General features: G+C 59.0%; 50 protein-coding genes and 7 tRNA genes (1 of these 57 only partly in view). 30 read left to right on the top strand and 27 right to left on the bottom strand.

Annotated elements, in window-relative coordinates; genetic code table 11:
* Positions 1-636, bottom strand: the beginning of a protein-coding gene (gene surA / locus WBR25_RS17090) for a peptidylprolyl isomerase SurA (RefSeq protein ID WP_005349338.1). Its footprint begins 663 nt before the window's first position; only the first 636 of its 1,299 coding nucleotides appear in the window; it begins with the start codon at positions 634-636; its stop codon lies beyond the left edge, outside the window.
* Positions 637-662: 26 nt separating this feature from the next.
* The gene (lptD, locus tag WBR25_RS17085; protein WP_088870070.1) at positions 663-3,107 is read right to left on the bottom strand and encodes an LPS assembly protein LptD; all 2,445 of its coding nucleotides are present in this window, start codon (positions 3,105-3,107) and stop codon (positions 663-665) included.
* Between the two features lie 174 nt (positions 3,108-3,281).
* Here lptD and WBR25_RS17080 point away from each other — a divergent pair, with 174 nt between their 5' ends.
* The 3 genes from WBR25_RS17080 to djlA are packed head-to-tail and all read left to right on the top strand — an operon-like array spanning position 3,282 to position 5,810.
* Positions 3,282-4,292 (top strand): aminoglycoside phosphotransferase family protein, encoded by a 1,011-nt coding sequence (locus WBR25_RS17080; protein WP_479748702.1) that lies wholly within the window; start codon positions 3,282-3,284, stop codon positions 4,290-4,292.
* Entirely contained in the window at positions 4,289-4,957 is a 669-nt protein-coding gene (murU, locus tag WBR25_RS17075; RefSeq protein ID WP_479748700.1) for an N-acetylmuramate alpha-1-phosphate uridylyltransferase MurU, read from the top strand. The genes WBR25_RS17080 and murU overlap by 4 nt, the downstream gene beginning before the upstream one ends.
* Positions 4,958-4,976: 19 nt before the next feature.
* On the top strand, positions 4,977-5,810 hold the full coding sequence (gene djlA, locus WBR25_RS17070) for a co-chaperone DjlA (protein WP_479748698.1): 834 nt from the start codon (positions 4,977-4,979) through the stop codon (positions 5,808-5,810).
* Between the two features lie 81 nt (positions 5,811-5,891).
* Here the strand turns inward: djlA and WBR25_RS17065 are convergent, their stop codons facing one another.
* The gene (locus tag WBR25_RS17065; protein WP_374878996.1) at positions 5,892-7,343 is read right to left on the bottom strand and encodes an aminoacyl-histidine dipeptidase; all 1,452 of its coding nucleotides are present in this window, start codon (positions 7,341-7,343) and stop codon (positions 5,892-5,894) included.
* Between the two features lie 947 nt (positions 7,344-8,290).
* Between WBR25_RS17065 and gpt the strand changes: the two genes are divergently transcribed.
* From gpt to WBR25_RS17040, 5 genes are all read left to right on the top strand, one after another.
* Positions 8,291-8,758 (top strand): xanthine phosphoribosyltransferase, encoded by a 468-nt coding sequence (gene gpt, locus WBR25_RS17060; RefSeq protein ID WP_005339007.1) that lies wholly within the window; start codon positions 8,291-8,293, stop codon positions 8,756-8,758.
* Between the two features lie 172 nt (positions 8,759-8,930).
* Positions 8,931-10,199, top strand: coding sequence for an esterase FrsA (gene frsA, locus WBR25_RS17055; RefSeq protein ID WP_005349360.1), 1,269 nt, complete (start codon positions 8,931-8,933; stop codon positions 10,197-10,199).
* A gap of 62 nt (positions 10,200-10,261) precedes the next feature.
* On the top strand, positions 10,262-10,654 hold the full coding sequence (crl, locus tag WBR25_RS17050) for a sigma factor-binding protein Crl (protein ID WP_005339003.1): 393 nt from the start codon (positions 10,262-10,264) through the stop codon (positions 10,652-10,654).
* A 178-nt stretch (positions 10,655-10,832) separates the two neighbouring features.
* A complete protein-coding gene (gene proB, locus WBR25_RS17045) occupies positions 10,833-11,936 on the top strand; it encodes a glutamate 5-kinase (RefSeq protein ID WP_042080580.1) in 1,104 nt (367 codons plus the stop codon).
* Positions 11,937-11,970: 34 nt separating this feature from the next.
* On the top strand, positions 11,971-13,224 hold the full coding sequence (locus WBR25_RS17040; protein WP_479748695.1) for a glutamate-5-semialdehyde dehydrogenase: 1,254 nt from the start codon (positions 11,971-11,973) through the stop codon (positions 13,222-13,224).
* 85 nt (positions 13,225-13,309) lie between these two features.
* Here WBR25_RS17040 and WBR25_RS17035 read toward each other — a convergent pair whose 3' ends face one another.
* The 5 genes from WBR25_RS17035 to rsgA are packed head-to-tail and all read right to left on the bottom strand — an operon-like array spanning position 13,310 to position 16,144.
* Positions 13,310-13,699: a hypothetical protein gene (locus WBR25_RS17035; protein WP_479748694.1), complete on the bottom strand. Its 390-nt coding sequence runs from the start codon at positions 13,697-13,699 to the stop codon at positions 13,310-13,312.
* Between the two features lie 2 nt (positions 13,700-13,701).
* On the bottom strand, positions 13,702-13,953 hold the full coding sequence (locus WBR25_RS17030; RefSeq protein WP_479748692.1) for a DUF2960 domain-containing protein: 252 nt from the start codon (positions 13,951-13,953) through the stop codon (positions 13,702-13,704).
* A complete protein-coding gene (locus WBR25_RS17025; RefSeq protein ID WP_005349372.1) occupies positions 13,943-14,212 on the bottom strand; it encodes a VF530 family protein in 270 nt (89 codons plus the stop codon). Before WBR25_RS17025 ends, WBR25_RS17030 begins: the two co-directional genes overlap by 11 nt.
* On the bottom strand, positions 14,209-15,081 hold the full coding sequence (asd, locus tag WBR25_RS17020) for an archaetidylserine decarboxylase (protein WP_043822943.1): 873 nt from the start codon (positions 15,079-15,081) through the stop codon (positions 14,209-14,211). The genes WBR25_RS17025 and asd overlap by 4 nt, the downstream gene beginning before the upstream one ends.
* 28 nt (positions 15,082-15,109) lie before the next feature.
* Positions 15,110-16,144 carry a small ribosomal subunit biogenesis GTPase RsgA gene (gene rsgA, locus WBR25_RS17015; protein ID WP_042054948.1) on the bottom strand — a complete coding sequence of 345 codons (1,035 nt, stop codon included), beginning with the start codon at positions 16,142-16,144 and terminating at the stop codon, positions 15,110-15,112.
* Positions 16,145-16,235: 91 nt separating this feature from the next.
* Here rsgA and orn point away from each other — a divergent pair, with 91 nt between their 5' ends.
* From orn to WBR25_RS16975, 8 genes are all read left to right on the top strand, one after another.
* A complete protein-coding gene (orn, locus tag WBR25_RS17010; RefSeq protein ID WP_042080584.1) occupies positions 16,236-16,781 on the top strand; it encodes an oligoribonuclease in 546 nt (181 codons plus the stop codon).
* Positions 16,782-16,959: 178 nt separating this feature from the next.
* Positions 16,960-17,035 (top strand) — tRNA-Gly (locus WBR25_RS17005).
* 37 nt (positions 17,036-17,072) lie between these two features.
* Positions 17,073-17,148: transfer RNA gene (locus WBR25_RS17000), tRNA-Gly, on the top strand.
* A gap of 33 nt (positions 17,149-17,181) precedes the next feature.
* A tRNA-Gly gene (locus WBR25_RS16995) sits at positions 17,182-17,257 on the top strand.
* Positions 17,258-17,282: 25 nt separating this feature from the next.
* Positions 17,283-17,358: transfer RNA gene (locus WBR25_RS16990), tRNA-Gly, on the top strand.
* A 24-nt stretch (positions 17,359-17,382) separates the two neighbouring features.
* Positions 17,383-17,458 (top strand) — tRNA-Gly (locus WBR25_RS16985).
* 24 nt (positions 17,459-17,482) lie between these two features.
* A tRNA-Gly gene (locus WBR25_RS16980) sits at positions 17,483-17,558 on the top strand.
* Positions 17,559-17,582: 24 nt separating this feature from the next.
* Positions 17,583-17,658 (top strand) — tRNA-Gly (locus WBR25_RS16975).
* Between the two features lie 381 nt (positions 17,659-18,039).
* Here the strand turns inward: WBR25_RS16975 and WBR25_RS16970 are convergent.
* The 3 genes from WBR25_RS16970 to WBR25_RS16960 form a co-directional block, all read right to left on the bottom strand.
* A complete protein-coding gene (locus WBR25_RS16970; protein WP_005338972.1) occupies positions 18,040-18,249 on the bottom strand; it encodes a cold-shock protein in 210 nt (69 codons plus the stop codon).
* A 274-nt stretch (positions 18,250-18,523) separates the two neighbouring features.
* On the bottom strand, positions 18,524-19,192 hold the full coding sequence (locus WBR25_RS16965; protein WP_100646696.1) for a LysM-like peptidoglycan-binding domain-containing protein: 669 nt from the start codon (positions 19,190-19,192) through the stop codon (positions 18,524-18,526).
* A gap of 99 nt (positions 19,193-19,291) precedes the next feature.
* Positions 19,292-21,394 (bottom strand): methyl-accepting chemotaxis protein, encoded by a 2,103-nt coding sequence (locus WBR25_RS16960; protein WP_257696649.1) that lies wholly within the window; start codon positions 21,392-21,394, stop codon positions 19,292-19,294.
* 274 nt (positions 21,395-21,668) lie between these two features.
* Between WBR25_RS16960 and gltX the strand changes: the two genes are divergently transcribed.
* The gene (gltX, locus tag WBR25_RS16955; RefSeq protein WP_479748689.1) at positions 21,669-23,084 is read left to right on the top strand and encodes a glutamate--tRNA ligase; all 1,416 of its coding nucleotides are present in this window, start codon (positions 21,669-21,671) and stop codon (positions 23,082-23,084) included.
* 174 nt (positions 23,085-23,258) lie between these two features.
* Here gltX and WBR25_RS16950 read toward each other — a convergent pair whose 3' ends face one another.
* The 3 genes from WBR25_RS16950 to ettA all read right to left on the bottom strand — a co-directional run bounded on the left by WBR25_RS16950 (position 23,259) and on the right by ettA (position 26,957).
* Positions 23,259-24,602, bottom strand: coding sequence for an NCS2 family permease (locus tag WBR25_RS16950; protein WP_005343409.1), 1,344 nt, complete (start codon positions 24,600-24,602; stop codon positions 23,259-23,261).
* A 264-nt stretch (positions 24,603-24,866) separates the two neighbouring features.
* Positions 24,867-25,196 (bottom strand): hypothetical protein, encoded by a 330-nt coding sequence (locus WBR25_RS16945; protein ID WP_005343410.1) that lies wholly within the window; start codon positions 25,194-25,196, stop codon positions 24,867-24,869.
* 93 nt (positions 25,197-25,289) lie between these two features.
* Entirely contained in the window at positions 25,290-26,957 is a 1,668-nt protein-coding gene (ettA, locus tag WBR25_RS16940; protein WP_005338959.1) for an energy-dependent translational throttle protein EttA, read from the bottom strand.
* A 242-nt stretch (positions 26,958-27,199) separates the two neighbouring features.
* On the opposite strand from ettA, the gene WBR25_RS16935 reads away from it, so the two are divergent.
* A complete protein-coding gene (locus tag WBR25_RS16935; protein ID WP_479748686.1) occupies positions 27,200-27,775 on the top strand; it encodes a Crp/Fnr family transcriptional regulator in 576 nt (191 codons plus the stop codon).
* A gap of 57 nt (positions 27,776-27,832) precedes the next feature.
* Positions 27,833-28,396 carry a YgjV family protein gene (locus WBR25_RS16930; RefSeq protein WP_479748684.1) on the top strand — a complete coding sequence of 188 codons (564 nt, stop codon included), beginning with the start codon at positions 27,833-27,835 and terminating at the stop codon, positions 28,394-28,396.
* Between the two features lie 8 nt (positions 28,397-28,404).
* On the opposite strand, the gene WBR25_RS16925 is transcribed toward WBR25_RS16930, so the two are convergent.
* The 4 genes from WBR25_RS16925 to WBR25_RS16910 form a co-directional block, all read right to left on the bottom strand.
* A complete protein-coding gene (locus WBR25_RS16925; protein ID WP_479748683.1) occupies positions 28,405-29,262 on the bottom strand; it encodes a lytic transglycosylase domain-containing protein in 858 nt (285 codons plus the stop codon).
* Between the two features lie 155 nt (positions 29,263-29,417).
* Positions 29,418-29,606 carry a hypothetical protein gene (locus WBR25_RS16920; RefSeq protein ID WP_043822919.1) on the bottom strand — a complete coding sequence of 63 codons (189 nt, stop codon included), beginning with the start codon at positions 29,604-29,606 and terminating at the stop codon, positions 29,418-29,420.
* A 204-nt stretch (positions 29,607-29,810) separates the two neighbouring features.
* Positions 29,811-30,416 (bottom strand): DUF2076 domain-containing protein, encoded by a 606-nt coding sequence (locus WBR25_RS16915; RefSeq protein ID WP_479748681.1) that lies wholly within the window; start codon positions 30,414-30,416, stop codon positions 29,811-29,813.
* A gap of 110 nt (positions 30,417-30,526) precedes the next feature.
* Positions 30,527-31,540, bottom strand: coding sequence for an NAD-dependent epimerase (locus WBR25_RS16910; protein WP_479748679.1), 1,014 nt, complete (start codon positions 31,538-31,540; stop codon positions 30,527-30,529).
* Positions 31,541-31,849: 309 nt separating this feature from the next.
* Here WBR25_RS16910 and WBR25_RS16905 point away from each other — a divergent pair, with 309 nt between their 5' ends.
* On the top strand, positions 31,850-32,461 hold the full coding sequence (locus WBR25_RS16905; protein ID WP_005349421.1) for a YitT family protein: 612 nt from the start codon (positions 31,850-31,852) through the stop codon (positions 32,459-32,461).
* Between the two features lie 101 nt (positions 32,462-32,562).
* On the opposite strand, the gene WBR25_RS16900 is transcribed toward WBR25_RS16905, so the two are convergent.
* The 5 genes from WBR25_RS16900 to WBR25_RS16880 all read right to left on the bottom strand — a co-directional run bounded on the left by WBR25_RS16900 (position 32,563) and on the right by WBR25_RS16880 (position 38,826).
* A complete protein-coding gene (locus tag WBR25_RS16900; RefSeq protein WP_042080595.1) occupies positions 32,563-33,594 on the bottom strand; it encodes an ABC transporter ATP-binding protein in 1,032 nt (343 codons plus the stop codon).
* The gene (locus WBR25_RS16895; protein WP_378005470.1) at positions 33,591-34,649 is read right to left on the bottom strand and encodes an ABC transporter ATP-binding protein; all 1,059 of its coding nucleotides are present in this window, start codon (positions 34,647-34,649) and stop codon (positions 33,591-33,593) included. Before WBR25_RS16895 ends, WBR25_RS16900 begins: the two co-directional genes overlap by 4 nt.
* A gap of 31 nt (positions 34,650-34,680) precedes the next feature.
* Positions 34,681-36,498, bottom strand: a complete 1,818-nt coding sequence (locus WBR25_RS16890) for an extracellular solute-binding protein (protein ID WP_479748677.1) — start codon at positions 36,496-36,498, stop codon at positions 34,681-34,683.
* A gap of 149 nt (positions 36,499-36,647) precedes the next feature.
* A complete protein-coding gene (locus tag WBR25_RS16885; RefSeq protein WP_005349432.1) occupies positions 36,648-37,691 on the bottom strand; it encodes an ABC transporter permease in 1,044 nt (347 codons plus the stop codon).
* Positions 37,692-37,800: 109 nt separating this feature from the next.
* Positions 37,801-38,826 (bottom strand): ABC transporter permease subunit, encoded by a 1,026-nt coding sequence (locus WBR25_RS16880; RefSeq protein WP_139710230.1) that lies wholly within the window; start codon positions 38,824-38,826, stop codon positions 37,801-37,803.
* A 739-nt stretch (positions 38,827-39,565) separates the two neighbouring features.
* On the opposite strand from WBR25_RS16880, the gene WBR25_RS16875 reads away from it, so the two are divergent.
* The 8 genes from WBR25_RS16875 to WBR25_RS16840 all read left to right on the top strand — a co-directional run bounded on the left by WBR25_RS16875 (position 39,566) and on the right by WBR25_RS16840 (position 48,684).
* Positions 39,566-42,091, top strand: a complete 2,526-nt coding sequence (locus WBR25_RS16875; RefSeq protein WP_479748676.1) for a TonB-dependent receptor — start codon at positions 39,566-39,568, stop codon at positions 42,089-42,091.
* Positions 42,092-42,199: 108 nt separating this feature from the next.
* On the top strand, positions 42,200-42,964 hold the full coding sequence (locus tag WBR25_RS16870; protein ID WP_005338938.1) for a DUF3450 domain-containing protein: 765 nt from the start codon (positions 42,200-42,202) through the stop codon (positions 42,962-42,964).
* Entirely contained in the window at positions 42,961-44,334 is a 1,374-nt protein-coding gene (locus WBR25_RS16865) for a MotA/TolQ/ExbB proton channel family protein (protein ID WP_042054929.1), read from the top strand. Before WBR25_RS16870 ends, WBR25_RS16865 begins: the two co-directional genes overlap by 4 nt.
* A 10-nt stretch (positions 44,335-44,344) precedes the next feature.
* On the top strand, positions 44,345-44,872 hold the full coding sequence (locus WBR25_RS16860; RefSeq protein ID WP_005338936.1) for a MotA/TolQ/ExbB proton channel family protein: 528 nt from the start codon (positions 44,345-44,347) through the stop codon (positions 44,870-44,872).
* Positions 44,873-44,939: 67 nt separating this feature from the next.
* Positions 44,940-45,347, top strand: coding sequence for an ExbD/TolR family protein (locus WBR25_RS16855; protein ID WP_005338933.1), 408 nt, complete (start codon positions 44,940-44,942; stop codon positions 45,345-45,347).
* Between the two features lie 16 nt (positions 45,348-45,363).
* Positions 45,364-45,999, top strand: coding sequence for an energy transducer TonB (locus tag WBR25_RS16850; protein WP_005343441.1), 636 nt, complete (start codon positions 45,364-45,366; stop codon positions 45,997-45,999).
* Between the two features lie 11 nt (positions 46,000-46,010).
* Positions 46,011-47,252, top strand: a complete 1,242-nt coding sequence (locus WBR25_RS16845; protein WP_479748675.1) for a tetratricopeptide repeat protein — start codon at positions 46,011-46,013, stop codon at positions 47,250-47,252.
* Positions 47,253-47,763: 511 nt separating this feature from the next.
* The gene (locus WBR25_RS16840) at positions 47,764-48,684 is read left to right on the top strand and encodes a L,D-transpeptidase family protein (protein WP_005338927.1); all 921 of its coding nucleotides are present in this window, start codon (positions 47,764-47,766) and stop codon (positions 48,682-48,684) included.
* A gap of 91 nt (positions 48,685-48,775) precedes the next feature.
* On the opposite strand, the gene sppA is transcribed toward WBR25_RS16840, so the two are convergent.
* A complete protein-coding gene (gene sppA, locus WBR25_RS16835) occupies positions 48,776-50,620 on the bottom strand; it encodes a signal peptide peptidase SppA (RefSeq protein ID WP_479748674.1) in 1,845 nt (614 codons plus the stop codon).
* A 208-nt stretch (positions 50,621-50,828) separates the two neighbouring features.
* Here sppA and WBR25_RS16830 point away from each other — a divergent pair, with 208 nt between their 5' ends.
* Together WBR25_RS16830 and WBR25_RS16825 are read left to right on the top strand one after the other, a co-directional pair.
* Positions 50,829-52,868, top strand: a complete 2,040-nt coding sequence (locus WBR25_RS16830) for an oxidoreductase (protein ID WP_429067170.1) — start codon at positions 50,829-50,831, stop codon at positions 52,866-52,868.
* Between the two features lie 115 nt (positions 52,869-52,983).
* Positions 52,984-53,532, top strand: coding sequence for an NAD(P)H nitroreductase (locus tag WBR25_RS16825; RefSeq protein ID WP_106842291.1), 549 nt, complete (start codon positions 52,984-52,986; stop codon positions 53,530-53,532).
* A gap of 382 nt (positions 53,533-53,914) precedes the next feature.
* Here the strand turns inward: WBR25_RS16825 and WBR25_RS16820 are convergent, their stop codons facing one another.
* The 3 genes from WBR25_RS16820 to prmA all read right to left on the bottom strand — a co-directional run bounded on the left by WBR25_RS16820 (position 53,915) and on the right by prmA (position 56,594).
* Positions 53,915-54,469 carry a sugar O-acetyltransferase gene (locus tag WBR25_RS16820; protein WP_429059884.1) on the bottom strand — a complete coding sequence of 185 codons (555 nt, stop codon included), beginning with the start codon at positions 54,467-54,469 and terminating at the stop codon, positions 53,915-53,917.
* Between the two features lie 66 nt (positions 54,470-54,535).
* Complete coding sequence (locus tag WBR25_RS16815; RefSeq protein WP_479748673.1) at positions 54,536-55,513, bottom strand: D-2-hydroxyacid dehydrogenase family protein; 978 nt, start codon at positions 55,511-55,513, stop codon at positions 54,536-54,538.
* Between the two features lie 202 nt (positions 55,514-55,715).
* Complete coding sequence (gene prmA / locus WBR25_RS16810) at positions 55,716-56,594, bottom strand: 50S ribosomal protein L11 methyltransferase (RefSeq protein ID WP_005358410.1); 879 nt, start codon at positions 56,592-56,594, stop codon at positions 55,716-55,718.
* Positions 56,595-56,828 lie beyond the last annotated feature (234 nt).

Below are 56,828 nucleotides of genomic sequence, written 5' to 3'. Positions count from 1 at the left end.
ACCTTGCTTGAGGGCGGCCAGAATGCGCTCGATCTTGCTCTTGGCGGCATCCAGCTGGGCGGCAGTGGGGTTGTCCGGCAGAGCAATCTGGATATGGCCGACGTGGTATTCGTTCTGCTGTTGACCCTGTTTCTTCAGGATCTCCACCACCTGCTTCACCTCTTGTTCAGAGATGTTGATACGGCGGCGCACCTGATTGCGGCGTACCTCGTTCATCAGGATCTCGCGGCGAACCTCTTCCCGATACTGGGCATAGGTCATCCCTTCACGGGCGAGCTGGGCCCGCAGCTGATCCAGGGTCATCTTGTTGTCGGCGGCGATGCCCTGAATAGCCTGTTCCAGCTGGGTGTCGCTGATCTTCAGCCCCTGGCGCTCCGCCAGTTGCAGCTGCAGGCTCTCCTGGATCAGGCGATCCAGCGCCTGTTTGCGCAGGGTGGCATCGTCAGGCAGGGACTGGCCGCTCTCCTGGGCGGAGAGTTTTACCTTGTTGACCAGTGCGTCCTGTTGGCTGGACAGCACCACGTCCTTGTTGACCACGGCCAGCACCTTGTCCATCAGCTCGGGCGCAGCCAGTGCGGCCTGGCTCATGGCACCGAACATTCCCGCGGTCAGCAGGGCAATCAGGGTCTTTTTCATATCCATCTCTCAAGGCTGGGCCAGCATCATTGCTGGCCTTTCAGATTAAACGGGCGAACATAGGGCAACAGCTCGGTATCCAGTGTGACGCTGCGGCCACCGGTACCCACGCTGCCAAGTCCCTTCATTTCAAACTGCAGACCAATGACTTTTTCCGAAGTGGGCTTCAGGGTGACGTTGTCCGGCTGATTGTGCCACTCCAGGCTCATGTTGATGCTCCAGCAGCAGGAGTCGTATTTGACACCGATCTTGCGGTCAATGTTCACATCCTGCTTGATGTCACGGTAGTAACCGCCATACATCTGCCACTGATCGGCGATCGGCGCCATCATCACCAGACCCGCCTGGCTCAGATCTTCTGCCAGCGCCGTGTTGGTCGGATAGCGATAGTCCAGGTTGCCATCCTTGATGTAGCGGTAGTTGACCTGAGTGGTCAGCTTGCCGGTCCGGTACTCGACTGCACCGTTGCCAGCCGTAAATTCACCCTCGGAGGTATCGTACTGGGTCCCCGCGTGGGCAAACCACTCATCGGTGATCCGGGCATCCCCCTCGAACGAGAGCAGGGAGCGGGCGTTGGTGCTTTCCGGATTTGAAGGGTAGAGGCGCACCTTGGGTGGCGTCATCTCAAAGGCCTGGGCCACCGCCAGACGCAACCGTTCATCACCCACATTGTCATAGACCCGGCTGGTCAGGCCAACGGTGACCCGGTTGGCATCGCTGATGCGGTCGAGACCGGCAAAGCGGCGATCACTGAACAGGCTGTAGTAATCCTGACGGGTGGTGGTGGAGTCGTAGATCCCGATCTCGTCCTGATTTTTGTAAGGGATATAGAGGTACTGGAACTCGGGTTCCAGGGTCTGGGTACCCTTGCCATCATACCAGTCGAGTGGCCGATCGAAGTTGACGCCCCCCTTGAGGCGGAAGGAGGGCAGAGTACGGGTAATGGTGCCCTCTTTCAGGGTCAGCTGTTTGCTATCTGCATCGGTGAAGCGGCTGCGGTCCTGGCTAACCAGATTATCGGGTACCTCCTGGTTGTAGGAGGTAAACATCAGCTTGTACTGACTGGTCAGGTAGTAACCCGGTGCATCCACCAGGGGCACGGTCAGGGTTGGCGCCAGATGCAGGCGGGTGGCGGTATAGCGCTCACCTGCTTGCAGAGTGGCGGCACTGCCACTGTCATAGCCAAACTTGGTTAGTTCACTGTTCCAGGCCAGATCGAACCACTTGCCTTGCTGATAGTAGTTGTAGTCGATACGCGGCAGCATCTCGTGGGGCAGCAACGCATATGGGCTCAGGATCTGGTAGCGGCGCACCTCGGAGGTGAGGTTCCAGTTAGGCTGGTAATAGCCGGCGGTAAAGGATTGCTGCAACTGGCTGTCGACCTGAGTGCCCACTTGCGGGCTGAAGTCGTTGAAATAGTTGTAGTCCTTGTCGCGCACCTGGGTGTAGTCGATACCAAAACGCAGGCTGCCATCCATCAGGGCGGAGCCGTGGCGGACGTTCATCAGGTAGCGATGTCCATCGGACAGGCCCGCCAGACTCGGATTGCTCGGGCTGTACTGCTTGTCATCCGCCAGATTTTCAAAATAGAGGGTGCCGGTGTGGGCAGGGTCCGGCATGTAGCGGAACTCCACCTGCTCCATCAGGCCGCGTTTGTCCATAAAACGGGAGGTGATGGTGGCATCATAGTTGGGGGCAATGTTCCAGTAGAAGGGCTGGGTGATATCCATGCCGTTGCTGGAGCTTTGCTTGTAACCCGGGTAGAGCAGACCGGTCTTCCGCTCATCCTTGATGGGGAAGTTGATATAGGGGAAGTAGAACACCGGGTAGTCATAGAGCCAGAGGCTGGCGTTCCAGGCTTCGCCGAACACCTCTTTCTGGTCGATGTCGATACTGCCCGCCTTGAGGGTCCACACTTCCTGACCGGGGGGGCAGGTGGTGTACTGGGCCCCCTCCATGGTGATGTTCTGGTTGTTGTTGGTCATCACCACGCGCTTGGCAAAGCCGCGCACCGGTGAGCCATGCACCTGATACTTGCCCTCTTCCAGTTCGGAGTTCTTGGTATCCAGGTTGGATTTGAGGGTCTTGTCGCTGGTGACGGTCACCTGACCGTCGTTGTAATAGATGTTGCCGATGGCGATGACATCCCGGCTCTTCTGGTCGAGCTGGGCATAGTCAGAGTCAAACTTGCGAACACCCTGACGAACCTTGACGTCACCTTCATAGACGGCGGTGCCGCCCTGTTTGGCCTCGAGACGGTCAGCATCAACCTCGACCGGCTGTGCGTTGGCATCCTGATCCGATGCAGGCTTCTCTATCTTGGGAACATAGTCATAGCAGAGACTATCGAGAATGCCGGTGGCTGGCGGCGCTTCGAACGGGGCTGCCTGCACCATCATAGGGGTGAGTGCGGGGGCCAGGCTGATAGTCAGGGCGATGGGATAGCGGTACCCCAGTGTCCATTTTGTCATGTGAAAGACTCGTGCAATCCGTGATAGATACGGTTGATCCAAGGCATGCATTTTACGACAGGTTTCATCGAGTTGACATTGCATGTCATTGCTTTATGTTAGCCGGCAATGATAAAGCATTATTGCGGCCAGGGCTAACAGCCAAGTGCTGCTTTCCACCTTGGTCCTCTACTTATGCACGATCGCGATTCCCTGCTATTGCAGTGGGCACGCCGGATTTCCGGTGATGCCAATCTTCAGTTGACCCTCATTTCCGGTGATGCCAGCTTCCGCCGCTACTCTCGTGGTGGTGGTCTTGTGTGGGTGGATGCCAATCCGAAAACCGAAAAAAATCATGAGTTTGTTCGTAACGCGGCCGCCTTGCAGGCGCGTCAGCTGTTGGCGCCAGAGGTGAAGGCGGTGGACTACGAACAGGGGCTGCTGGCGGTCAGTGATCTGGGCGATACACAGCTGATCAGCTGCCTGAACGAGCAAAACGTGCTGGCCTGGTATGGCAAGGCGATTGATTTGCTGCCCCGCCTGGGGGCGGTTGAACTGGCGCTTGAACCCTTCGATGCAGCTTTTATGGAGCGGGAAAACAGCATTTTCCCCGAGTGGCTGCTGGGTCATCATCTGCAACTGACTCTGAGCTATGAAGATCAGAAACTGCTGGACGAGACCTTTGCCTGCCTCACCGCCTGCAATCTGGCCCAGCCGCAAGGGGTCATGCACCGTGACTTCCACAGTCGCAACCTGATGGTGTGCGGCGGTGATACCCCCGAGAGCAGCCGGCTGGCCATCATCGATTTTCAGGATATGGTCATCGGGCCGCTCACCTATGATCTGGTCTCCTTGCTTAAAGATTGCTACATACGTTGGCCGGACGAAGTGATCGATGAAGGGATGCGTCACGGCTTTGCCATCCTGCAACAGGCGGGTCTGCTTGGCGAGCTCGATTATGCCAGTTTCCGTCGTGATGCCGACCTGACCGGCATGCAGCGCCACCTCAAAGCGGCGGGGATCTTCACCCGGCTCTATCATCGCGACGGCAAGTCCGGCTATCTCAAGGATATTCCCCGTACCCTCGGCTATGTGGTGGATGTCTGTCGTACTCATGGTAGTGCCTATCCGGTACTGGCCCGTTTTGGTCAGTGGCTGGAGCAGGTGGTGTTGCCGGGGATCGCCAATGCTGGAGTTAAATCATGAAGGCGATGATCCTGGCCGCTGGCCGTGGCGAGCGGATGCGCCCGCTGACCGACCTGCTGCCCAAGCCGCTGCTGGCGGTGGGGGGCAAACCGCTTATCGTCCACCATATCGAAAAGTTGAAGTCAGCTGGCGTGACCGAGCTGGTGATCAACCACGCCTGGCTCGGCCACAAGCTGGTCGAGAGCCTTGGTGATGGCAGTGCGCTGGGCGTGACCATCCACTGGTCAGCCGAGGAGAGTGCGCTGGAGACCGCGGGCGGCATTGTGCAGGCGCTGCCGCTGCTGGGCTCTGAACCCTTTTTGGTGATCAACGGCGATACTTGGCTCGATCTCGATTATCACACTCTGGTCAGCCAGCCCCTTGGCGATGATCTGGCCCACCTCTGGCTGGTGCCCAATCCGCCCCAGCACCCGAGCGGGGACTTTGCCCTGCAAGAAGGGCGAGTCGTGGATACGCCAGCGTTTACCTTCAGCGGGGTCGGACTATATGATCCGGCGGCCTTTGCCGGTCTCGCGGGCGGCGCCCGCAAGCTGGCGCCCCTGCTCCGTGACTGGATGGCGCAAGGGCGGGTGGGCGGCAGCCTGCTCGCTGGCGAGTGGCGCGATATCGGCACGGTCGATCGACTGCGCGAGCTGGATGACCAGCTCCAGGCCTGCACTCATTAACTTCAAGAGGTCTTGAACCATGCGTATTTGGGGTAAGGTGCTGGGCGCCTTCTTCGGTTTTCTGCTCGGCAATATCATCGGAGCCCTGATTGGCCTCTGGATCGGCCACCGTTTCGACCGTGGCATGGGGTTGCAGGGGGCGTTTCGTCGCGGCCCGAGTCATGAGCAGCAAGCCGTCTTCTTCCATGCCACCTTCTCGGTGATGGGTCACATCGCCAAGTCAAGCGGTCAGGTGACCGAACAGGAGATCCGGGTTGCCTCCAACCTGATGGATCGGATGCGGCTGGCGGGCGAACAGCGTGCCCGGGCGCAGGAGTCGTTTCGTCTCGGTAAGGAGGCCGACTTCCCGCTGCGCGAGACCCTGGCCGAGTTCCGCCGTGCCAGTCTGGGGCAGCGCGATATCCTGCGCTTCTTCCTCGAGGTGCAGTTGCAGGCGGCCTTTGCCGACGGGCGGGTGGAGGAGGGCGAGCGCGCCATTCTGCATACCATTGCCGACGAGCTGGGTTTCAGCCGCATTGAGTTGGCCCGCATTCTGGCGATGGCCGAGGCGCAGATGAACTTCTTCAATCAGGCTCATGGCCAGTATCAGGGGGGCCATTCCGGTGGTCAGCAGTATCGGCAGGCGGCACCCTCTGCGGATCGCCTCAAGAATGCCTACCAGTTGCTGGGGGTGAGCGAGAGCGACAGCGATCAGGATATCAAGCGCGCCTACCGCAAGGAGATGAGCAAGCATCACCCGGACAAACTGGCCGCCAAAGGGCTGCCGCCGGAGATGATGGAGATGGCCAAGGAGAAGACCCAGGAGATCCAGCAAGCCTGGGAGTGGATCCGCGAGGCGCGCGGCATCCGGTAAGCGCCAACGTCAGGTTGGAACAGACAACAAAAAGCCCCGCAGCAGTGCGGGGCTTTGTTTTGTTGTTTTATCCGGGCTGGCTTACTTGGCCGGAATCGCTTCCAGCACGTGCACCAGCAGTTGCCAGAAACGCTCGACCGCCGGGATATGTACCTTCTCGTCAGGGGAGTGGGCACCGCGGATGGTCGGGCCAAAGGAGACCATGTCCCAATCCGGATAGGCGCTCTTGAACAGACCGCACTCGAGACCGGCATGGATCACCATGACGTTGGGCATGGTGCCGAACAGGGTCTGGTAGCTGTTACGTACCAGCGCCATGACGGGGGAGTCCACGTTCGGCGCCCAACCCGGGTAGGCACCGGTGAATTCGCAGCTGGCGCCTGCCAGGGTGAACAGGGAGCGGGTCATCTGCTCGATGCTCTCGCGGCCGGAGTCAATCAGGGAGCGGATCAGGCACTGGACGTACACTTCGCCATCCTGAGTCTTGATGACCCCCAGGTTGGTAGAGGTTTCGGTCACGCCGGGCATGGCATCGCTCATGCGCATCACGCCGTTCGGGCAGGCCATCAGGGCATCCAGCAGGCGCTGCTGCAGAGAGACGCTCATCAACTTGGCCGGTTTGGCGGCGCTGTTGACCAGCACGGTCAGGTTCGGCTCGGTGGCGGCCAGTTCGGTCTGGTAGATCCCGGTGTAGCGGTCAACCAGCGCCTTGAACTCGTTTACGCTGGCAGCAGGTACCAGCAGGGTGGCACGGGCTTCGCGCGGGATGGCGTTGCGCAAGGTGCCGCCGTGGATCTCGGCCAGACGAACACTCAGCGGCTCGGCTGCTTTGAGCAGACGCACCAGCAGCTTGTTGGCGTTGCCACGGCCGCGATGGATATCGCAACCGGAGTGGCCGCCACGCAGCCCTTTGACCGCCAGCTCGAACGCTTCACCTTCAGCAGCATCAACCAGCTCGAGCGGGAAGCGGATATTGGCATCCACACCGCCAGCGCAGCCCATGTAGACCTCGCCATCCTCTTCAGAGTCGGTGTTGAGCAGAATTTCGCCCTCCAGCCAGCCCGCTTCCAGACCGAAAGCGCCGGTCATGCCGGTCTCTTCGTCTGTGGTCAGCAGCACTTCCAGCGGGCCGTGCTTGATGGTCTTGTCAGCCAGTACTGCAAGGCAACCGGCCATGCCGATGCCGTTATCAGCACCCAGGGTGGTGCCACGGGCAGTGACCCACTCGCCATCGACATAGGCATCGATGGGATCGGTCGCGAAGTCGTGTTTGGTGTCGGCGTTGGCCTGCGGCACCATGTCGATGTGGGCCTGCAGTACCACGGCTTTGCGGTTTTCCATCCCCGGGGTGGCCGGTTTCTTGATGATGATGTTGCCGACCTTGTCCTGCTTGACCGCCAGACCTTCCCCTTGAGCCCATTGGATGATCCAGGCGCTCAGTTTGGCTTCATGTTTGGAAGGGTGGGGAATGGAGCAGATCTGTTCGAAGAAATGCCAAATCAGTTTGGGAGAGAGAGAGCTAAGCTGTGCCACGTCGGGACTCCTTACCAGCACGGAATTAACAGGGCCCCATCAGCGGGCCGGGGAAGAGGATAACGATAATACAGTCAATCACACAAAAATGTGAGCAATCAGCGCAAATCGCAGGCAGCTTGTGCTGGCTGATGGCAACCAGGCAGTACGATCGTCAGGTTCGGACGACGCTGACCGATAGAAAAGAAAATGTGTGACCGATCTCACAAAAATATTGAATTTAACGCACCGACTGGTAAATTAGCTCCCGTGGTTCGCCACCCGTCAGGATGACGATGAAAGCCTCCAGGGAACCGAAGCAAAGCAAGTGCGCCTCCATGGAACCGAGTGTTCGTTCAAGGATTTGAGCCCGCATTAAAGGTACGTAACTTGTTAAGCAATCAGGAGTTTCAATATGCCAGGCAGCAACTCAACCTATTGGTTTGCCCCCTCTTTGTATACCCAGGGTTTCAGCTACCCTAACCCCTTCGTCACTCGTCGCTAAGACGAGCTGCCCAACCAGGCAGAGGCGAGAAAGCAGCAGGTGCGTGAGGTAAATCCTCCCCCTGCTATTTTTTTATCTGCGATTTGCCGCACAGCCCATTTGGACTCGGCAGCAGGAACGGCAGGTTAGTCGTTTGGCGCTCTAGATGTGCCGAATGGAGAGGGTGATGCCGATTTTTCCTGTTTTTGGCATACGTTTGCCAGGCATTTTCCCTGCAAACGGTGCTATCATATCGGCCCAACAGCCTGTCCGCGGTTTGGACACATCATCTAACCGATCGCCGGATAAGCCCATCTTGCTTCCATTGTTATCAGATTTGCTGCCGAGGCTTAGCCCTGAGGCAGCCGAAGTGCAATCTGAATTCAGTCGGGCAAGGGCCGCCATTTACTGGCATCCGCAGGGATAATTGCGGATGTTGTTATTTTAAGTGATTGTTTTTAAATAACTATTCGAGATCGATAACATGCCGAAAAAGTTCTATGTGTCGTGGGACAACCTGCAACGTGAAGCTCGCCGTCTGGCCCGTCGTCAGCTGCCTGTCAGCCAGTGGAAAGGTATCATCGCGGTCAGCCGTGGTGGCCTGGTGCCCGCAGCCCTGATGGCCCGTGAACTTGGCATTCGTAATGTGGAAACCCTCTGCATCTCCAGCTATGACCATGACAGCCAGCGCGAGCTGGTGGTCGTGAAGGCTGCCACCACCGCCGGTGACGGCGAAGGTTGGTTGGTGGTGGAAGATCTGGTGGACACCGGCACTACCGCCAAGGCGATCCGCGAGCTCTACCCGAAAGCCAAGTTCATCGCGATTTTCGCCAAGCCGATGGGCGAAGCGCTGCTGGACGATTTCGAAGTGGCGATCCCGCAGGATACCTGGATTGAACAGCCGTGGGATATGGCACTGGAGTTCGCCACACCGATCTGCGACGAAAAGTAACGGGATCGGGATGTGACGCTCGCTGCGTCCATTGGTCGCAACCGGCAATAATGGTTTCACAGGGCTCCAATTTGGAGCCCTGTTTTTTTGTGTATCAATCTGTTGCAGGGTGGCTGATGGGCAGTAAAAGTGGTTAAGATGAGCTATTGCCTGATATGAATGGGACACTATCTTGGACTTGAACGAAGACCTAAACCTGACCGAACAGCTCTTTACCCGCGTCAAGAAGGTATTGGAAACATCCGAGATCTCCAACTCCAGTGCGGCTGATCTGGCGCAAGCCGAGTCAGACGAGATGTTTATCGACGGCTCCATGTCAAAGAGCTGGTATCGCCTGCTGCGCCGCCCCTCCTGGACCTGGCAGGGGGCTGATCCCATCGAAGTGGAGCAGACCCTGGCCCGTATCGCCATGGCGACCGGCGAGCGCACCCACGATTGCTATCTCGATACCATCAAGGGCTATGTGCCCGGCAACTGGATCTACGAGTGGAGTCAGGTGGCTGGCAACTATTTCAAGCAGGGCCGCGAACTGCGCGAGAAGGGTGATCCTTCTGGCGCCTTGAAACAGCTGCTCAAGGCGGTGCGTTACTACTCCATCGCCAGCTATCCCCATCTCAAGGATGACGAGCTGGCGGATCAAGCCCAGCTGCTTGGCAACATGGCCTATCGCGAGGCGGGCCGCCTGTTCAAGGTGCCGCTCAAAGAGATCCAGGTGCCTTTTCGCGGCAAGCATATTCAGGGTTATCTCCACCTGCCGACGACCGAAAAACCGGTGCCGCTGGTGATCATCAGTGGCGGGATCGACTCCCTGCAGCTCGATTTCCTCAACTTCTATCTCAAACGGCTCGAGCCCAACGGTATCGGCATGCTCTCCCTCGATATGCCCGGGGTTGGCTATGCCGAGCATTGGCCGCTGGTGCAGGATACCAGCCGTCTCCATCAGGCGGTGCTCCATTACCTCTCCGAAGTGGCCTGGGTCGATCATCAGCGTATCGCCATGGTGGGGATGCGTCTGGCGGGCAATATCGCAGCCAGACTGGCCTTTATCGAACCGTTCAAGCTGCGCACCGTGGTCTGTGTCGGCGCCGGGGTCAATCAGGTGTTTACCAATCAGGAGCTGTTTGCCAAGTGTCCGCGCATGATGCGGGATAGTCTGGCCAACCGGTTGGGGGCGGATGCGGCGCAGTGGGACGGCATGCGCACCAAGTGCCAGGTATTTTCACTTAAAACGCAAGGATTACTGGGGACTCGCACCTCAGTGCCGATATTGAGTATTGGACACAAGCGAGATTTTATTTGTCCCGAGCAGGATGTACGGGCATTGGCGGCGGCCAGTCGTAACGGCAAGGCCATCGTATTCGACAAACAGCCTTTGCTGGAGGTGTATGACAAGGCGCTGGACGAAATCGTCGAGTGGCTGAAACAGCATTTGTGTACCTGACATTGCGCTAAAGAACTGACGCCATCCCGAGGTGGCGCGGCTTGTTTAACAGGGAGGTTAACATGTCTGAAAGAGTGACCTACAAGCGACTGCTGAGGCAGTTTGCTGCCATTGGCCCCTATTTGCGCGAAGATCTCTGCGAAGAGGGGCGTTATCGTTTCGACTGCCTGTCGGTCTGTGTCAGCGCCAAGCCGGCGCCGGACAAACGGGAGTTCTGGGGCTGGTGGCTGGTGCTGGAGCAGGACGATCACCATTTCCGTTACCACTATCAGCTCGGTTTCTACAATGCTGATGGCGAGTGGCTGGACAAGCCGATCCCCAAGAAGCACCAGGTAGAAGTGGAGCGGACCCTCAACCGTTTCTACAAGCTCATCAGCGACAAACTGACGGCTCTGGAGTGTCAGTTAGCGCCAGCGGATCAGGTCACCAATGAGTTGACCGTGACCGCCGCTTGATCCCTGATGCCCGGCGATCAGCATCCCGCTGTTTGCCGGGCCATCAGTCAGCCATCTCCTCTTCCGACCGCAATCATCCGGGCTTTGCCCCATCTCCTCACCCCGGCGTTAATTGCCTTGCAGGGCACCATGGCCGTGGGTATAAAGATATTCCTTATTTTTTAGCCTTTATGCTCCCATGGAAAACAGAACCATAGTTGTCAAGTTGGGCACCAGCGTGCTCACAGGGGGGTCTTCCCAGCTCAATCGTGCCCATATGGTCGAGCTGGTCAGACAGTGTGCGGCCTTGCACCGTCACGGCCACAGGGTCGTGGTCGTCACATCAGGGGCTATCGCCGCCGGGCGTGAACATCTGGGTCACCCGCCACTGGCGCCAACCCTTCCCAACAAGCAGATGCTGGCGGCGGTTGGTCAGACCCAGCTTATTCGGGTATGGCAGGATCTGTTCAACCTCTACGGTCTGCATATCGGCCAGATGCTGCTGACCCGCGCCGATCTGGAAGATCGGGAACGCTACCTCAACGCCCGCGACACCATGCGCACCCTGCTCGACCACCGCATTATTCCGGTCATCAACGAAAACGATGCGGTGGCGACCGCCGAGATCAAGGTCGGCGACAACGACAACCTCTCCGCACGGGCCGCCATTCTGGCGGATGCTGATCTGCTGATCCTGCTGACAGACCAGAAGGGGCTCTTTACCGCCGATCCGCGTACCAATCCCGATGCCCAGCTCATTGAAGAGGTGCAGACCATCGACGATACCCTGCGCTCGCTGGCGGGTGACAGTGTCAGCGGCCTCGGCACCGGCGGCATGGCCACCAAGCTGCAGGCCGCCGATGTGGCCCGTCGAGCTGGTGTCAACGTGGTGATCGCGACCGGCCAGATGCCGGAGGTGATCGGCCGTCTTGCCAAGGGTGAGCGTATTGGCACCCTGTTCCCGGCGCTGGCGTCCCCGCTGGAAGGGCGCAAGAGCTGGATCCTGGCAGGCCCGCCCCCTCACGGCGAAGTACATGTGGATCAGGGGGCTGTCGCCGCCATGAAGGATAAAGGCTCCAGCCTGCTGCCCAAGGGGATTGTCGCCGTCAAGGGCGACTTTATTCGAGGCGATGTGGTGCGCATTCTTGATCCCAAAGGCGCCGAGTTGGCGCGCGGTATCTGCCGTTACGACCATCTGGAGCTGGAGAAGTTGCGTGGCGTCCACTCGGATCAGATTGAGCAGGTACTGGGCTATGGATATGGTTCAGTAGCCATCCATCGAGATGATATGGTGCTGCTCTAATCAGGGTGGCACAGCATGAACAAAGGGAACCGAGATGAGTCTGGAGAAAATGGGGCAGGCGGCCCGTGAAGCCGCCTATCAGCTGGCTACCATCAGCACGGCGCAGAAGAATCGGGCGCTGGCCGCCATCGCCGACGAGCTTGAGGCGCGCAGTGAGCAGATCCTCGCGGCCAACGACAAGGATATCGCGGCAGGGCGTGAGGCTGGCTTGTCAGAAGCCATGCTGGATCGCCTGCTGCTCAATCCGGCCCGGCTGGCCGGGATTGTGGCGGATGTGCGCAAGGTGATCACGCTGGACGATCCGGTCGGCGCCGAAATGGATAGCCGGGTGCTGGAAAATGGCCTGCGGCTCTCCCGTCGTCGGGTGCCCATCGGGGTTATCGGCGTCATCTACGAGGCGCGACCCAACGTCACCATCGACATCGCCAGCCTCTGCCTCAAGACCGGCAACGCCAGCATACTCCGCGGCGGGCGCGAGACCTTCCACTCCAATCTGGAGCTGGTGCGGGTGATCCAGCATGCCTTGGCGGCCTCCGGTCTGCCCGAGGCGGCGGTGCAGTACATCGACAACCCGGATCGGGCGCTGGTCGGCGAGTTGCTGCGTCTCGACCGCTATGTGGACATGATCATCCCCCGTGGCGGTGCCGGCCTGCACAAGATGTGCAAGGAGAACAGCTCCATCCCGGTCATCATCGGCGGGTTCGGTATCAGCCATATTTTTGTCGACGAGAGTGCCGATCTGGTGCGCTCTCTGGCGGTCATCGACAACGCCAAGGTGCAACGTCCCTCCGCCTGCAATGCCCTCGATACCCTGCTGATACACGAGAAAGTCGCTTCGGCTTTCCTGCCGCAGCTGGTGACGCTGATGAACGAGCGCAAGGTGGCGCTGGTGGCCGCGCCCAACGCCATGACGCAGTTGGCGGGTGCCGACAACCTGTGCGAGGCGGGGCCGGAGGATTTCGATACCGAGTGGCTCGGGCTGACCCTGGGGGTCAAGCTGGTGGCGGATGTGAACGAAGCGCTGGCCCATATGCGCGAGCATAACGCTGGCCACTCCGATGCCATCCTGACCAACGATCTGGCCAACGCCGAGCGTTTCGTCAACGGGGCCGGTTCGGCGGCTGTCTATGTCAACGCCTCCACCCGTTTCACCGATGGCGGCCAGTTTGGTTTGGGCGCTGAAGTGGCGGTCTCGACCCAGATGCTGCACGCCCGTGGCCCCATGGGGTTGACCGAGCTTACCAGCTACAAGTGGGTAGGGCAGGCCGATTACCTCAGCCGTGCCTGATAACCGGTTGTTTCAGATATAAAAATGCCGACCTCTTGGTCGGCATTTTATTTGGTGGATATCGTGAAGATATCAGGCGCTCGGGTTATTCCCCGTGATAGATCGCCTTGTCACCTGATTTGAGCACATAACCCTTCCAGATAAAGAGGGTGTAGCCGCTGCCCTGCCACGACCAGTTGCCCTCCGCACCTTGACGGGTCAGCGCAAGCAGCTCGCCACTTGGTAGATGCAGTTCGGCCTGCGTCTGATCGGCGTTGAACAGCACGAAGGCGCTGCTGGTCTGGCTGGCATCGGTTGGATTGAGCCGGATACCCTCTTCAAACAGGCGCACACATTTGCCAGTCAGTGTTGACCACTGATAGCCCGCACTGCCGATACAGCCGTGGCTGTCGCGATCGCTGCCAACCAGATGTTGTTCCGGTGTACTGCATGCCGCCAGCAGCAGAGAGGCGGCCATCAGGGTCAAGGTGCGCATGGTTACTCCTGCAGATCCCGTTCGATGACGATGTTGGAGAATCCCAACTCTTTGAAGTAGTTCTCTTGGTAATCCTTCACGCTTTTCTTGTCACGGCGACAAACCTGAGCCAGCTGGGCCTCCATGGCGTGAAAACTAGTGAGATTGAGTCCTTCGGCAGCAGCGATGGCGTCGTAGATGCTGCGGAACTTGTCGTTCGCGTAGCCGATCTCTTTGGCCTGTTTTTTATAGGTGTACGTAATCTTAAAGGCCATCTTGCCCTTCCTTCTTCGATTTGGCTTGCTTGCGCTGGACGTAGAGGTAGAGGCTTTCGACCTTCTCCCGGGCCCAGGGGGTCTTGCGCAAGAACTTCAGGCTGGACTTGATGCTGGGATTATCGGTGAAGCAGCGGATATTGATCTGCTGCCCCAGCTCTTCCCAGCCATAGTGCTCGACCAGTGCGGTGACGATGGCCTCCAGCGTCAGCCCGTGCAGCGGGTTGTTTTTCTGCGAGGCGTTCGGTTGCTCGCTCATGCCTGCTCCGCCAGCTTGGCAAAGGGCTGACCCATGCGGGTGGTGACACCGTTGGCCAAGTGAGGTTCGAAACCGGCCAGCATGCCCGGGCCAAACAGGCAGACCACTGTGCTACCCAGCTTGAACAGGCCCATCTCGGCACCTTTTTGCAGGGTAATGGCCTCGTCGCCGCTGTAGTCCCAGCGCACCACCTTCTTCTCTTTGGTCGGCGCAATATTGCCGGCCCAGATGGTCTCGATGCTTGCCACGATAGTGGCACCAACCAGCACCAGCGCCATGGGGCCGTGCGGGGTGCGGAAGGTGGCGACCACCCGCTCGTTGCGGGCAAACAGGTTGGGCACGTTCTCGGCGGTGAGCGGGTTGACGGAGAAGAGATCCCCCGGCACGAACACCATGCTCTCCAGCACGCCGTCCAGCGGCATGTGGATGCGGTGATAATCCTTGGGCGCCAGATAGATGGTGGCGAAGTCGCCATCCTTGAACGGCGCAACCAGATCCTCATAGCCACCCAGCAGCTCGCGAGCGCTGTAGTCGTGGCCCTTGGCCTGGATGATTCGGCCCTGCTGGATCGGACCGAGCTGGCTGACGGTGCCATCCACCGGCAGCGCCAGGGTCATGGCATCTTCTACCACGGGGCGGATACCGGGCTTGAGCTCGCGGGTGAAGAACTCGTTGAAGCTCTTGTAGTGGGCCGGGCTCTCGTGCAGCGCCTCGCTCATGTCGACCTTGTACTGCTTGATAAAAGCCTCGATCACCCTGGTGGTGATGTTGCCCGCTTCGGCGGCGGCAAACTTGCCGATCAGACGGGAGAGGGCGTGCTTGGGCAGGCAGTATTGACCGGCAATTTTCAGGTTGTCAGTAATGCTCATGTTCATCATCAACGTAGGTTTATTAGGGTCACAGGCGCGCTTGCTGGCGACCGTGACGGGCTTCCTGCATGGTTTCCAGGATGCGGTGATAGTTGTGGAAGCGATCGGCGCTGATAGCTCCTGCGTCGACTGCGGCGCGCAGGGCGCAGCCGGGATCGTCCTTGTGGGTACAGTCGCGGAACTTGCAGCCACCCAGATAGTCTCGAAACTCAACGAAGCACCAGGTGATGCGGTCGGCCTCCAGATGCCAGAGGGCGAACTCGCGGATCCCGGGGGAGTCGATGAGATCGCCGCCGCTCGGGAAGTGGTAGAGCCGCGCCGTGGTGGTGGTGTGCTGGCCGAGCCCCGAGTTCTCGGAGATCTCGCCGGTCAGTACATCCAGCCCCGGCATCAGGGCGTTGGTGAGCGAGGATTTGCCCACCCCGGACTGGCCAACGAAGATGCTGATCTTGTCGGTCAGTGCGGCTTTAAGTTCATCCAGCCCTTCGCCGCTCTCGCAGCTCACCAGCAACACCTCGTAGCCGAGCTTGCGATAGGTTTCGAGCTGGCTTTCGATGCGCGCTCTGGCGGCATCATCGAGCATATCGACCTTGTTCAGCACAATGAGGGGGCGGATCTCCACATCCTCGGCGGCCACCAGATAGCGGTCGACGATGTTGGTGGAGAACTCGGGCATCACCGCCGAGACGATGATGATCTGGTCGATATTGGCGGCGATGGGTTTGACCCCGTCGTAGAAGTCCGGCCGGGTCAGTACCGAGTGGCGCGGATGCACCGCCTCGATGACGCCCGCTGTCGCGGCATTGAGGCCGGGACGCCACACCACCTTGTCGCCGCACACCAGACTGCTGATGCTGCTGCGCCGCAGGTTGCTGCGGTGGATGGTGCCATCGACCGCTTCCACGTCTGCGTGCTGACCAAAACGACTGATCACCACCCCTTCGATGGCGGGGCCAAACAGGGTGTCATCCACCACTGTGGTGTGATCTTTTTGCAGCCGCCGTTCGCGGTTGGCCTGGACGCGCCTTTGTTGACCCAGATTGAGTTTTGCTTTCTTTGCCACTCGATTCGCCAGTTTATGAACAGATCCAAAGCCAGTATGATACATGCAAATTGGCAAAATTCCGCCATTCCTCCCAATAGAGAGAGCAATCATGACAGTCAGCGCGCAGAACCTGGTATGGATCGACATGGAGATGACGGGTCTCGACCCCGAAGAGAACGTGGTACTGGAGATTGCCACCATAGTCACCGACAAGGATCTGAACGTACTGGCCGAAGGGCCGGTCATCGCCATTCATCAGAGTGATGAAGAGCTGGCCAAGATGGACGACTGGAACGTCAACACCCATACCAAGAGCGGTCTGGTCGCCCGGGTCAAGGCGAGCCAGCACGATGAGGCGAAAGCCATTGCCGAGACCCTCGAGTTCATTCGCCAGTGGGTGCCGGAGCGCACCAGCCCGCTGTGCGGCAACAGCATCGGTCAGGATCGCCGCTTCATGGTCAAGCACATGGCCGAGCTGGAAGCCTTCTTCCACTACCGCAACGTTGACGTCAGTACCATCAAGGAGCTGGTACGCCGCTGGCAGCCGGAACTGCTGGATCAGTTCAAGAAGAGCGGCACCCATCAGGCGCTGGACGACATACGCGAATCCATCGCCGAGTTGCAGTTCTATCGTAGCCACGTCTTCAAGATCTGATTCCCCGGCAAGGGGTTGTCATGCGCTGGCTGCTAAAATCGACAGTTCGGCCAGCTTTTGAGCGAACGCGCGCAACCAGACAAAAAAGCCCTTGCAATTGGAATGACTGCTCTTATAATTCGGCTCCCGTACAGTAGCGCAAGCAACCAAATGCTGTACGGCCTGTTTTAAGGTAGTTGCGGGAATAGCTCAGTTGGTAGAGCACGACCTTGCCAAGGTCGGGGTCGCGAGTTCGAGTCTCGTTTCCCGCTCCAAAAATCTGATGATGACACTGGTGCAAACCAGCCCGATGCGGGAATAGCTCAGTTGGTAGAGCACGACCTTGCCAAGGTCGGGGTCGCGAGTTCGAGTCTCGTTTCCCGCTCCAATCATCAGCCAGCCTCAAGACAACCAAATTGTTGCGGGAATAGCTCAGTTGGTAGAGCACGACCTTGCCAAGGTCGGGGTCGCGAGTTCGAGTCTCGTTTCCCGCTCCAAAAAATTTGTAAGTGATATTCCGATGCGGGAATAGCTCAGTTGGTAGAGCACGACCTTGCCAAGGTCGGGGTCGCGAGTTCGAGTCTCGTTTCCCGCTCCAATCACTTGCAGATGACATTCTGTTGCGGGAATAGCTCAGTTGGTAGAGCACGACCTTGCCAAGGTCGGGGTCGCGAGTTCGAGTCTCGTTTCCCGCTCCAAACATTTGTAAGTGACATTCCGTTGCGGGAATAGCTCAGTTGGTAGAGCACGACCTTGCCAAGGTCGGGGTCGCGAGTTCGAGTCTCGTTTCCCGCTCCAATCACTTGTAAATGACATTCTGTTGCGGGAATAGCTCAGTTGGTAGAGCACGACCTTGCCAAGGTCGGGGTCGCGAGTTCGAGTCTCGTTTCCCGCTCCAATATATCTTCAAATTCAGTATCTTTCCCCCCAAGCTCACGAATTCAGTTTCTCCATACAATCGCAGCCACATTCAGTTGGTAGAGCATGATCCGCGCTTGCCAAGGCTGGGGTCGCGAGTTCGAGTCTCGTTTCCCGCTCCAATCTCTCTTCGAAGTCTTCATAATCCCTCTGAATTGCCCCTCACATCGCGCAGCGATGCTTTGTCGTATCTGGCGTTTACTCAGCGTGTCTCTGCCGCCTTCTGCAAACAGGAAGGGGATGTGGGCTCATGGTGCGGATTGTACGAGGCAAGCGGTTGTGACAGGTGGTGGAAGGCGAGAATTGCGGGCAAAAAAGAGGAGGGGCCTTGGCTCCTCCTGCATGATTCACTGGCGCGGGCTTAGACCAGAGTAACGTTTTCAGCCTGAGGGCCTTTTTTGCCCTGGGTCACAGTGAACTGGACTTTTTGACCTTCAGCCAGGGTTTTGAAACCGGTGCTTTGGATGGAGGAGAAGTGAACGAATACGTCCGGACCCTGGGATTGTTCAATAAAGCCAAAACCCTTGGTTTCGTTGAACCATTTTACCTGGCCGGTGCGAATGTCAGACATGTGCTAAATCCTATCAATAACAAAATGAAACTAAGCCCGTGCTGGGCTGCATTTGCCTTGCAAGCAGGGGTTGGCTCATGACTGACCACGTCTCTTTGTCCCAGTAGCACGTAGAACAATCCCTGTCTAAAGCACAAACGATTGTACGTTAGCGCCGATCCTTGTCAATTTGACCCCTTTCGTTTTTTGAACAAGCTAAAAATATTGTGAAGTCAGTAGCTTATTTGAAGATATTTGACTGAAAAAAACGGGAGGCCAGCGCCTCCCGTTTTTGTTATTCCTTGAGGGCGAACCCTTCGCCCTGCCGGTCGTAGCGATAAACCGCCTGACCGTAGGAGCGGATCTCCACCCGCTGGATGCGGCGGGTGTCGTCCACCAGGATGAAAATAGAGCGGCCCGATTGCAGGCGTGTCAGCGGGCGATCCGGCCCCTCGATGGCGATCAGGCGGCTCAGCTCGGCACCCGGCAACTCGAATTTACGCCAGATGGAGTAGAGGGTCTCACCCGCCTGCACATCGTGTTGCAGCCAGGTGCCGTTGACCTTCTCTTCGACCGGCTTGGCTGCCGCGGGCGCACCGCCTGCCGCGCCACTGCCGACAGTTAGAGCTTGAGCAGGCACGGCCAGCGGCACTTCCAGTGAGCCGGAAGGGGCGGCTTTGGGGGCGGATGGTGCCGGCTCCCAGGCCAGTACCAGCAACCAGAGCGGGATCAGGATCAGCAGACCTATGGTGTTTTTGCGGGGCAGCGGGCTGGACAGCTTGAATTTGCCTGCTTTGGCATCCTGGCGGCGTTGGCCGAGGTTGCTCATCCCTTGGCCAAAACGTTGGCGCAGGGACAGGGTCGCGGCATTGATGCGATGGAGCAGGGATCCTTGTGATTCGTCTTGGCGACGCTGCTGGGCTCGTCTGTTATGGCCTCGTGGGCGACGGTCCGGGGTGGGCACGGCATTTACCTCTCACTACATTGCCTGCCATCAGGCAAATTCGTCGCCTATGGTAAACGGACTCGCCCCCGAGGGGGAGAGTCCTGATGCGGAAAATTATCAGCTGAGACGAAATTGACCCAATAATTGCTGCAATTTGTCGGCCGCCTGACGCAATGCCTGACTGGCTTTGGCCGTTTCGGTCGCATCCTGAGCAATGTCGTTGGCCAGTGCGTTGGTTTTTGACAGGTTGCCGGAGACGGTTTCTGAGACCGAGCTCTGCTCTTCGGCGGCGGAGGCGATCTGATAGGTCATGTCGTTGATGGTGGAGATGGCCTGGTAGATGCTGCCAAGCGCCTCTTCCGCCAGATCCGCCTCGCCCACCGCCTGATGGGTCAGCTGCTGGCTTTGGGTGATGGCGTTGACTGCATTGGTGGAGCTGAGGCGGATCTTCTCTATCAACTCCTGGGTGTTCTGCACCGCCTGCTGGGTATTGCCCGCCAGTTTGCGCACTTCGTCGGCGACTACCGCAAAGCCGCGGCCCTGTTCGCCAGCCCGTGCAGCCTCGATGGCGGCGTTGAGGGCCAGCAGGTTGGTCTGGTCGGCAATCCCCTGAATGACGGTGAGGATGCTGGTGATCTGGGCGCTGTCGTGAGCCAGCCCTTCCACCACTTCTGCCCCTTTTCCGGCTTCTGCTGCGACCTTGTGCATCGACTGGATCACCTGCTGGAAGCGCTCCTTGCCCTGATCGGCTGCGCTTTGCGCCTGTTTGGCCGAGTCGGCGGTGTTGTTGGCGTGGGTGGCGACCTCCTGACTGACGTAGGACATCTCCTGTACCGCGGTCAGCATCTGCTCCATCTCCGCCTGATGGTGCTGCAGGTTGTTGTCGGTCTGACCGGCGATGCGATCGGTATCACCGGCGTAGCGGTTCACCTCGCTGGCAGTCTTGAGCACATCCCCGAGCAGCCCTTGCAGCTTGTCGATAAAGCGGTTGATCCCCTTGGCGAGATCCCCCAGCTCATCCACCGAGCGGGTTGCGAGACGTTTGGTGAGATCCCCTTCACCATCGGCGATGTCATCCACTAGGCTGACCATCTGACGAATGGGGCCAGTGATGCTGCGGGCAATCACCAGCATGGTGGCCAGCGCCAGCACCAGTACGATAACGGCGCCCACCAATTGCTGGGTCATGGCTGCCTGGTTCATGTCGCTCAGCTGGCTTTCCAGTTGATCGGCGCCCGCCAGTACCACCTTGTAGGGCAGGGTGACGATGATGGCCCAGTTGCGGCTCATTCCCGGCACCATGATGGGGACGGAAATACGGAATGACTCGTCCAGCTCCTGACGCTGAACTTCCGGTTTCAGGTACTGTTGCCACTGGTTGCCCAGCACCTTACTTGCGCTGCTGCCGAGCAGGCTGGCATCACCGCTGGTGCCGGTGATGACACCGGCGGCGCTGACGATCAGGGTTTCGCCCTTGCCGTCATAGATATTGCTATTGAGGCTCTTGGCCTGACGACTGATGGAGTCCACCGCCAGATCGAGGGCTGCGATGCCGCGGAACTGGCCATTCACCATGATGGGGGTGGTGATCGTGCTCACCAGCACCTGCTGACCATTGATATCCACCTTGAAGGGATCGATGAGGCAAGAGCGTCCTTCCCGTTTCGGGCAGGCGTAGTAGTCGTTGGCGGGATTGCCGAATTCGTCTGGGTCGGTTTTTTCGATGGAGAGCAGCAGATCGGTGCCGATTTGATCCTTGTCGCGATAGAAGTAGGGCACGAAGCGCCCCTTGTCATCACTGCCCAGCGCACTCTGGCCAGCAAAGCTGGCATCCTGACCGTCGAAACCGTTGGGCTCGAAGCCGGCGAAGGCGCCATAGAGCTGGGGCTCCAACGCCAGTTGTGCCTTGAGCAGGTCGGTGGCCTGCTGGCGATCCAGCGACAGTTTGCTTTGCTGTTGCAGGGCGAGGGCGCTGGCCATCTGCTGGGTGTAGGAGAGCCCCTTTTGCAGCAGTTGGGTGATGGTTGCCGCCTCGGCGCGGGCATTGGCGCTGACCTTCTGCCATGCCTCCTGCTGCAGCGCTTCACGGCTGGAGCTGATGGTGAGTTGTTGGGTCTGTTGGCCGGAGTATTGGTTGAGCAGGATCAGGATGACCAGGGCTGCGGTCATGGCGATCCCGGCCATCACTAGAATGCGATTCTGGATAGAACGGAACTGCATCGTCTCTTCCTTGTTCGTGAGAAATGTGGTGAGCGTTGTTTGGGTATCGACCGGAGGAGGCAGCTCTCCAGCATTGTGCATAGCAAATCGGAAACGGGGCTTCGGTTTTGCGATCCTCTTCAAATATCGGGCTACAGATGCAAATGGCGACAGATTTAATCCCCTACTTTAGCCCGCAATGGCGTCATGGTTTTCCCATCCGTGATTGTCGGTGCTAAAATGCGACGGTTTTTTCTAACGAATTGGCCCAAGGCCCTCTACACAAGGCTTAAAGATGAAAGTCAAAACCCGTTTTGCTCCCAGCCCGACCGGCTTTTTGCATGTCGGCGGTGCCCGTACCGCACTCTATTCCTGGTTGTTTGCAAAGAACCAGGGCGGTGAGTTCGTGCTGCGTATTGAGGATACCGACCTGGAACGTTCCACTCAGGAGGCGATCGACGCCATCATTGAGGGCATGGAATGGCTGGAGCTGAACTGGGATGAGGGCCCCTACTACCAGACCAAGCGCTTCGATCGCTACAACGCGCTGATCGACGAGATGCTGGCCGATGGCCGCGCCTACAAGTGCTACTGCTCCAAAGAGCGTCTGGAAGCGCTGCGTGAAGGCCAGATGGCCAACGGCGAGAAGCCCCGTTATGACGGCAAGTGCCGCGACCACGCCCACGATCACCCGGCCGATACGCCGCACGTTATCCGCTTCCGCAACCCGACCGAAGGTTCCGTGGTGTTCGATGACCACGTCCGTGGCCGCATCGAGTTCGCCAACACCGAGCTCGACGATCTGATCATCCGCCGTACCGACGGCGCGCCGACCTACAACTTCTGTGTTGTAGTCGATGACTGGGACATGGAGATCACCCACGTGGTGCGTGGTGAAGATCACATCAACAACACCCCGCGCCAGATCAACATCTACAAGGCGCTGAACGCGCCGGTGCCGGAGTTTGCCCACGTCTCCATGATCCTGGGTGACGACGGCGCCAAGCTCTCCAAACGCCACGGTGCCGTTTCCGTGATGCAGTACCGCGATGACGGCTACCTGCCGGAAGCGCTGCTGAACTATCTGGTACGTCTGGGCTGGTCCCACGGCGATCAGGAGATCTTCACCCTGGAAGAGATGATCAAGCTGTTCAGCCTGGATGCCATCTCCAAGTCCGCCTCTGCCTTCAACACCGACAAGCTGCTGTGGCTGAACAACCACTACATGCGCAGCCTGGATCCGGCTTATGTGGCCAAGCATCTGGCATGGCACATGGAAAACCAGAAGATCGACACCAGCAATGGCCCGGCTCTGGCCGACGTGGTCACTCTGCTGGCCGAGCGTTGCAACACCCTGGTTGAGATGGCCGCCCAGAGCCGCTACCTGTTCGAAGAGTACGAGGCGATCGACGAAGCGGCTGCCAAGAAGCACCTGCGTGGCGTAGCTGCCGAGCCGCTGGCTCTGGCCAAGACCAAGCTGGCCGCACTGGATAGCTGGACCACCGAAGCGCTGCACGAGCTGATTGAAGCGACCGCTGCCGAGCTGGGTCAGGGCATGGGCAAGGTTGGTATGCCGCTGCGTGTGGCCGTCACCGGCCTAGGCCAATCCCCTGCCATCGATGCCGTGATGGCACTGGTCGGCAAGGATCGTGTACTGGCGCGTATCGACCGCGCACTGGCTTACATCGAAGTCCGCATGGCTGCCGAGTAAGTTCTGCCGAGGTGGCAGGCGAGGGGATAACCTCGCTCTGCCATATGCTGAATAGCAAAAATCCGAAGCCACAGGTTTCGGATTTTTTTATGGCCAGCGCACAGGTTGATAGCAACGCCGGAATAAAAAAATGCCAGTCAGCTGACTGGCATTTTTATTGGGACAGAGTGCCGCTTAGTGGCTATCGACCCAGACGAACTTGAGCACGAACAGCAGGGCCACCACCAGCACGCAGGGGTTGATCTCGCGCCAGCGGCCGGTGCCCGCCTTCATCACGCAGTAGGAGATAAAGCCCACTGCGATCCCCTCGGTGATGGAGAAGCTGAACGGCATCATGACGGCGGTCATGAAGGCCGGTACCGCTTCGGTCAGATCTTCCCACTTCACCCGGGTCAGCTCGGAGCACATCAGCACACCCACATAGATAAGGGCGCCAGCGGCGGCATAGGCCGGCACCATGGCGGCGACTGGAGAGAAGAAGATCGCCAGCAGGAACAGCAGGCCGACCACGATGGCGGTCAGACCGGTACGGCCGCCGACGGCGACGCCGGAGCTGCTCTCGATAAAGGCGGTAACCGAGGAAGTGCCCATGAAGGCGCCGCCGACGGAGCTGACGCTATCCACCATCAGGGCCTGTTTCATGCGCGGGAAGTGGCCCTTGTCATCGGCCAGCTTGGCGCGGTTGGTGACACCGATCAGGGTGCCGGAAGAGTCGAACAGGTTGACCAGCATAAAGGAGAAGATGATCCCGGCCAGGCTGATATCGAGCGATCCCATCAGATCCAGCTGGCCGAACACCGGTTCGATGCTGGGGGGCATGGAGACGAAGCCCTTGAAGGTGACATCGCCAAACAGCCAGCCCAGACCCGTGGTGACCACGATGGCGATCAGCACGGCGGAGTGGACGCCGCGGGCGGAGAAGATGCAGATCAGGAAGAAACCGAGCAGACCCAGCAGGCAGGGCAGGGAGGTGAGGTTGCCCACGGTCACCATAGTCGCGGGGCTGGCCACGACGATCCCGGCGTTGTGCAGGCCGAGCAGGGCGATCAGCAGACCGATACCGGCGGTGATGCCAACCCGCAGGGTGAGCGGAATGTTGCCGATCAGCCAGTAGCGCACCCGCAGCAGGGTAAGGATCAACAGACCCATGGCGCCCCAGAAGATGGTGCCCATGCCCACTTGCCAAGAGTAGCCCATACCCGCGACGACCACGAAGGCGAAGAAGGCGTTGAGGCCCATAGCGGGGGCCAGCGCTATCGGCAGGTTGGCCAACAGGCCCATCAGGATGCTGCCGATACCGGCGATGAGGCAGGTGGTGACGAACACGGCCTGGGTGTCCATGCCTGCCGCAGAGAGGATCTGCGGGTTGACGAACACGATGTAGACCATGGTCAGGAAGGTGGTGATACCGGCAATCACTTCGGTGCGGGCGGTAGTGCCATGGCCTTGCAGGGCAAACAGGCGCTCAAGCAATCCTTGCCCGGCGGCCTGATTGGCAGCTTGGTGTTGTTGATTCATGTTGGATTCCAATAGGTGACGTGAAATAAGCAGCAGGGGAACGGGCTATCCCATCCATGCGGGGTAAATTGCCCTGTTTCTGGCGGTTAAGTAACCAGACTCGTCCTGATACCGTGACAGCGCGCACATTTTTACACAGGCGGCGCAGTTTACAAACCCCGGATCTGCGAAGCAGATCAATGAATAGAGTAAAAATTCAAACGTTTGCTTTTTGAGCATGAAAAAAGGTTCTCAGCAGAGAACCTTTTATCGAAAATTGGGGGCTTAGAGGGTTTTGAAGTAGCGCTCGACCAGCTGGGCCAGTACCGAGTCGAGCCGGTCTTGCACTTCACCCAGTTCACGGCCGAAGCGGCGCAGAAAGAGGCTGGCCTGCTCTTCGGTCAGCTTGCGCCCCTCGATAAAGAACTCCTGCTCCGGTAGTTGCTTGTCGTAGCGGGGGATCAGCACCCAGCTCACCAGCTCGGGCTCCACGGCGGCAAAAATCTTGGCGGCGGCGGCACAGAAGGTCTCTATGTGCTCCTTGCCATCCGGCCCGAGGCAACCCGGTTCAACCCGGATCTGGATGGTGAGTTTTTTCTCTATGGGGGTCGTCATCGTGCTACATCCATGCAAAGGCATCCGTCTAGGATTGTAAGTCAAAAGGCAAGAGAAAGGGGAGCCGAAGCTCCCCTCAACACGCAGTCAGCCTTATTTGGCGATGCGCTTGTACTTGGCGCGATGGGGCTGGATCGCCTCGGCGCCGTAGGTCTTCTTCTTCCACTCTTCGTATTCGGTAAAGTTACCTTCGAAGAACTCGATCTTGCCCTCATCCTGATAGTCCAGGATGTGAGTGGCGATACGGTCGAGGAACCAGCGGTCGTGGGAGATGACCATGGCACAACCTGGGAACTCCAGCAGGGCGTTCTCGAGGGCGCGCAGGGTTTCGATATCCAGATCATTGGTCGGTTCATCCAGCAGCAGTACGTTGCCGCCGGTCTGCAGCAGCTTGGCCAGATGCAGACGACCGCGCTCACCACCGGAGAGTTCGCCAACCCGCTTCTGCTGGTCGGAACCCTTGAAGTTGAAGCGGCCGATATAGGCGCGGCTAGGGAACTCGTAGTTGCCGATGCGCAGAATATCCTGACCGTCAGCGACCTCTTCGAAGACCGTCTTCTTGTCATCCATGCTGTCGCGGAACTGATCGACAGAGGCCAGCACCACGGTTTCACCCAGGGTAATGGCACCGGAATCCGGCTGCTCCTGACCCGACATCATGCGGAACAGGGTTGACTTACCGGCACCGTTCGGGCCGATGATGCCGACGATGGCACCCTTCGGAATGGCAAACGACAGATCGTCGATCAGCACCCGATCACCGTAGGATTTGCGCAGGTTGGCCACTTCCACCACCTTGTCGCCGAGGCGCGGTCCGGGCGGAATGAACAGCTCGTTGGTCTCGTTGCGCTTCTGGTAGTCGTTGGTGTTGAGCTCTTCGAAGCGAGCCATACGGGCCTTGGACTTGGCCTGACGTCCTTTCGGGTTTTGACGAACCCACTCCAGCTCTTTCTCGATGGACTTGCGGCGAGCCGCTTCGGAACTGGCTTCCTGCGCCAGACGTGCGTCCTTCTGCTCCAGCCAGGAGGAGTAGTTGCCTTCCCACGGGATACCTTCGCCGCGGTCCAGTTCCAGGATCCAGCCTGCCACGTTGTCGAGGAAGTAACGGTCGTGGGTGATGGCCACAACAGTGCCTTCGTAGTCGTGCAGGAAGCGCTCCAGCCAGGCCACGGACTCTGCATCCAAGTGGTTGGTCGGTTCGTCCAGCAGCAGCATGTCCGGCTTTTCCAGCAGCAGACGGCAGAGCGCCACACGGCGGCGCTCACCACCGGAGAGGTGCTTGATCTTGGCATCCCAGGCCGGCAGGCGCAGGGCATCGGCCGCACGCTCCAGCTGGTTTTCCATGTTGTGGCCACCCTGGGCCTGGATGATTGCTTCCAGCTCGCCCTGTTCGCGGGCCAGCTTGTCAAAGTCGGCATCCGGGTCGGCGTAGGCCGCATAGACCTCGTCCAGACGAGCCATGGCGCGCTTCACCTCGCCAACGGCCTCTTCGACCGCTTCGCGTACGGTCTGCTCCGGCTCCAGCTTTGGCTCCTGCGGCAGGTAGCCGATCTTGATGCCGGGCTGTGGACGGGCTTCCCCTTCGATCTCGGTGTCGATGCCCGCCATGATGCGCAGCAGGGTCGATTTACCGGCGCCGTTCAGACCCAGCACGCCAATCTTGGCGCCCGGGAAGAAGCTCAAGGAGATGTTCTTGAGAATATGACGCTTGGGCGGCACTACCTTGCCGACCCGGTTCATGGTGTAAATAAATTGAGCCATTGGCTAATTCTCTTCCTTTTCAGCAGGTTAATGTCTTGGCATTAACAGACTGATGTCGTGGTGGGGCCAGGTCGACACAGGTCAACCGGGTTCCAAAAAACCCGTCGATTGTAAACCAACGGACGAGGGGGGGCAAAGGTGGCACCCGGCTATGTCCCCCCTTTGCCGCAGCGGTCACGCCTTGCTGCATCAGCCGTGCAATTTGGGCATGATGTGGGCTGCCGTTTTGTCCCGGAGCCGTCATGAAACCATCTCCTCAAGCCCCCTCGCTGGCCGCCTTTCTCTGCACTATGGGATTGGACGCCGCGCTGAGCGAAGCCATCAGCCTGCGCTTGCCACGGCAGACGCTGCGCGCCGGTCAGGCACTGTTGGCGCAAGGGGCAGAGCAGGAAGCTGCCTGCTATATCGAAGCGGGCATCGCTCGCGCCTGCCACTACACCCGGGACGGACAGGAGCGCTGCAAGGAGTTCTACTTCGAGGGGGAACTCTGCCTGCTCTATGACAGCTGGCTCACGGGGTCGCCTGCCCGCTATCAGCTGGAGGCGCTGACGGAGCTGCAGGTGGTGCGGATGCCGCTCACCCTGCTGGATGAGCCCGCCTGGCAGCTGGTTTGCATGGCCCTGCTGCGACAGCAGCTCGGTTACAAGGAGCGCAAGGAGGCGTTTTTGCTGCTCCACTCTCCCGAGGAGCGTTATCGGGAGCTCTGCCACACCTTCCCCCACTGGCCTGCGCGGCTCACTCAGGTGCAGCTCGCCAACTACATCGGCATCAGCCCGGTTACCCTGTCACGGATCCGCAAGCGCATTAACACGGGTTAATGCCACCTGCCGGTTGCCACTTCATGCTACGTCATCCAAATGACGGACGAGGGGTGGATGATGTCGCTGTTTCTGTGGTCGCAACTGGTGGTGAGCCTGGCCTTGTTGCTCGATCTGTTGTCGTTTCAGTTGCGGGATCGTCGCAGGATCCTGGCCTGTCTGGCCCTCTCCTGCGCCTTCAATGCCGGTCACTTTGCCCTGCTCGGGCAGTGGTCGGCCGCTAGCCTGTTGCTGCTGGCCAGTGTGCGCTTTGTTGTGAGTATCTGGCTGGTTCACCGCATCTTGATGTGGCTTTTCATGGGGTTGGCCTGTGCGGCTGCGCTGGCGACCTATCAGTGCCTGCTCTCATGGATCGGGCTGCTGGCCACCCTGCTACAAACCCGGGCCGCGTTTTGCCCCGACGATCGCCAACTGCGGCGTAGGATGCTGCTCGGCACCCTCTGCTGGCTTGGCAATAACCTGCTGGTCGGCTCACCAGTCGCCGTGCTGATGGAGGGGCTGTTTCTGATCAGCAATCTGGTGGGTTACTACCGCTACTATGGCTTCGATTATTGGGGGCGTTGCCGCCACATTGGCCGCAGAAAGAGGCGTGTGCCGCCTTCCGAACGGGCGAGCTCTTGACCTCCCGCTCAGGGCTGCTTGTGGCCAGCGAAGTAGAGCACCCGTTTCACATACTCCCGGGTCTCGTTATAGGGTGGGATCCCGCCATAGCGCTCCACCGCTTTTTCCCCGGCATTGTAGGCCCACGAGATCAGCACCCAGTTGCCATCGAAACGGCGATCCAGCCATTTGAGATAACTGACGCCACCCTTGATGTTCTGGGCCGGATCGAATGGCTGGGTTACCCCGAACCGTTGCTGGGTTTCGGGGATCAGCTGCATCAGCCCCTGAGCATTCTTGGGTGAAACGGCGCGGCTGTTGAGATTGGATTCGGCGATGGCAATCGCCAGTACCAGCCGGGCATCCACTTTATGGTGTTTGGCGGCGTGACGGAGCATGGTGACCAGCTTTTGCTTGGCGGGGGGCTGGCGGGCAACCCAGGTGTCGACATTGAAGGGGGTGGAAGGGAGCCCGGCCAGATAGCCACCCTGACCGCCATGGATCCCGATGCCACACCGCTCACCCATAGGGGCATTACCGATGCGGGCGTTGTAGTAACGGGCGGCCTGTTGGTTACCCAGGTGCATCGCCATGGCGAGATAACTGTTAGCCAGCTTGGCGCTGCGAACCGAGGCGGGGCCGGTGGCGAGCAGGCGACCGATCCGGAAATATCCCTCTGGGTTGCCGGTGCTGGCGGCGACACAGTAGAGGGCGATGGCCTTTTGCAGATGACCGTGTTGCTGGGCAACTTGACCCTGCTTGATCGCCGTCAGCGCCTTGGGGGCCTGTCTGAAATCCCTGCCTTGTGCCATCGCCCGCGGCGTACCTGCCAGTAACAACGACAAAAAACGCAGCAAAAACAGTCCGTTTTCGCTGATGTGCCTCATGGGTTATCTCCTGTTTGAGTACAGAAGATATAGAGGAACATGGCTGCTATCGCCACGAACCCAGTGGATCCTGTTGTTATAGCCGGTTGATTTCAGAGAGCAAAACGGTATGGAGCTAACGGCATCTCGACAGTTTCACACCATTTTTCATCCGGTTAAAAGTCGTGGTGATACTCCTGCTCATCCAGCACGGCGGGAGGAAGCGCGCGATAGAAGCTGCCAATTTCGCTGACAACCCAGAGCGAAAGCAGGGCCAGCAGGCTGAGCAGGGGAAGCAGAGAGTGGCTCTGGGTCAGGGCATAGGCCGCAATGGCGGCACCGGTCAAAAGCAGGGTTCGGATCATGAGGTGGCTCCTTGTCGTCATGGGGGTGTTGCGTGGCCACGGACAGAGCGCCTGGGGTCGGGAGCTGTTCCCGGGTGGCACGAAGCGCGCTGAGTATATCGCGTCATGCCGCTGCCGATCCGTGGTGTCATCCCACTTTCCATAGTCATGGGTTTCGTATCGAGTTGAGCCCCGCCAGATACGGGGCCAGTAATGGTTTGACGGTCAGAAGAAACCGCCGTTGTTATCGTCACTGTCGGCCCAGCCGCCACTCTGGCTATCGTCGTCGAGAAAATTGCTGCCAACATCGGGAGGTGAATCCCAGCCGTCCCAGCGTACCGGCTCCGCATCGACCGGATTGGCAATGGCCGCCGGTTCAATGATATCGATGATCTCCTCGGGCCGGTTGTTGTGAAACAGTCCGCCGATCATATCGGCCAGCATGACTCCGCCGGCAACCCCGGCTGCGGTTTGCAGGGCGCCGCTCAAAAAGGAGCTGGTACGGGATGCTGGCTGGGCAGGCGCGGATGCCGGTGGCGGCGTAAAGCGCGGAGGAGGGCTGCTTTCGCTACCAAACAGGCCGGAGAGAAAACTGCCACCATTTGGGGCGCTCTGGCTGGCTTCCAGCTCCTTGACCCGCTCGTTGAGGCGAGTAAGGGCAGCCTGCTGAATTAGCAGCGCCTGGGCCATGTAGTAGGGGACATCGGGCTGCTGGGCCAGATGTTGGCGGATCAGCTGATCCGCTTGTTGGTCTCGCTTGCTATCCCTGGCTTGCGCTTGCTTGAGGCGGTCGAACAGTCCATCGATCAGACCCTGTTCCTGTTGTTGCATCTCAAATCCTCGCTATGGTGCGCAGACAGTGCGTTCAGCCATCCTAAAACCCGCGGGGCATCAGTGGTATCTGATTAACTCATCAATGACCGAGGGTCTACCCGCGTTCGTCAGCGGTCGGGCTGGTAGTAGTCGAGATACCAGCGGACAAACTCGGCAACACCTTGCTTGAGAGGCGTAGCGGGGCGCAGGCCGGTGAGGGTGTGCAGCGGTTCGCTGTCGGCCCAGGTGGCGTGCATGTCGCCTGCCTGCATCGGCAGCATCCGCTTGATGGCGGGCTTGCCGATGGCCTCTTCCAGCGCCTCGATAAAATCGAGCAGCCGCACCGGCTGGCCGTTGCCGATATTGAGGATGCGGTAGGGGGCCGCGCTCTCGGCCGGGCTCTGCTCGCTGGCGTGCCAATCGGGATTGGGACGGGGCGGCTGGTCGGTCACGGCGAGGATCCCCTCGACGATGTCGTCGATAAAGGTGAAGTCGCGGCTGAGATCGCCGTGGTTATAGACGTCTATAGGCTCGCCCGCGAGGATGGCGCGGGTGAACTTGATGATGGCCATGTCGGGCCGGCCCCAGGGGCCGTAGACGGTGAAAAAGCGCAACCCTGTGGTGGGCAGGCCATAGAGCGCCGAGTAGGAGTGGGCCATCAGCTCGCCGCTCTTTTTGGTCGCAGCGTAGAGGGAGACCGGGTGATCCACCTGCTGCGCGGTGGAGTAGGGCATCTGATCCCCCATGCCATAGACCGAGCTGGAGGAGGCGTAGATGAGGTGCTGAATCCCGTGGTGACGACACCCCTCCAGCACCGTCAGCATGCCGGTGAGGTTGCTGTCGGCATAGGCGAACGGATTGTCGATGGAGTAGCGCACCCCCGCTTGCGCCCCCAGATGGAGCACCCGCTCGAAACCGTGGCTGGCAAACAGGGTCGCCATCGCCTCGCGATCTGCCAGATCAAGCCGCTCGAAGCGAAAATTGGGGAAACTGGCAAGTTGGGCAAGCCGCGCCTCTTTCAGACTCACCTCGTAGTAGTCGTTGAGGTTGTCGATCCCCACCACCTGATGACCTGCGGCGCACAGCTGGCTGGCCACGTGAAAGCCGATAAAACCGGCGACGCCGGTGACCAGATACGTCATGGTTGGGGTCCTGTGCAGGTCATGGGGCTCCTTACGGTGAAGGGAAAAGGGGGCTGCGCGCTTTGTAGCAGAGCCGGCGCGTTTGTGCCATGGCAAACCGCCTCTGTCGGCGCGGCATGCTGCATCTTGGTGCAGCGAGTGTCAATGCCAGATGACAGGCACCAGAATGGGGCGTTCAGCCTGACTGTTGTGATCCTTTTCACAAAAAATAGACTGGACCCCATAACGAAGCCCTGTGGAAAGGGCTCGCAGCCCGCCCGCAACGGCAGGCGACAGACACTCTCTCTTTACTTCGCTTGGATACAGGTTATGGACAACACCTCGATTCGCACTGCTCATCCTATTTATGAGGATGTGCTGGCCCTGCTGACGGCGGCCGGCTTTGTTTCCCTCGGCATCTTTCTGTTTCATCAGGTTGGCCTGCTCACTGGCGGTACTGCCGGGCTGGCGCTGCTGCTGCAAAAGGTGACCGGCATCAGCTTCGGCCTGCTGTTTTTCGGCATCAACCTGCCCTTCTATGCGCTGGCATGGTTGCGGATGGGGCCACGTTTTACCTTCAACACCTTCGTTTCTGTGGCGGCGGTCTCCTACATGACCGATCACCTCAACGGGGTGTTGCAGATCGGCAAGATAGAGCCTCTCTATGCGGCGCTGATCGGCGGTACCTTGATTGGCATGGGGCTGCTTATTATGTTCCGTCACAAGTCGAGTCTGGGGGGCTTCAACATTCTGGCGCTCTTTATTCAGGATCGCTTTGGCATCCGGGCGGGCAAGCTGCAGATGGGGCTCGATTGCGCCATTGTTGTTGCCTCGTTTTTCGTGGTGCAACCCTGGATCCTGGCGCTCTCCATCGTGGCGGCAGTTATCTGTAATCTGGTGTTGACACTCAACCACAAGCCGGGCCGCTACCAGATTGCCTGACAAGCGGCAGCCGTGGCTCGATAAGACAAGAGTGACCCGATAGCACGAGGCGGCCTGATGGCCGCCTCGTCTGTTTCTACCCTGGTGTTTGTTCGCTGCGCCTAGCTCGCCTGCTCCAGCCTGCTGTCGCCGCTTATAGCGTTGCCGCTGATGGCGTGACTACCGACGGCGAGCGGGGTGTGACAGGCCACCTGATGATGGGACTCATCACACGCCTCAAGCCTTGGCGCCTTGCTTTTGCACAGCTCGGTCGCATGGGGGCAGCGCTGGTGGAAGTGGCAGCCGCTTGGCGGTGAGATGGGGGAGGGCACATCGCCAGTCAGCAGAATGCGCTGACTGCGCCTGCGCGGGTCCGGTACCGGAATGGCGGAGATCAGTGCTTGGGTATAGGGGTGGCGCGGCGCTAGATAGAGCGACTGGGCATCAGCCAGTTCGACGATCCGTCCCAGATACATCACTGCGATGCGATCCGAGATGTGTTTGACCACCGACAGATCGTGGGCGATGAAGATGATGGAGAGGTTCATCTCCCGCTGCAGGCTGAGCAGCAGGTTGACGATCTGCGACTGCACCGAGACATCGAGGGCCGAGACCGCCTCGTCGCACACCAGCAGCTTGGGCTTGAGGGCGATGGCGCGGGCGATACCGATCCGTTGGCGCTGACCGCCGGAAAACTCGTGGGGGTAGCGATCCACCGCACTGCCCGGCAGGCCCACTTTCGCCAGCAACTCCTGCACCCAGCCGCGACGCTGCTCAGTGTTGCCTTTACCGTGGATGATAAAGGGCTCCTCCAGGATCTGGCCCACGGTGTGGCGGCTGTTGAGGGATTCTGCAGGATCCTGAAACACCATCTGCATCTCCTGACGCAGGGATCGCATCTCTTTCGGGCTGAGGGCGGTGATGTCGCGCCCCTCGAAGGTGATGGTGCCCGCGGTCGGCTCGAACAGCTTGAGCAGACTTCGCCCGAGGGTGGATTTGCCGCAGCCCGATTCACCCACCAGCCCCAGCGTCTCCCCCTGTTTCAGGTCGAAGCTGATGCCATCCACCGCGTGAACCGTATATTGCTTGCGCAGGAACCCGCCTCCCAGCCGGAAGTGCTGTTTCAGATCCCTGACCGATAACAGAGTGCTCATGGGGTCAACTCCTTCCAGTAGTGACAGGCGACATGGTGGCGCGGATTGAGTTGCTCCACCGCCGGAATGGCGCTGATGCAGAGATCGGTCGCATGGGGGCAGCGGTTGGAGAAGCGGCAGCCAGCGGGCATCTCGTGCAGGGCCGGTACCTGTCCCTTGATGGTCTTGAGCAGGCTCTTGGGCTCATCCTCAAGGCGCGGGATCGAGCTCATCAGGCCGTGGGTATAGGGGTGACGCGGGTGGTCAAACAGCTCGAACACATCGGCCTGCTCTACCGCGCGGCCGGCGTACATCACCACCACTTCGTCGCACAGCTCTGCCACTACCCCCAGATCGTGGGTGATAAAGATGATGGCCATCCCGGTCTGGGCTTGCAGCTCTTTCATCAGTTCGAGGATCTGGGCCTGAATGGTGACATCCAGCGCCGTGGTCGGCTCGTCACAAATCAGCAGGTCTGGCTCGCAGGAGAGCGCCATGGCGATCATCACCCGTTGGCGCATACCGCCGGAGAGGTTGTGGGGATAGACCGCAAAGCGCTGAGCCGGTTCCGGGATACCCACCTTCTGCAGCATGGCGATGGCCGCGGCTTTGCGCTGGGCCTTGTCATACTCCGGGCGGTGGAGGCGAAACACCTCCATCAGCTGCTCCCCCACCGTCTGCACCGGGTTGAGGGCCGTCATCGGCTCCTGAAAGATCATCGAGATGCGGTTGCCGCGCACCTTGTACATCTGATCCGGCGCAAGCGACAGCAGCTCCTCCCCCTGAAAGCGGATGGAACCGGCCACCACCTGACCATGGGGCTTGGGCAAGAGCCCCATGATGGCGAGTGAAGTGACACTTTTGCCACAGCCAGACTCGCCGACGATCCCCAGCGTCTGACCCGGGGCCACCTTGAAGCTGACCCCGTCGAGCACCTTGATCTTGCCGTCATCGACGGCGAACTCCACCTCGAGATCGCGTACTTCGAGGATTGGGGCTGGGTGCTGGCCGCTATCAGCGGCGAACTCCCCCCCGTTATCCGGTACGTCAAGAATGGGGGCCTGGGTGTTGGGCATAACGGCTGCTCCCTTCGCAATGGCCTGAATATCAATGACGTGCATAGGTCTTGTCGAGCAGGTTGATGGGCGCCAGCGCCTCCCCTGCCTCCTTGGCGTTGCGGGTCTCTTCCTTCACCTTGGGATCGAGCCAGAGCAGACCGCCACTACTGTGAGGATAACCATCCATCGGCCAGTAGAGCAGATCCGGTGTGTTCTTGGTGGCAGGCACTTCCGGCAGCATCACATAACGCCAGCTGCTGGCCCGCACATAGTTGAGCTGCACCCCGGGCACGAAGATGGCGAGGTCATAGATGCGCTGCTGGATCTGCTGGGAGAGCTTGGCCCGTTTGGCCATGTCGAATTCGACGTTGTAGGCGTCGATCAGCGCGTCCAGCTCCTTGTCCGCTACGTTGAACAGGTTGTTGGTCTGCGGCTTGTTGGCGTTGGCGGAGTGGAAAAACTCCCAATATTGCGGATAGAGACCGCCGCCGCCCCAGCCGAGCCAGGCCGCTTCGTGTTTCTTCTCCAGCATCACCTTGAAGCCGGTGGCGCCATCCACCAGATTGAGCTCCAGATCCAGACCCGCCTTCTTGGCCTCCTCTTTCAGCACGGTCAGTCGCTTGGAGTGCTCCTGACTGGTGTAGGTGAGCGCCAGCGTCAGCCGCTCTCCCTTCTCATTTTGCAGGATGCCGTCCGGCCCCGGCTTGTTATAGCCGCCCTTGGCAAAGTACTCCCGCGCCTTGCCGATGTCATAAGCCCGCTCAGGCAACGTGATGTCAGTGAACTCGCCAAAACCCGAGTCAAAGGTGGTGGCTCTGTCGTAGTCGCCGCGCAGCACGGTCTCGATCATTTTGTCGATGTTGAAGGCGTGCTGGATGCCGAGGCGCACGTTCACGTCCGCCAGCTTGGGGTTGGCCACATTAAGGTGCACCCCCTGACCGCCCTGTTTGGTGTCGGTCATGGCCATCACCTTCTGCACGTAGCCTTTTTTGTACTCCGGGGTGACCGCTTTTTCATGCCACCAGTTGGGCAGGATCATCTCGAAGGTATCGATCTCCCCTTTCAGGAAGTGGCGGAAGGCGATGTTGTGGTCGCGGATCACCTGCACCTTGATGGTGTCGATGTTGAATCTGTGCTGGTTGTAGCGATCATCCTTTGCCCACCAATCCTTCTGCTTGCTGAAGGTGACCGACTTGCCCTTCTTGACGTCGCTGATCACGTAGGGACCTGTGGTGGGCACCACGGCCCAGTTGTACTGCTTCACCCAGTTAGGGGTCAGCTTGTAGTAGTGCTTGGGCTGGGGCCACAGCTCGGTGGTGTTGAGCAGGTCCATCTTGGCCTTGCGGTTGCCCGCTTTGACCAGGATGGTGTGATCATCGATCTTCTCTACCGCTACCACTTCAGTGGTGTAGTAGTTGTTGAACCAGGGCCCCTTGATGTGTTTGGAGCGCATCATCTCGTAGCCGAAGGTGTAGTCATCGGCATTGACCGGTTTGCCATCCGACCATTTGGCGCGGGGATCCAGCTTGAAGTAGACGGTCTGGCTGTCTGGCGCGATGGCCCAGTGGGTCGCGAGCGAGGGGATGGGGTTGCCGGTATTGGGGTGGAAGCTGATGAGCCGCAACTGGTTATCGAGAATAAAGGAGCGGAACGATCCGTTGGAGTCAGGCCCCACGGTGCGAAACGTCAGCGGAAAGCTCTCCACAAACATATTGAGGCTGCCGCCCGGCAGCGCCTTGGGGGAGGCGAACGCAGGATCCGTGTCGTTGGTCTCCCATTTGAGATCCGCGGGCAGGCTGGCCGCCCAGACCCAGGATCCGTTTACCAGCACAAAGAGAGCACCTATCCATTTGATTGTATTTTTCATGTTTGACTTCCAGGTCTGGCCCCTGCACTGGGGGTCTTGATTGATAACGGGATTATCCCTTGCTCCCGGGACCGCCGATGGCGGCGGCCCGTCCTTCATTAATCACTGTTCGTTACCCGGCACCTGCCGATGCGCTGGCATCGGCTGGCTTATTGGTAACGGGTAAATTTGCGCGGATCGAACGCCTCGCGGATCGCCTCACCGATAAAGGAGACCATGATCAGCACCAGACTCACCGCTGCCACCACTGAGCTGACGATCCAGATGGCATCCAGATTGTTGATGCCCTGGGAGAGCAGCTCCCCCCAGCTCGGGGTCGGCGGTGCCAGCCCGAAGCCAAGATAGTCGAGCGCTGTCAGGGTGGAGATATTGCCCACCACGGCGAACGGCGCCAGGGTGACGATCATCATCAGGGTGTTGGGCAGGATGTGGTTGAAGATGATCCGCCCGGTGGTCGCCCCTTGCGCCCGCGCTGCCATCACATAGTCCCGCGCCCGCTCCTTGTAGGTGAGGGTGCGCATATACCAGGTGATCCCCATCCAGCCGAACAGCACGTTGATGGCGACAAACAGGCCGAAGTTGGGCTTGGCCAGCGACACCAGGATCATGATGACGTAGAGAAACGGCACCTGGGACCAGATCTCGATAAAGCGTTGCAGGATGAGGTCGAAGCGGCCGCCGAGAAAGCCCATCAGACAGCCGATGGTGACTCCGATGGCGTAACTGGCCGCCAGCGCGATAAAGGCAAAGCCGATGGCGATGCGAAAGCCGTAAACCAGCCGCGCCAGCACGTCGCGGCCGCTGGTGTCGGTGCCGAGGAAATGGCGCTCAGCCGCGCTGGGGGCGTAGGGTGGGTAGGCATCCTCCTTGAAATCCTGCTCGTAGGGATTCCAGGGGACTAGCGGCAGCAGCACCCAGTCGCCCTGGCCCTCTGCGGCAAACTTGGCCTTGAGCTGGCGGTAGTTGGTCTCGTATTCGTAATCGAGCCCGAACTGCTGACCGGGGATCACATCGCCATAGGTGGGGAAGTGCAACTGTCCCTGATAGCTCACCATCAGTGCCCGGCTGTTGACCAGCAGCTCCGCCAGCAGGGAGAGCAGCACCAGGGTGGTGAAGATGATGAAGGAGTAGTAACCGCGCTTGATCGACTTGAAGCGCTTGAGTTTTTTCAAGGTAACCGGATTGAGCTTCATGGTCAGTCTCCAAACCGCACGCGGGGGTCAACAGAGGGTGCAACGCAGATATCGGAGACGATATGGCGTGATATCAGCATCGGCATGGCAATAGAGGTCTGGTTCATGGTCACTCTCCAAACCGCACGCGGGGATCAACGAGGGCAACACAGATATCGGAGACGATATTGCCAATCAGCATCAGCATGGAGGTGATGGCCAGAATGCCCATGACGGTGGGGTAATCCCGCTCGACGATCGCCTCGTAACCGAGCAGGCCGATGCCGTCGATGTTGAAGATGGTCTCGATGAGGAAGGAGCCGCCAAAGAAAACGGTGAGCACAGACCCCAGGTGACTGGCGATGGGGATCAGGCTGTTGCGCATGGCGTGGTCGGTGACCGCCTTGCGAAATGGCAGTCCCTTGGCCACGGCGGTACGCACATAATCGGCCGACAGGTTCTCCATCAGGCTGTTTTTCATGGTCATGGTGAGGATGGCGAAATCGCCGATGGCGTAGGCGATAAGCGGCAGCAGGGCGTGGGCAAAGACAGTGCGGATCTGATCCCAGCTGCTCTCCATGTACTCAAAGTCATCCCCCGGAAAACCGCCCATCGGCAGCCACTCCAGATGGAAGGCGAAGACAGTGATGAGGAAGATCCCCACCACGTAGGCGGGCAGGGCATAGGCCATGTAGATAAGCATGGAGCTCAACGAGTCGAAGCGGCTGTTGTGCCTGAGCGCCTTCGCCACCCCGAGCGGAATGGAGACCGCATAGCTCAGCAGAAAGGTTGCCAGCCCGAAGAAGGCGGTGACCGGGAGCCGCTCCTTGATGAGATCCCACACCGGTTCGTAGTAGCGGGTCGATTCGCCCAGATCCAGCACCGCCAGCTTCTGCAGCCACTCCCAGTAGGCGACCAGCATCGGTTTGTCGAGGCCATAGAAAGCTTTGAGCTCCTCGATCTGTTCATCGGAGAGGGCCTGCGCCCCCTTGCTGCCGCTGGAGCGGCCAGATTCATTCTGGGAAACCTGGGCTTGCAGCAGCATGCGCTCGACCGGTCCGCCCGGCACGAAACGGGTGATGGTGAAGACGAGCAGGGTGATACCGAGAAACGTCGGGATGATCAAAAGCATCCGGCGTAGGAAATACGACAGCATGGTGGAACCTCGTCCTTGTTGTTCTTTTTTGCGGCCAGTCAAATCCGGTGACGGGCCTGTCCTTCCTGGCATTACGCGCTGGATTGGTTGCCAAACAGCAGACAATCCGCTTGGCCACTGTAAAAGCTCTGCAACAAAAATCAAGTACAAGGAAATGGAAAACTGGGACAAATGACCCGCTGAGACCAAAAGCACCGAAAAATGACGTTTTTTATCTGAAAAGTGAAAATCAAAACAAAACGCTACTGCTCAACATTATTTTAAAAAATATAAACAGCTGTTTATTTGAGCTTTGGATGTCTTTAAGTTGTTGATTGGTAATGCTTTTGCTTGGGGTGTGAAATTGAGGGAAAACGATATCATCTCGACAATTTTATCTGTTATCCCCATGAGAACGGTCAGGTGCAACCCTCATGAAGTTAGTGTTTTATTCTTATTAATGCCAATAAATCAAAATAAGATATAAACTGACAGCACGTTAACTAATAAGTTCATCAAATTTTAATTCAGCGCCATTTATACCATTTAACAATGTTTTTACATTGTGTGGGTTGTTTTTGGTAGAATTATTCACTAATTATGCCGGTCAAAATTAATACACTCCGCTTATTCTACGCCTGGCCTCGCCATACCCCTGCTCCATTGACGTCGCTAGTCAAAGATTGATAAGCCTTACACATCGCTCCAAAGAGGGCGGTATCAGGAAGCAAACAATAAACAACCAGGAAGGATATAAGCGATGCTTAGGAAGAGCAGAATCTCTGCTGCGATTGCGTTCGCCTTGGCGAGCCTTGCGGCGTCCCCATCCGTATCTGCCGAAGAAGGGCAGAACGTCGAAAAACTGCAGAAAATCAAAGTCACTGGCTCCCGTATCTCCCGTGTTGATGTTGAGGGGGCGACTCCGGTTGTCTCTGTCAGCAAGGCTCAAATTGAACAGTCTGGTCAGCAGACTGTGGCGGATTATCTGAAACAGGCCTCCTACAACTCTTTTGGTGGTTTCTCCCCATCCTCCGGTAGTTCTGCCCAGTCACAAGCCACAGTAGGGCTGCGTGGCTTGGGCTCAGAACGTACCCTGGTGCTTCTCAATGGCAAACGTGTTGCTGGCTCCCCCTCCATGGGGGGCACTTCCATCAACCTTAACACCATCCCCATGGCTGCTGTTGAGCGGGTGGAAGTTAACCTGGACGGCGGCTCCGCACTCTATGGTTCTGATGCCATCGGCGGTGTTATCAACGTGATCCTCAAGGAGGGTTTCGAAGGGTTGACATTCCAAGGGCGTCTTGGCTCACCAACCGAAGAGGGCGGTGATGAGAAGAGTGGCTCTGTAGTTGCGGGCGTCAATGGGGAGAAAGGGTCCCTGATGATGGTTTACGAGCACGATGAGAAGGACGTGATCTACTATCGTGACCGTGACTATCTGGCTTTACAAGGTGCAATGTCCCCCAGCGTTGCTGGCCGTAACATCATGGATTTAGATACAGGTGATCTGAAGCAGCTTGCAGGTATCAACTGTGCCAATGTCGGGACCGGCTTTGTTGAGCAGGATGGTTTGTGCAACTTTGATTTTGCCAAGGTCGCTGCTAAAACAGCCTCTCGTTCTCGCGATACTGTCTATGTGAATGGTCGCTATCACATCAATGACAGCGTGGATTTTGTTCCTCAGTTTATCGGCTCTCGGGTGACCAGTTTTGGCCGCTTTGCCCCTGCTGCGGGCTCGTTTGTGAGTGATGATCCTGCGTTGTTGGCTGCGAACGGAATCACTGGCGGTCAGGCTGCAATTTTCTATCGATTCAACAATATTGGTCCCCGTGATAACGATGTGACTGACTTTACCGGCAGCATGAACCTGGGCTTTGACGGTGTACTACCTACCGAGGCCGTTGGGGATGTTGAATGGAACGCCGGTTACATGTACTCCAAGACTGACAATACCAGCGATGGTAGCGGTTATATCCTCAAAAGTGCTGCCCGTAATGCAATCAAAGATGGCAAGTTCACCAATGGTGAGTTTGATAAGTCAGTAAATGATCTGTTGTCCTACGATACCTCGCGTACTTCCAAGATGGACTTTTTCCAGTGGTATGGCGGTTTGGGTTGGGAAATGGGCGAACTGCCTGCCGGTCCAATCGGTTGGTACTGGGGCTCCGAGTATAACGACTGGACTTACTCCGATACCTATGACAGTCAGTCTGAAGCAGGCAACGTCATAGGTTCATCCGGCAACTCCGGTGGTGGTGTGCGCGATGTGTTTGCCACCTACATCGAGAGCCTGATCCCCATCACCGAGCAGGTCGAGCTGAACCTGGCGGGTCGTTATGACAAGTACAGCGACTTTGGCAGCGCCTTTTCGCCCAAAGCGAGCCTGCGTTACCAGCCGCTAGACAACCTGATGTTCCGGACCTCCTGGTCACAATCGTTCCGGGCGCCGGGGCTGGATGATCTCTATGCCGCAGACTCATTCTCTGCTGACTATGCCAAGGACTATGTACGCTGCAATGCTACCGGCACAGCTAACTGTCCTGAGAAACAGTATGACGTTACCCGTCAGTCCAATAAAAATCTGAAGGAGGAGACGGCTGATACCTTCACTATCGGGGCTGCTTACAACCCGCTGGATAACTTGAATCTGTCACTCGATTACTACTACATCAAGATTGATGATGTGATCCAGCTAGCCACGGCACAAACTCAGATTTATCAGGAGCTGAACAGTGGCAGCAACCCGAACGTAATTCGTCTCCCCAACGGCACCATCAAGGAGATCAAGGCTGGCATGGTCAACTTGGGGCAACTCAAGACCAGTGGTGTAGATTTTAAAGCCGATTACAAGTACGACTTCAACACCTTCACCCTGCGTTATGACTTCGGTGGTACTTACATCCTGCAGTACGAAGAGGGGCTGTTTGCCGGTGGTCCGATGATCGACAAGAAGGGCTGGAATGGTAAACCCGACTTGCGCCTCAACTCCGGGATTGGTGCCAACTTCCCGCAGCTGTGGAATCTCGATACCTACCTGAGCGCCAACTATATCGATTCCCAGAGCCAGGACTATGTTGATGGTCAGGAAGAGGGTCATATCGCTTCCAACACCGTCTGGAACCTGAACGTGGCGGTCGATACCAGCTGGAATGGCAAGATCCAGACCGGTGTGAAGAACATGTTCAACCGTGGCCCCTCTCTGTCCAACGATGGCTTCACTTACGATGAAGACCTCTACAGCATCGACGGTCGCATCTACTACATCGATTACACCCAGAAGTTCTAATCAACCCTGTTGATATACAACCTCAGCCGGCCCGGTCGGGCCGGCTGTGCCCAACGTCCAAGGAAGTTACGGAGATAGGGTAATCCTATGAAGACAAGGACCATTACAATGAAGAAAGCGCTCCTTGGCAGCCTGGTTTCGGCCGCCTTGTTGACCAGCTTCAATCTGAGTGCCGCCACTGCCGGTCAGGCCGTGGACGCTCAAGCCGCCACCGACAACGCATCCAAAGTTTCCCAGCAGAAGATCGACAGCTATGCCGAATCTGCCGAATCCGCATTGGCCCAGTACAAGGCCGCCCTGCGTCAGGTCGACAGTCTGCGCACCTACAACGAGCAGGTGAGCAAGATGGTCGAGTCCCAGAGCGCCGAGCTGGCGTCGATGCAAAAGCAGATCGCCCAGATCGACCAGACCAGCACCGAAGTGGTGCCCCTGATGCTCAAGATGATCGACTCCCTCGAGCAGTTTGTGTCACTGGATCTGCCGTTCCAGAAGGTTGAGCGCGAGGACCGCGTGGCGGCTCTGACCGACCTGATGAACCGGGCCGATGTCACCATCTCCGAGAAGTACCGCAAGATCCTGGAGGCCTACCAGATCGAGGAGGGCTTCAGCCGCACCATCGAGGCCTACAAAGCGAGCCTGGACAAGGATGGCAGCGAGAAGACCTACGAGTTCCTGCGTGTTGGCCGCATCGCGCTGCTTTACCAGTCCCCGGATGGTCAGGAGACCGGCATGTGGAACAAGCAGACCCGCCAGTGGGAAGAGTTGCCCCAGGAGTATCGCAGTGCGGTTGAACAGGGCCTTCGCATCGCCAAGAAGCAGGCGCCTCCCGCGCTGATCAAGCTGCCGGTTCAAACTGCGGAGAAAGCATCATGAAAGGAATCAAACTTGCTATTGCCTCCCTGATTGCGGGAGCAACCCTGGTCACCCTGCCGGTGACCGCCGCCGAAAAACCGGTGGATCTCAATGCGCTGCTGAACCAGGTCAAGGCCTCCAGTCTGAGCGAATCCCAACTCAACAAGGAGCGGGAAGCCCGCTTCCTGGCTGACAAGAACGAACAGGGGGCGCTGCTGGCCAAGGCCAAGGCCGAGCTGGCTGCTGAAACCGCCAAGGGCGAACAGCTCAAGGCGACCTTTGATGCAAATGACAAGCAGCTGACCGAGCTGACCGAAACCCTGCGCCAGCGTTCCGGCAACATGGGCGAGATGTTTGGTGTACTGCGTCAGTTCGCCGGTGAGTTCAAGGGGATCTTCAACGCCTCCGCTCGTCGGGTCGAACATCCGGAGCAATCCGCCCTGTTGACCCGTCTGGCCGAGAGTAAAGAGCTCCCCTCCAGCGATGATCTGGAAGCGTTCTGGACCACCACCCTCAGCCGCATGGTGGACGGTGGCAAGGTGAGCCAGATCCCGGCGACCGTGGTCTACGGCGAGGGCAACCAGGCCGAGAAGACCGTCACCCAGATCGGCGAGTTCAACACTGTCTCCGAAGGCAAGTACCTCACCTTCGTGCCGGAGACCGGCAAGTTCGAGCAACTCTCCCGTCAACCGGAGAAGAGCGTGCTCGCTCCCATCGCCGAGTTTGAACAGGGTGGTGACGGGGTCAAACCCATCTTCATCGACCCGTCTCGCGGCGTGATCCTCTCCCTGCTGGTACAGTCACCGACCCTCAAGGAGCGTATCGATCAGGGCGGTTCCGTGGGTTATGTGATCCTGGCATTGGGGGTCATCGGTACCCTGCTGGCCATCTTCTGTGGTATCCGCCTGTCGCTGATCGGCTCGTCCATGCGCAAGCAGCTGAAATCTGATCAGATCATCAAGGGCAACCCCATTGGTGACATGCTGGGGGCCTACCAGAACCATCGCGGTGACAACATCGAGGATCTGGAGTCCAAGCTCGACGAGATCATCCTGCGCAACGTGCCCAAGTTCGAGAAGGGCATCAGCATCATCAAGCTGATCGCTTCCGTCGCGCCGCTGCTGGGCCTGCTCGGTACCGTAGTGGGGATGATCGCCACCTTCCAGGCCATCACCCTGTTCGGTACCGGCGATCCCAAGCTGATGGCGGGCGGTATCTCCGAGGCGCTGGTGACCACCATGCAGGGTCTGGTCGTCGCGGTGCCCATGCTGTTCCTCTACACCATTGTGCAGACCCAGAGCCGTCGTCTGATCCAGGTGCTGGAAGAGCAGAGCGCCGGTTTCGTCGCCCGTTATCAGGAACGTCTGCACGCCTCCAAAGCCGCAGCGTAAGGAGTCACCCATGTGGTTCTGGTTGATTGAAGAAGTCGAGTCGGTCCGCCGGTTTTTGGGATTGGGGGGCGATGTACTGGTCGCCCTGTTCTTCCTGACTCTGATGATGTGGGCCCTGTTGCTGGAGCGCTGGTTCTACTTCATGGCGGTCTACCCCAAGCAGGTGAAGCAGACCAAGGCCACCTGGCTGGCCCGCACCGATCATCTCTCCTGGTCTGCCAAGCAGATCCGGCGTGAGCTGGTCTCACGGGTCGCCATGGCGGTGGACAAGGGGATGCCGGTCATCAAGGTGCTGATCGCTCTCTGCCCGTTGATGGGGCTGCTCGGCACTGTGGTCGGGATGGTGCAGGTGTTTGACACCCTGGCCATCACCGGTACCGGTTCGCCGCGGGCGATGGCATCGGGGATCTCCAAGGCAACGGTACCGACCATGGCGGGCATGATTGCCGCCCTTTCCGGCCTGTTTTTTGTCAACCAGCTCGATCACAAGGCCAAACTGGCGGTGCAAAAGCTGGAAGACAACCTGAAACACGGTTGATGCAGGATGCATACCCCCGGTGAGGCATGGCCTGCCGGGGGCACAGAACAAGCAAGGAGTTTCTGCTATGAGAAAACGTTACAGCGACAGCGGTGCTGACGAGGCGGCTATCGATTTGACCCCCATGCTGGACATAGTGTTCATCATGCTGATCTTCTTCATCGTCACCACCTCCTTCGTCAAGGAGTCCGGTGTCGAGATCAACCGTCCCAGTGCCAGCACGGCCGAGACGGTGAAGAAGGGCAATATCATGGTCGCGGTGCGCGAAAACGGTCAGGTCTGGGTCGACAAGCGGGTGGTCGAGGTGGGTGCGGTGCGCGCCAACATCGAGCGGCTGCGGGCCGAAAACCCGGAGAGCGCCGTGGTGATCCAGGCCGATAACGAATCCCGTTCCGGTCTGGTGGTGCAGGTCATGGATCAGATCCGCATGGCCGGTGTCCAGAACATCTCCATCGCGGCAGACAAGAGCAGCTGATGCCGGAGAGAGACCTATGAGATACCTGATATCGTTGGCGGTCTCCTGTGTGGTGGTGTTCTTTCTGTTTCTGGGAATGAACAAGCTGATCACACCGGATCACCGGGAGCTGGTGGAGAAGGATGACGTCACCATGACCGATTTCATCCGCCTCAAGCCCCAGGAGACCCTGCAAGAGAAACAGCGGGAGCTGCCCAAACCGCCGCCGCCCAAGCGTCCGCCGCCGCCTCCCGAGATGGAAGTGGCCAGCACGGATCGGCCGAAGATGGAGAGCGCTCCGATGGACATGCCCAAGCTTGACATCCCGGTCAACATAGGTGGTGGCAACGCGCTGGGTGCCTACAGCACCGGCGGTGGTGGTGGCGGCGTTGGTGGCAACAACGGCGCCATTCCGCTGGCAACCTTCGAGCCCATGATGCCACGCAAGGCGGCACTGGCGGGGCTGGCCTCCGGCAAGGTGCTGGTGGAGTTCACCGTCACCGAGCGCGGTACAGTCAGCAACGTGCGGATCGTCAAGGAAGAGCCGCGCAGCTATGACCTCGGCAAAGAGGCGCGCAAAACCATCGCCAAGTGGACGTTCAAACCGGCCATGGTGGATGGCAAGCCGCAGGCGAGCCGTATGCAGCAAGAGATCGAGTTTGCGGTCAACTAAGGAAGGTGGCGATGAACAAGTTACACAAGATGATCCTCGCCCCGGTCGCCATGGCGGTGCTGCTCAGCACCGCCAGTTGGGCCGCCGAGCAGCCGGCCCTGTCGGATCGGGCCTATCGGGCGGTCAACAAGGCGCAGGAGCTGATCACCGAGAAGAAATACGGTGAGGCTAATGCCAAGCTGCAAGATGCGCTCTCCGGCGCGGGCGAGCGAGTCTACGACAAGGGGGTCATATTGCAGACTCTCGGTTTCGTGGCCGCCCAGCAGGAGAAATACGGTCAGGCGACCAAGTACTTTGCCGATGCCATCGCGACAGGCGGCCTGCCGCCACCGGTGGCCCAGCAGGTGCGCTACAACCTGGCCCAGCTCTATATGGCGGAGGGTAATTATCAGGGCTCGATCAAGACCATGAAGGAGTGGTTTGCCAACCAGGGCAAGGATGACAAGCCCAACTCCCATGCCTATATCACGCTGGCCAACGCCCACGTGCAACTCAAGCAGTACCGTGACGCGATCCCGGCAGTGGATCAGGCGATCAAGCTGTCGGCAGGTAAAGCGCCGGAGTCCTGGTATCTGCTGAAGATGGGCGCTCACTACGAGCTGAAACAGTACAAACCGGCGACCGAGGTGCTGACCTCTCTGGTCAACATGTTCCCGGAGAAGAAGAAGTACTGGACCCAGCTGTCGGCCATGCATATGCAGGCAGGCAACGATGCCAAGGCGCTGGCGGCGCTGGAGTCGGCCTACAACCTCGGCATGTTGACCGAGGCCGCCGAGCTGCAGCGCCTCGCCAACTACCTCGCCTTCACCGGCATTCCCCATCGCGCCGCCCGGGTGATGGAGAAGGGGATGAAGGATGGGGTGATTGAGCAGAGCGCCAGCAATTACAAGACCCTGGCCAACTACTGGCATCAGGCCAAGGAGCTGGATCCGGCCATCGACACCCTGGCCAAGTCCTACCAGCTGACCCCGAGCGCCGAATTGCAGCTGAAAATGGCGCGCATGATGATCCAGAGCAAGCGCTATCAGGATCTGGTGGCGCTGGCCGCCAAACCGGCAGCCAATGCCAATGGTGAACAGCGTGCGGATCTCAAGTTCCTGACCGGGGTCGCCTATTTTGAGCAACAAAAGCCGAAGGAGGCACTCAACGCCTTCACCCAGGCGGCTCAGAATGGCAACGTCAGCGGTCGGGCATCCCCCTGGATCAGCTTCCTCAAAGAGCAGAATGGCACCGGAGAGGCAGCCGTCCAGTAATTCCAATGACAACTACCTGTAGTCCCTTTTATGGTTGCCTGGTGGCTCCATTAACCGCTCTTCGGAGCGGTTTTTTTATGGTGGCTGCCAGCACCGGCGGGTGGCCGACGCACGGTTTTATCCCTCTTCATGCCAATAAAGAGCCTCCGTCGACATTGGTCTATCTCTCCCGGCGTGACAAACGTTTCAGCTAGGGCTGCAACCGTGACACAAGGTGGCGCTGCGCTGTGGTTGACGGGGGCTCGGGTGGCTCGCTGACTGGCGGGCCGTGCCATTCATCTTTCACTCAGCTGCGACTTGCCAGTGTGGCTTTTGCCCTGTTGATAAGCGTCACACCGAAAACGGCTACTTTTAACAAGAAAAGCAACATATGGAAGTTGAAATTTTGGCCGACTCAGGAAAGAATGCGCGCTCGGTTATTGGCGTCGTGGGGCAGGTTGACCCGCCACCGGCAGACCGAGGATGAGACGGCCCCCGGCCCATTTGGTACAGGAAACCACACAGGAATTTTATGAATCCCCTTCGCACTGCCGCTTCGGCCCTTTTATGCACATTTGCGCTGGTCAGCCAGCAGGCTGCCGCCGTCGAGTACCGTCTGCCTGCGGCCAACAGCCGCCTGATCGGTGAAAATCAGGAATACGTGGTGCCTGCGGACAACCGTCCGCTGGAGCAGATCGCTGCTGACTTCCAGCTGGGTCTGACCAACATCATGGAAGCCAACCCGGGCGTTGATCCCTATCTGCCGAAAGCGGGTAGCACCCTGATCATTCCCCACCAGCTGATCCTGCCCAACGCGCCCCGCGAAGGGATCGTCATCAATGTTGCCGAGATGCGTCTCTACTACTACCCGAAAGGGAAGAACGTGGTGGAAGTACTGCCCATCGGCATCGGTCAGCTGGGGGTAAACACCCCGGAGAACTGGATCACCAAGGTAGAGCGCAAACGCGCTAACCCGACCTGGACCCCGACCGAGAACATCCGTCGTCGCTATGCCGCCCAGGGCAAGACTCTGCCGGCAGTATGGCCAGCGGGTCCGGATAACCCCATGGGTCTGCATGCCCTCTATATCGGCAACCTCTATGCCATCCACGGCACCAACGCCACCTTCGGTATCGGTCTGCGGGTGAGCAGCGGTTGCGTCCGTCTGCGCGCTGACGACATCAAGTATCTGTTCGACAACGTGCCGGTCGGCACCCGCGTCCAGTTCGTCAACCAGCCGGTCAAGACCACGGTCGAGCCGGATGGCGGTCGCTACATGGAAGTACACGAGCCGCTGTCGCGCACCGAGGAGGAGTTCAACTCCACCGCCTCCGTGCCGCTCCCGATGACACCGGCTATCACCCGCTTCATCGCTCACGCCGAGTCTGACTCCAACGTGGTCAAGCAGGTGCTGGAACAGCGTACCGGTATGCCGACCCGCCTCAATCCCTGATTGAGCAAGTTGGCGGTGCCGCGCGCACTGGCTGAATAAAGAAAACGGCGACCAGATGGTCGCCGTTTTTTATGGGGGAGTCACGGCTTGCTTACTGCACGCAGACCGGGCAGAAGGCGTAGGTGCCTTGCGGATCGTTGAAGCGGGTAAGCGGGTCGAGACTGCGGTTCACTTCCACCAAGGCCTTGCCAAATCCTGCCGGCAACCAGCTTTGCAACTGGGGGGCCAGCACGCGGGCACTGCTGTCAAACAGCTGGCGCAGGAACTTGTCCTTGGTGGACTCCTCCTGCTCGATGGGGGTCACCTGCCACTCTTTGAGGTTGGCCAGTTCGGCGGCGGCCTTGATGGCGTCATCCAGATTGCCGAACTCGTCCACCAGACCCAGGGTCTTGGCATCTTCGCCGGTCCAGACTCGCCCTTCGGCTGCTTTCTCGGCCTCTTCCGGGCTCAGACCACGGCCCTTGCTGACCAGACCGATGAAGCGCTGGTAGGTATCTTCCACGCTCAGCTGGATAGCCTGACCGACGTGATCCGGCAGGGCGCGGGTCGGGCCTACGCCGACGTAATCTGTGGTGCCAACCCCGTCGGTATGCACCCCGAACTGGGCCAACGCCTTGTCGATGGTGGCGAACATGCCGAACACCCCGATGGAGCCGGTGAGAGTGGTGGGGGAGGCGAAGATCTTGTCCGCATCGGCGGAGATCCAGTAGCCACCGGAGGCGGCATAGCTGCCCATGGAGACCACTACTGGCTTGCCTGCCTGTTTCAGGGCCAGCAGCTCGGCGCGGATCTGCTCGGCGGCGAAGGCGCTGCCGCCCGGGCTGTCGACCCGCAGGACCACGGCTTTCACCTGGTCATCGCGGCGGGCATCGGCCAGCAGGTCGGAGAGGCTGTCGCCGCCGATGGTACCGGCAGGCTGGACGCCATCCATGATGGCGCCGCTGGCGACCACCAGACCCACCTCATCCTTGCCGCTCTGGGGATATTGTTCCGGAATGGCAGCCAGATACTCTTTCAGGCCTACCCCTTTCCAGCCGTGGTCGTCCGCTTCACCCACCTCTTTAATGACCGCCAGGGTCATCTCGTCGCGGGTGGCCAGCTGATCCACCAGCCCGTTGTCGAGGGCGTAGTTGGCGGCATTGCCACCGGCCTTGCGCAGCAGCTCGAGGAAGCGATCCTTGCCCGGCGCGACCGCATCGGGTTCGATCTCCCGCTGCTCGGCGACATCGGCCACATAGGATTGCCACAGCTGATCCAGCCAGCGCTGGTTCGCTTCTTTGCTCTCGGGGGACATCTCGTCGCGGGTATAGGGTTCGACGAAGGATTTGTAGGTGCCGACCTTGAACACGTGCGGGGTGATATTGAGCTTCTCCAGCGCCGACTTGAAGTAGGTCTGGTAGACCCCAAGCCCCTCGATCACCACGGCGCCGCTCTGGTTGAGCAGCACGTGATCGGCGTGGGCCGCCAGCAGGTATTGCCCCTGAGTGTAGAAGTCGGCCATGGCGATCACCGGTTTGCCGCTCTCCCGGAAGGAGTCGATGGCGCTCGCCACCTCCTGCAGTTTGGTGAAGTTGGCCCCCTGCAGCCCTTGCGGCTTGATCACCAGCGCCTTGATGCGCTCGTCATCCTTGGCACTCTTGATGGCCCACAGCAGGTCGGAGAGGACGATCTCGCTCGGCTGCTCGTCGCTGCTGTCCATCTGGCGCAGCAGTTGTACGGTGGGATCGGTCTGGGAGCGTTGCTCCACCAGCACGCCGTTGAGATTGAGGGTCAGCGCCCCTTCGATTGGCGCCTTGGGAGCCTCTTTCTGGCTGACGCTGAAGACGATGACCAGCACTACGATGAGAAACAGCAGATTGACCAGCATCAGCCGGGTGAAATTGAGCAGGCGCCACAGGCTGCGGAACAACCAACCCAGACCTTTGAAAATAGACATAGTCGCGTTATCGCCCTGTTAATGGGTAGAGAAGAGCCATTATTAACCAGTTGCGGGCGAAATTGCCATTTCCGACTGGCGGATCCCGCCTATCTTCGTTCAGGGCACGGCTGTTCGCTGAAAAATTGTCCAAACATTTGTTTGAAAAAGAATTTTCGATTCTTTACTCTAGCCTCAGTTTGATAACAAAAAATTAACTGGAGGCATCGTGAGCCGCTATCCGACCCTGCTGACCCCGCTCGACCTTGGTTTTACCCAGCTGCGCAACCGTGTGTTGATGGGCTCCATGCATACCGGCCTCGAAGAGGAGAAGGGCGGTTTTGACAAGCTGGCCGCCTTTTATGCTGAGCGCGCCCGTGGTGGTGTTGGCCTTATCGTCACCGGCGGCATTGCCCCCAACTTGCGCGGTCGGCTGGTGCCTCACGGCTCTCAGCTGAGCTTTCCCTGGCAGGTGAGCAAGCACAAGAAGGTGACCAGCGCCGTGCATCAGGAGGGGGGCAAGATAGCGCTGCAGATCCTCCATGCCGGTCGTTACGCCTATCATCCTTTCAGTCTGGCCCCGAGCGCCCTCAAGGCACCCATCTCCCCGTTCAAGCCACGCGCCATGAGCGAGCGACAGATCCGCGGCACCATTCGCGACTTCGCGGCTACAGCAGCGCTGGCTAAGGCAGCCGGTTATGACGGCGTCGAGGTGATGGGCTCGGAAGGCTATCTCATCAACCAGTTCATCTGCGAGCGCACCAACAAACGGACCGATGGCTGGGGCGGCAGCAGCGAAAACCGGATGCGCTTCCCGGTGGAGATTGTCCGCGCCATCCGCGAGCGGGTCGGCACCGACTTCATCATTATCTTCCGCCTCTCCATGCTGGATCTGGTGGAGCAGGGCTCGACCCTGGAAGAGGTGATTGCCCTTGGCAAAGCGCTGGAAGCGGTGGGGGTGACCCTCATCAACACCGGTATCGGTTGGCACGAAGCGCGCATTCCCACCATCGCCACCAGCGTGCCACGCGGCGCCTTCAGCTGGGTGACAGCGGAGCTGAAAAAACACCTCAAGGTGCCCCTCATTACCACCAACCGTATCAACACCCCCGAGGTGGCCGAGCGGATTCTGGCGGGTGGCGAGGCGGATATGGTCTCCATGGCGCGCCCTTTCCTGGCGGACCCGGAGTTTGTCATCAAGGCGGCCGAGAACCGGGCGGACGAGATCAACACCTGCATCGCCTGCAACCAGGCCTGCCTCGACCATGTGTTCAAGCAGAAGCGCGCCTCCTGTCTGGTCAATCCCCGCGCCTGTTTCGAGACCGAGCTGACCTTTGGCCGCGTGCCCCAGCCCAAAAAGCTGGCGGTGGTGGGGGCGGGCCCGGCTGGGCTGGCGTTTGCCTGTTACGCTGCCGAGCGCGGTCATCAGGTGAGCCTGTTCGATCAAGCCAGCGAAATCGGCGGCCAGTTCAACTTCGCCAAGCAGATCCCGGGCAAGGAGGAGTTTCACGAGACTCTGCGCTATTTCGCCAAACGGCTGGAGAAGTGCGGTGTCGAGCTTTACCTTGGCCAGCGCCAGAGTGCCGAGAGCCTGCTCGGCGGCGGTTTTGACGAGGTGATCCTCGCTACCGGTATTCGTCCGCGCACCCCCAATATTCCGGGGATCGAGCATCCCAAGGTGATGAGTTATCTCGATGTATTGCGGGATCACAAACCGGTCGGCCAGAAGGTGGCGGTGATCGGTGCCGGCGGCATCGGCTTTGATGTGGCCGAATTCCTTGTGGAGAAAAGGGTCGAGAAGAAGGTGGAGACGGATGCCGATGGGTACCGTGATCACTGGCTCAAGGAGTGGGGCATCGACAAACAGCTTGGCGAGCGCGGTGGCCTCACGGTTCCTGAAATCGACGCCCCCGAGCGCCAGATCTGGCTGCTCCAGCGCAAGGAGAGCAAGGTGGGTGACGGCCTTGGCAAGACCACCGGCTGGATCCACCGTACCGTGCTCAAGAACCGCAAGGTGCAGATGCTCTCCGGGGTGCAATATCTGGGGATCGATGACGAGGGCTTGCACATTCAGGTGGGCGAGAGCAAGCAGTGTCTGCCGGTGGATCAGGTGATCGTCTGCGCCGGGCAGGAGCCCCTCAAGGAGCTGCAGGCGGGTTTGCAGGCTGCAGGCAAGCCGGTACACATCATCGGTGGTGCCGACGTGGCTGCCGAACTGGATGCCAAGCGTGCTATCCGGCAAGGGGCCGAGCTGGCTGCGATCATCTAGCCAACTGTGCCCTCTTGTCCCTTTTAAGTGCCATAAACCCCTGAGCCTCAGGGGTTTTCTTCATTCGGTGCTGTGCTAAGGTAGCGCCATCATTGCCCCAGAGAAGGAATTGCCCATGGATGCCCTCACCCTGTTGCTCAATCGCCACTCCTGTGGCCGTCTCGCCGATCCCGCCCCGAGCGGTGAGGTGCTCGACAATATCCTCAAGGCGGGTCTTCGCGCGCCGGATCACGGCACCCTGACTCCCTGGCAGTTCATTCTGTTTGAAGGAGAGGGGCGCGAGCGGCTGGGCAAACTGCTGGCCGAGGCGGCCCGTGCCCGCGGTGAAGATGAAGAGAGCATCAAGAAGTGCAACGAAGCGCCGCTGCGGGCACCCTTGGTCGTCGCCGTGGCAACCCGTTATCAGGATCACCCCAAGGTGCCGAAACTGGAGCAGGAGCTCTCCGCAGGTTGTGCCCTGATGGCGATGCAGATGGCGGCGCAGGCACAGGGCTTCAACGGTATCTGGCGCTCCGGCTGGTTTATCTTCGATGAGCAGATCAACAAGGGATTGGGACTGGCGGCAGAGGATCAGCTGGTGGGTTTCCTCTACCTCGGCACCCCCATGCTGGAAGCGCGTAAACTGCGCGAACTGCCGCTCGATGAGTTTGTCCGCCGTTTCTGACTTTTCGGCCACGTTGCGGTTGAGAGAAGCAAAGCCTCGAGAAATCGGGGCTTTTCTGTTTAACCGTGAATAGTAACCAGAGAAATTGGGGAAAATAAATGGGTCAAAGAGGCTTCGCGCGTCATAGCAGGTAATTATTTAAATAGTGCGATGTACCTCGCAATCCTGTTGTATTTCACTATGTAAAACGTTTGCGCATTCGCTAATATCTCCCTGCCAGTTTAGAAGGGCACTCCTTCTAATTTTTCTGCGATGAGAGTCGCAATTCCGTAGCACCTTTTAACAGCCCAACGTCTTCGTGACATTGGGCTTTATTTTTTTATGGGGTTTCGGGGCTGTTGTGAACTGATGGCGGTATCGGCATACAACCCGGTTGGCTGCCTTATGCCCTGTTTTTGGCTGGCAGGATCCGGGCCGGGTTGCCGACTACCCGAGTACCGGCCGGTACATCTTTGGTGACTACGGCACCTGCGCCGACGATCGCCTCCCGCCCTATGGTGACGCCGGGCAGCAAGATGGCTCCGCCACCAATCCAGACCTTGTCTTCAATGGTGACCGGCAGCGCCGTCTCTGTGCCCTGAATCCGTTCGTCGGCCTCCAGTGCGTGGGCTGCGGTATAGATCTGCACGTTTGGCCCAATCATCACGTTGGCTCCGATGCGGATGGGGGCATTGTCCAGCAGGGTCGCTCCCATATTGATGTAGGAGTCCTTGCCCAGGTGGATGTGGCGGCCATAGGTACAGTAGAGGGGCGGGCAGATAAAGGCATTCTCAGCCAATTTGCCAATCAGCACCGCCAGTAGTGCCCGCTGCTCTGCCTCCTCTTCCGCCTGATTGAAACGGCGATAGCGCCGTGCCGCTTCCCGGCGCAACTGGGCCAACTCGGGTGCCATGCAGTTGTACGGTTGGCTGCTAATCATCTTCTGGTATTCGCTCATGAAGGTTGCTTTCCTTTATCTGCCAGGGATTTGGATATTGGCGCCAATACGGCAGAAGTAACGTGATCACCCACCCGATATGGGCAGAACCAGGTTGGCAGGTTTGCCTTCGGCAAAGGCCAGCACATTCTCGAACGCCACGCGAAAGTAGAGTTCGTAGCTGTTTTGCTCCACATAGCCGAGATGAGGCGTCGCCAAGACGTTGGGCAGGCGCAGCAGGGGTTCGCTTTCCTGTGTCGCCGGCTCGATGTCAAATACATCGAGCGCGGCCCGTTTTCCAGGATGGGTACTTAGCTCTGCATAGAGGGCGCCCGGCTCGATAAGTTCGGCACGGCTGGTATTGACCAGCAGAGAGTCAACTTTCATGCGGGCCAGATCTGCGCGGGTAACAGTGCTGCGGGTTGCCTCGCTCAGGCGCAGATGCAGCGTGAGGATATCGGATTGACTGAAGAGAACCTCCTTGCTGGAGGCGCAGGCATAGCCATCCAGCTCGGCCTGCCTGCGCGAAGCCTCACTGCCCCATATCAGTACCGACATGCCAAATGCCTTGCCATAGCGGGCGATCCGCTGGCCTATCTTGCCGTAGCCCCAGATGCCGAGCGTCAGCCCATGCAGCGTGCGTCCCAAACCGAGGTCACCAGATTGCTGCCATTGGCCTTGGCTTAACGCCTGGCTGTAAACAGGTATATGGCGGGAGGCTGCCATGATGAGCGCCCAGCAGAGCTCGGCGGGAGCAATAGGGCTGCCGATCCCTTCTGCCACGGCAACGCCGTACTGCTGGCACAGTGCCGGGTCGATATGCTGGCTGACTTTGCCGGTCTGGCTGATGAGTTTAAGGGTGGGAAGCCGCATCAGCAGCTGTTCGTCGATGCAGGTACGCTCGCGGGTCAGCACCAGTGCTTCCATTCCTTCCAGCAGGGTGGCAAGGCGCGTTGTATCGGGTTCGCTCTGGTTGAGGATGGTGACGTCATGACCCGCCAGCAGGGCAAAGCAGGGGAGGTGGCGCACCTGATCCTGATAGTCATCCAGAATGGCAATCCGCATAAGAAATCCTTCTCGGTTGCGTTGGCTCGGACCGCTATCTTACCGGAATAAAAGGTGTCTGTTGTTTTCAAACGAACACAATCAGAAGGGAGGGCGATCAAGCCCATGTCCACGGACCGGGAAGAGCCTGACAGGCCAAAACAATCAGGGCCCCCGAATGGGAGCCCTGATGGCATGAGGTTGGCGTCTATGTTGCCCGCGTTTAGCCGTGTTTGCGGCCGGAGAGGCGGCACCACTCCTCCTTGACGGCGGTCGGGTCCATCTCGAACCACTGACCGTAGATAGTTTCCAGCTCCGGGGCCTGGCTCTCCAGCACGCCGGAGAGGGCCATCAGGCTGCCCGGCTTGCCGTGACCGGCGATCAGCGGTGCCAGTTCGCGCAGCGGGCCGGCCAGGATGTTGGCGACCACCACGTCCGCTTCGACATCTTGCGGCTGGTCGGCCGGCAGATAGAGCTCAATCTGGTCGGCGACGCCGTTGCGCGCGGCGTTGTCGCGGCTGGCCTGAATGGCCTGCGGGTCGATGTCGATGCCGATAACGCGGGCGGCACCCAGTTTCAGGGCGGCGATGCCGAGAATGCCGGAGCCGCAACCAAAGTCGACCACGGTTTTACCGGTCAGATCCAGCCCGTCCAGCCACTGCAGGCAGAGGGCGGTGGTGGGGTGGGTACCGGTACCGAAGGCCAGACCCGGATCCAGCATGACGTTGACCGCATCGGGGTTCGGCACGTCGCGCCAGCTCGGGCAGATCCAGAGGCGCTCGCCAAACTGCATGGGATGGAAGTGATCCATCCACTCGCGCACCCAGTCCTTGTCCTCCAGCTGCTCGACCTTGTAGCCGACATTTTCGCCGAAGATCTGCTGGAAGAAGGCGATGGTGGGGGCCGGATCGGTTTCGGCATCGAACAGACCCATCACTTCGGTCTCGCCCCAGAGCGGGGTTTCACCGGGCATGGGTTCGTAGACGGGCACATCCTTGGCATCCATAAAGGTCACCGCCTGGGCTCCACGCCCCAGCAGCATGTTGCTCACCTTGTCTGCGGTCTTGGCAGTGGCGTTGATTCGAATTTGTATCCAGGGCATGGCGTCGACTCTTCATAAATGTGAAACCGCGAGATTCTACCATCATGGGGCAGTGCTGTCGTGGTTTGCCCATGACGTGGAGGGATACGGGGGCTTTTGCCGGATTGGCACGGTTCCTGTATTGCTATATGCAGGCGAAGACGACCGGTTTTCGCTGAACGCTTTGCTCAAGTTCCGTCATCTTTCACTGCCACCCTCGGGTGGCATTTTTTTATCTGCACTTGTTTGCCTGGT

The organism is Aeromonas sp. MTB (assembly GCF_056632455.1).
Note: the sequence above shows the minus strand (reverse complement) of the source record. Positions and strands in the feature narration are given on the sequence as shown.

Excerpts from the sequence above, each read along its gene's own strand:
- lptD (WP_088870070.1), bottom strand. The coding sequence starts at position 3,107 with ATGACAAAATGGACACTGGGGTACCGCTATCCCATCGCCCTGACTATC.
- WBR25_RS17080 (WP_479748702.1), top strand. The coding sequence starts at position 3,282 with ATGCACGATCGCGATTCCCTGCTATTGCAGTGGGCACGCCGGATTTCC.
- murU (WP_479748700.1), top strand. The coding sequence starts at position 4,289 with ATGAAGGCGATGATCCTGGCCGCTGGCCGTGGCGAGCGGATGCGCCCG.
- djlA (WP_479748698.1), top strand. The coding sequence starts at position 4,977 with ATGCGTATTTGGGGTAAGGTGCTGGGCGCCTTCTTCGGTTTTCTGCTC.
- gpt (WP_005339007.1), top strand. The coding sequence starts at position 8,291 with ATGCCGAAAAAGTTCTATGTGTCGTGGGACAACCTGCAACGTGAAGCT.
- crl (WP_005339003.1), top strand. The coding sequence starts at position 10,262 with ATGTCTGAAAGAGTGACCTACAAGCGACTGCTGAGGCAGTTTGCTGCC.
- proB (WP_042080580.1), top strand. The coding sequence starts at position 10,833 with ATGGAAAACAGAACCATAGTTGTCAAGTTGGGCACCAGCGTGCTCACA.
- WBR25_RS17040 (WP_479748695.1), top strand. The coding sequence starts at position 11,971 with ATGAGTCTGGAGAAAATGGGGCAGGCGGCCCGTGAAGCCGCCTATCAG.
- WBR25_RS17035 (WP_479748694.1), bottom strand. The coding sequence starts at position 13,699 with ATGCGCACCTTGACCCTGATGGCCGCCTCTCTGCTGCTGGCGGCATGC.
- WBR25_RS17030 (WP_479748692.1), bottom strand. The coding sequence starts at position 13,953 with ATGGCCTTTAAGATTACGTACACCTATAAAAAACAGGCCAAAGAGATC.
- WBR25_RS17025 (WP_005349372.1), bottom strand. The coding sequence starts at position 14,212 with ATGAGCGAGCAACCGAACGCCTCGCAGAAAAACAACCCGCTGCACGGG.
- asd (WP_043822943.1), bottom strand. The coding sequence starts at position 15,081 with ATGAGCATTACTGACAACCTGAAAATTGCCGGTCAATACTGCCTGCCC.
- orn (WP_042080584.1), top strand. The coding sequence starts at position 16,236 with ATGACAGTCAGCGCGCAGAACCTGGTATGGATCGACATGGAGATGACG.
- WBR25_RS16970 (WP_005338972.1), bottom strand. The coding sequence starts at position 18,249 with ATGTCTGACATTCGCACCGGCCAGGTAAAATGGTTCAACGAAACCAAG.
- WBR25_RS16960 (WP_257696649.1), bottom strand. The coding sequence starts at position 21,394 with ATGCAGTTCCGTTCTATCCAGAATCGCATTCTAGTGATGGCCGGGATC.
- gltX (WP_479748689.1), top strand. The coding sequence starts at position 21,669 with ATGAAAGTCAAAACCCGTTTTGCTCCCAGCCCGACCGGCTTTTTGCAT.
- WBR25_RS16950 (WP_005343409.1), bottom strand. The coding sequence starts at position 24,602 with ATGAATCAACAACACCAAGCTGCCAATCAGGCCGCCGGGCAAGGATTG.
- WBR25_RS16945 (WP_005343410.1), bottom strand. The coding sequence starts at position 25,196 with ATGACGACCCCCATAGAGAAAAAACTCACCATCCAGATCCGGGTTGAA.
- ettA (WP_005338959.1), bottom strand. The coding sequence starts at position 26,957 with ATGGCTCAATTTATTTACACCATGAACCGGGTCGGCAAGGTAGTGCCG.
- WBR25_RS16935 (WP_479748686.1), top strand. The coding sequence starts at position 27,200 with ATGAAACCATCTCCTCAAGCCCCCTCGCTGGCCGCCTTTCTCTGCACT.
- WBR25_RS16930 (WP_479748684.1), top strand. The coding sequence starts at position 27,833 with ATGATGTCGCTGTTTCTGTGGTCGCAACTGGTGGTGAGCCTGGCCTTG.
- WBR25_RS16925 (WP_479748683.1), bottom strand. The coding sequence starts at position 29,262 with ATGAGGCACATCAGCGAAAACGGACTGTTTTTGCTGCGTTTTTTGTCG.
- WBR25_RS16920 (WP_043822919.1), bottom strand. The coding sequence starts at position 29,606 with ATGATCCGAACCCTGCTTTTGACCGGTGCCGCCATTGCGGCCTATGCC.
- WBR25_RS16915 (WP_479748681.1), bottom strand. The coding sequence starts at position 30,416 with ATGCAACAACAGGAACAGGGTCTGATCGATGGACTGTTCGACCGCCTC.
- WBR25_RS16910 (WP_479748679.1), bottom strand. The coding sequence starts at position 31,540 with ATGACGTATCTGGTCACCGGCGTCGCCGGTTTTATCGGCTTTCACGTG.
- WBR25_RS16905 (WP_005349421.1), top strand. The coding sequence starts at position 31,850 with ATGGACAACACCTCGATTCGCACTGCTCATCCTATTTATGAGGATGTG.
- WBR25_RS16900 (WP_042080595.1), bottom strand. The coding sequence starts at position 33,594 with ATGAGCACTCTGTTATCGGTCAGGGATCTGAAACAGCACTTCCGGCTG.
- WBR25_RS16895 (WP_378005470.1), bottom strand. The coding sequence starts at position 34,649 with ATGCCCAACACCCAGGCCCCCATTCTTGACGTACCGGATAACGGGGGG.
- WBR25_RS16890 (WP_479748677.1), bottom strand. The coding sequence starts at position 36,498 with ATGAAAAATACAATCAAATGGATAGGTGCTCTCTTTGTGCTGGTAAAC.
- WBR25_RS16885 (WP_005349432.1), bottom strand. The coding sequence starts at position 37,691 with ATGAAGCTCAATCCGGTTACCTTGAAAAAACTCAAGCGCTTCAAGTCG.
- WBR25_RS16880 (WP_139710230.1), bottom strand. The coding sequence starts at position 38,826 with ATGCTGTCGTATTTCCTACGCCGGATGCTTTTGATCATCCCGACGTTT.
- WBR25_RS16875 (WP_479748676.1), top strand. The coding sequence starts at position 39,566 with ATGCTTAGGAAGAGCAGAATCTCTGCTGCGATTGCGTTCGCCTTGGCG.
- WBR25_RS16870 (WP_005338938.1), top strand. The coding sequence starts at position 42,200 with ATGAAGAAAGCGCTCCTTGGCAGCCTGGTTTCGGCCGCCTTGTTGACC.
- WBR25_RS16865 (WP_042054929.1), top strand. The coding sequence starts at position 42,961 with ATGAAAGGAATCAAACTTGCTATTGCCTCCCTGATTGCGGGAGCAACC.
- WBR25_RS16860 (WP_005338936.1), top strand. The coding sequence starts at position 44,345 with ATGTGGTTCTGGTTGATTGAAGAAGTCGAGTCGGTCCGCCGGTTTTTG.
- WBR25_RS16855 (WP_005338933.1), top strand. The coding sequence starts at position 44,940 with ATGAGAAAACGTTACAGCGACAGCGGTGCTGACGAGGCGGCTATCGAT.
- WBR25_RS16850 (WP_005343441.1), top strand. The coding sequence starts at position 45,364 with ATGAGATACCTGATATCGTTGGCGGTCTCCTGTGTGGTGGTGTTCTTT.
- WBR25_RS16845 (WP_479748675.1), top strand. The coding sequence starts at position 46,011 with ATGAACAAGTTACACAAGATGATCCTCGCCCCGGTCGCCATGGCGGTG.
- WBR25_RS16840 (WP_005338927.1), top strand. The coding sequence starts at position 47,764 with ATGAATCCCCTTCGCACTGCCGCTTCGGCCCTTTTATGCACATTTGCG.
- sppA (WP_479748674.1), bottom strand. The coding sequence starts at position 50,620 with ATGTCTATTTTCAAAGGTCTGGGTTGGTTGTTCCGCAGCCTGTGGCGC.
- WBR25_RS16825 (WP_106842291.1), top strand. The coding sequence starts at position 52,984 with ATGGATGCCCTCACCCTGTTGCTCAATCGCCACTCCTGTGGCCGTCTC.
- WBR25_RS16820 (WP_429059884.1), bottom strand. The coding sequence starts at position 54,469 with ATGAGCGAATACCAGAAGATGATTAGCAGCCAACCGTACAACTGCATG.
- WBR25_RS16815 (WP_479748673.1), bottom strand. The coding sequence starts at position 55,513 with ATGCGGATTGCCATTCTGGATGACTATCAGGATCAGGTGCGCCACCTC.
- prmA (WP_005358410.1), bottom strand. The coding sequence starts at position 56,594 with ATGCCCTGGATACAAATTCGAATCAACGCCACTGCCAAGACCGCAGAC.